Below are 42,959 nucleotides of genomic sequence, written 5' to 3' on the forward strand. Positions count from 1 at the left end.
GCAGGCCGTCGATCGACCGGTGGATCACCATTTCCTTGAACTGCCCGAGGGTCGCGTTCTGGTGCATGAACTTCAGCAGTCCGGCCGGGGTCGAGGGGCCGCAGAGGTCCATCAGGAACGCGGGCACCTGCTCCGGGCTCAGGTCCTCCGGCATCCGCACGTCGGCGAGGAGGTCCCGCTCGAACACGGCCTCCAGGGCGCCGCGCACGGCCAGCAGCGACGGCTGCCACTCCCACCCCTCGTCGACGCCCTCGAAGCCGTCGTAGGCGAGCCCGTAGCAGGTCCACAGGCTGATCTGGACGTCCTCATCGGACCTGGCGTCGGCGGTGGTCTCCGGGAGCGCGTCGACCAGTTCGGTGAGCCGGGACGGCACCGGCCCGGGTTCGCCTGACAGGCAGGCGAACAGCGCGGTGCTGACGGGTCCTCGGGGCGCGGGCAGCCGCATGGCGTTCTCCGATCTGATGGGCCGGCACGGTGGCGCGCTCTGGTGCGGGCCTTGAGCACCGTCATGACGCTCAATATGCCAACCGTTGTTGACATGTGGCTGGCAGAGAGCTGACGCATGGCACCGGCCGGCCCCGCGGTCACCGGACGGGGCCGCGGGATGTCAGGTGAGCCAGGCGTCGGGGGCCGCCCCGCCCCGGCCGATCGGCGGGAACAACTCCTCCAGGAGGGCCGTCTCCCTGTCCGACAGCGGCGACTCCAGCGCCTGCAGCGCGTCCTTGACATGGCTGGGCGTGCGCGGCCCGATGACCGTGGACGTCACCCCGGGCCGGGCCATCACCCAGGCGAGGCCGACCTCCGCCGGGTCGCGTCCGAAGTCCGCGCACAACCGCTCGTACCGCTCGATCGTGCCGCGCATCCTCTCCAGCACCGCCGCGGACCGCCCCTGCCCCGACTTGACCGCACGGCCCTCGGCGGTCTTGCGCAGCACACCGCTCAGCAGCCCGCCGTGCAGCGGTGACCAGGGCAGGACGGCCACGCCGTACGCGCGCGCAGCGGGCAGCAGTTCCAGCTCCGGATGGCGCACGGTGAGGTTGTAGAGGCACTGCTCGGACACCACGCCCAGGAAGTTCCGCGCGTTCGCCGCCTCCTGCGCCGCGGCGAGGTTCCAGCCGGCGAAGTTGGACGAGCCGACGTAGCGCACCTTGCCCTGCTGCACCAGGAGCTCCATGGCCTGCCACACCTCGTCCCAGCCGGCGTCCCGGTCGACGTGGTGCATCTGGTACAGATCGATCCATTCGGTGCCCAGGCGGCGCAGCGACGCCTCGCAGGCCGCGACGATGTGACGCGCGGACAGCCCCTGCTCGTTGATGCCCTCGCGCATCGCGTTGCCGACCTTGGTGGCCAGCACCACCCCGTCGCGGAGCGAGGGGCGGGACGCCAGCCACCTGCCGATGACCTCCTCGGTGTACCCCTTGTACTCGCGCCAGCCGTAGATGTTCGCGGTGTCGACGAAGTTGATCCCGCTGTCGACCGCGTAGTCCAGCAACTCCCGTGCCTCGGGCTCCTCCACCCGTCCCCCGAAGTTGACCGTGCCCAGACAGACACGGCTGACCCGCAGCGCGGTACGGCCCAACCGCGTGTGGAGCCGGTCGTCACCGCTAGTGCTCATCGGTCGCCTCCGTGAACAGGGAACGCCAGCAGGCAGCACGCTCCAGATCTCCATGGTCGTGCCGGCCGGCCGGGTACCGCCGGCGGGTCCTGCGTCTCCACCTGGAGGCCCTCCACGGAGAAGAGGCGGTCGTTCTCGTGGGCGATGAAGCCTGTGTCCTCGTACCGATTCAGCCGTACCGTCCCGGCGAAGGTACCCACGCCCCCTCGCGCCTCCCTCACACTTCACTCGAATCCCGCTCCCCCTCCGCCGCTTCCCTCGCCGGTGGTGCATGACGACGGAGCATCGCCTCCCGGCAGCGGCGGCGCCGGAAGACTTTCTGGAATGAACGGCCTTCCCCGGCCCATCACCGGCCGGCCGCGCGCATACTGGAAGTTGATGAAGCAACCACGCGCGCCACGAAAACACCTGCCGACCAGTCCCTTCAGCCCGCCGGTCGCCCCCGTCATCGAGCAGTACGCGCTGGACGACCGGGTGACCCACGACAAGTACGGCCTCGGAAGGATCATCGGAGTCGAGCAGAACGTCGCCGTGATCGTCGACTTCGGCCAGCAGAAGGTTCACATCAAGGCTCCGTACCCCAAGCTCTCCAAGCTCTGACCACGTCATGGCCCGAACCCGCCCGGCGACCGGAGGCGCCGCGGCGAGTATCGGCGGCCGGCCGAACGCGAGCCCGTTGAAGCTGATGTGCGGGCTCGGGTCAGTCGTTCCAGAGCTCCCCGCCGCCGCCTCCGCGATAGTCGGCGCCCCCGGTGGCCGTTGTCCGCACGCACTGGGCGAAGTACCGGTTGTAGAGGCCGGGGATGGTTGCCCGCTGTGTGGGGAACAGCCGGGTCGCGCTGACCACGCCGACGTTGACCCAGGTGTCCACGTCGTACACCCGGCAGGTCACCGCGCCGCTCGGGGGGATGTCCGCCGGGTAGTAGCCGTACCTGGCCGTGACCGTGATCTGATGCAGGTTGGTCGTGCCGAGGACACCGGTCGCGCAGTAGTACGAGCCCGCGTACCGCGGGATGTTGCACGAGACGGATGACGCGGACGCGGGTGTCGCGGTCGCCACGAGGGTGGTGAGCAGTACCGCCGCCGTCACGGCGGACGCTGCGAGTGTGCTGCCTGGCTTGCGTGGCACTTGTCCTCCTCCGTCGGCGCACGGTTCGCTGATCCCTGCCTGGGAGGCCCGGCAGGGGGCAGTACGAGTGCGCATACGAGTGCGCAGCGGTTGGACTCGATACAACGCCGAAACGCGGTCGACCGCACCAGCCCTGGCCTGAGGCGGCCATGGGGCCCGTGGTTCTCCGGTCGACCAGCACCAACTCACCGCTCAACCTGCTCAAACAGATCACGCGGAGGTCATCTCTCACACCGCTCCGCTGGACGTGACCGTCGTGCGGTGTAGATCGCCTCAGGGAGGTTGGTTGGGTGGCGGCCCGTGGGGCTGTGGCCGAGGGGGGTGCTGGTCGACTTCGGCCACGGGTTGCCGGGACGGGTTCGCGCCGCCGTCGGCTTTGGCGCGTTCCCCTCCGTGGATCACCAGGGCCCAGGTGAGGCAGGCGAAGGCGGCGACGTTGGTCAGGGTGCGGACGATGTGCCAGGTCATCCACGTGCTCTCGAAGTCGGCGCGCACGGCGGCGAGGTCCTTGATGCGCGCCGGGTCGCCGGCTTTGTCGATCTGATCGTTGAGCGGGACGTTGGCGGCGAAGGTGATGACGAGCGTCACCAGGTACAGCGCGGTCCCGGCGACGATCCACGGGAGGGCGTCCCGGCCGTGCCCGCGCCAGGCGAGGTACGCGGCCAGCCCGCAGAACAGGATCGCGCCCAGGAAGGTGAGGAAGAACCAGCCGTTCTGGATGGCTCGGTTGAGCTGCTGGATGCCCTCGACGAAGGTGCGGTCGCTGCTGCGGCTCATTCCGGGCAGGACGGTGTAGGCCCAGTCGGCCATCAGCCCGGCGATCATGCCGGTCGTGAGCGTCGCGGCGATCAGCGAGACGGTGGACAGGTTCTTCACGATCACTGCCCGTTCCAGACGCCCGTCGCGGCGGTGCGCCGCGCGAAGTCGGCGAAGCCGGTGGGCGGGCGGCCGAGGACCCGCTGGACGCCGTCGGTCGGATGGGCGTTGCGGCCGTCCAGGACGGTGGTGAACAGATAGGTCAGGAACTCGACCACGTCACCCGGCAGGTCCCGGTAGGCCGCGGCCGTGAAGTCGGCGACCGACATCGGGATGTACTGCACTCGCTGCCCGGTGGCGTCGGAGATCGCGGCGACCGCCTCGGCGAACGTCAGCGCCCGCGGTCCGGTCACCTCGTACACCTGGCCCACGTGGCCGTCCTGGGTGAGCGCGGCGACCGCGACGTCGGCGATGTCCTCGACGTCCACGAAGGGCTCGGGCACGTCGCCCGCGGGCAGCGCGACCTCACCCCACCGCACCATGTCCAGCAGGTAGTCCTCGCTGAAGTTCTGCGCGAACCAGCTCGACCGCACCACCGTCAGGTCGGCACCGGACGCCCGTACCCGTTCTTCGGCGGCCAGTGCCTCGTCCTCTCCGCGGCCCGACAGCAGCACCAGCCGCCGGGCGCCGGAGGCGACCGCCGTCTCGGCGAACGCGCCGACCGCGTCCGCCGCCCCTGGAGCGGCCACGTCCGGGTAGTACGCCATGTAGACCGCCTCGGCTCCCTGGAGCGCCGGACCCCAGGTGGTGGGGTTCCCCCAGTCGAACGGCGGCTCGCCCGAACGCGAGCCGATCCGGACGGGCAGCCCGCGTTCCTGGAGCCGCCGGGCCACTCGGCGGCCGGTCTTGCCGGTGCCGCCGAGTACGAGAGTCGTGGGGTTCATAACGGATCACTCCTCGATGAGTGGTCGCGGACCTGCTCAGGTCCGGAAGGGGATGGAGGTACGGGTGGCGCGTCCCGGTCGTGATCCGGCCCGGCCCCCGCGGCGGGCCGGTGCCCCTTGGCGGCGCGTTCACCGCGACCGCGCCGGGGCGCCGCATTGCCGCGCGCTACTCCCGGCGGCGTAGCGGACGAGCCGCCCGGTGGGTGACGACGCGGGCTGCGCCTGGGACGCACGATCGCCGGTATCGCTTGACCCTTCGTGAGCCAAGGAGCGCAGTCATGCAGACGATCCCTCTCAACCGGGCGACGCTGGTCACGGTGGCCGGACTGGCCGTCGGCGCCGTCGGCCTGGTGATCCAGAAGGCGGCCGGGGTGGAGATGCCGCCGGTGCCGCCCGGCCTGATCATCCTGACGCTGGTGGCCGCCCTGCTCGCCGTGACCCGCTGGCGCTGGGTTCTCGTCCTGGCCGTCCTGGCGGCGCTGGCCGAGATACCCGGTTTCGTGGGCAGCGCGATCGACGCCGACACGGCGGGTGAGATCATCGGGGCGCTGGTCCGTGGCGCCGGCGTCACCACCGCCCTCGTCGCGGGTGTCGTGGCGATGGTCATGGCCTTTCGCGCCTCGAAGTCGGCGGCCTGACGACCGTGGTCTCCGCCGTCCCCGTCCACGCCCGTCCCGGGGCGGCGCGGCCCGCACCGGGACGGCCGCGAGCAGCCGCGTGTTCGGCAGGCGTGTTCTCTGGTCCAACGTGTTCTCCCGTCGATCGGCACCGTCGTCGTTTCGTGGGCTTCCTCGCCGGCGCCGTGATGAGTCGAGGATGTCCGCTGAGGCGTTGGGAGGGCGTCCGCGTGGCGGCGGCATCGCGCGTACGTCGAATCGCGTCCGCCGGGTACGCCGAGAGGGGGACGCCTGGCACCGTGGGCCGCCGTATCGTCCCGACGGTGACCGGTGGGGAGCGCCGCTGGCGGGGCTGGACGGGAGAAGGCTGGATATGCCTTCCGTTCGTGGCCGCCGTGCTGATCGCGACCGGGCCGGCCGCGGAGTTCCAGCAGGGCTCGGCCCGCTCACCCGATGCCGCGGGCTACGTGATCGTGACGGCGGCGGCGCTGGTGCTGGCGCTGCGGGGCCGGCCGGGGGTCGCGCTGGCGGCCAACGCGGCGTTGGTCGCGACCTATCTGGCGGCCGGTTACCCGTTCGGCCCGGTGATGCTCACGGTGCCCGTGGCCGTGTACGGGGTGGCCGGCCGCTGGCCGCTGCCGCGCGCCGCCCTGGCGGCCGCCGCCGACCTCGGGGTCCTGATCGTCAGCCTGTTCGCCAAGCGGGTGCGGGACGCGGCGGCCGTGCCCGCTGGTTCGGGCTACTACCCGATGCCCAGGGACACGATCGTGTGGGGATCGATCATCACGGCCGCGCTGGCGGCAGGCGCGGTGTCGCGGGCCCTCCGCCAGGCCGCCACCGGGGTGCACGCCGAGCAGGCCCGCCGCGTGGTCTCGGAGGAGCGGCTGCGCATGGCGCAGGACCTGCACGACTCGATCGGGCACGGGCTCGCGGCCATCGCGATGCAGGCGGGAGTGGCGCTGCACGTTCTCGACCGTGATCCCGAGGAGGCCAGGCAGTCCATGAAGGCGGTGCGGGCCACCAGCCGCGAAGCGCTGGAGAACCTGCGGGCCCAGCTCGACGGGCTGCGGGACACGGGGGCGGCCGCCAGGGCCCCCGCCCCCGGCCTGAACGACCTCGACCGGCTGACCGAACGCGTCCGGGCCGGCGGGGTGACCGTGCACGCCGACATCGCCCCGGGCCTGACCGGCCTGCCCAGCGCCGTCGACGCGGTCGCGTACCGCATCCTGCAGGAGTGCCTGACCAACGTTCTGCGTCACGCCGGTGCCGTGCCGGTGCGGATCCGGATCCGCCGGGACGGCGGCGCGTTGCTGCTGGAGGTGACCAACACCGGCGGCGCCTCCGGGCCCGCCTCACCCGGAAACGGCCTGGGCATCCACGGCCTGCGCGGCCAGGCCGAGGCCCTCGGCGGCACGCTCACCGCCGGCCCGGACCCGGATGGCGGGTTCGTCGTCCGGGCCCGCCTGCCACTGGAGGGGGAGCGGGCATGAGCGCCACGACCCGCGTCGTCGTCATCGACGACCAGGCGCTGATCCGGGTCGGCGTGCGCACGCTGCTGCGCGGCGAACCCGACGCCGAGCTCGTCGGTGAGGCCGCCGACGGAGGTACCGGCCTCCAGGTCGTCCGTGCCCGGAGACCGGACGTGGTGCTGATGGACATCCGGATGCCCGGCCTGGACGGCCTGGCGGCGCTGCGTGAGATCACCGCCGATCCCGCCCTGGCCGAGGTCAGGGTCGTCATGCTCACCACCTTCGGCCTCGAGGAGTACGTGTTCGAGGCACTGCGGCACGGCGCGAGCGGGTTCGTCCTCAAGGACGCCGAGCCCGAGGAACTGCTGCGGGCGATACGGGTCGTCACCGAGGGCGGTTCGCTGCTGTCACCCTCGATCACCCGCAGCGTCATCGCCCAGTTCGCCCGGCAGAGGCCCGGCAAGGCGCCCCACTCGGGCATCAAGCATCTGACCGAGCGGGAACGCGAGGTGGTGTCCTGGGTGACCACCGGAATGTCCAATGACGAGATCGCGGGCCGGCTGACCATCAGCGCCGAGACCGTGCGCACGCACGTCGGCCGAGCGTTGCTCAAACTCGGCGCCCGGGACCGCGCCCAGCTGGTCGTCTTCGCGATGTTGTCCGGCCTCACCCCGCCGGTGGACCCTCCGGGGATGTGAAGCGCGCCCTGAGGGGTGACCGGTCAGGCGACGTCAGCGGGACCGAGCGGTGCGGGGCCGCTGACGGCGCCGTGGTGTGCCCGTGAACGAGCAAGGGCCGGGGAGACCGGCGTCAGGCCGCCCGATCGGGGGTGAAGATCTGGTTGCTCACGCCGGTGGTGAAGGTCTCGGACGAGGCGAGGCGCAGTTTGACGTTGTCGAGGCCGTCGAACCAGCGGCGGCCCTTGCCGACGACGATGGGATGGACGAAAAGCTGCAACTCGTCGAGCAGACCCGTCTTGAGCAGCGACCACACGAGGGTGAGGCTGCCGGCCACCGCGATGTCCTTGCCCTCGGAGGCCTTGAGCGCCTGGAGCCCGCCGAGCACGTCGCCGCTGATGATCTCGGTGTTGTTCCAGGTCGCCTCGGTCAGGGTGGTGGTGACGACGTACTTCTTCTGGCCGTTCATGAAGCCGGCGAACTCGTCGTCGCTCGACGGCCAGTAGGCGGCGAACTGCTGGTACTGGACTCGGCCCAGCAACATCGCGTCGGAGCCGGCCATCGTCGCGCCGACGGCCTCGCCCATCTCGTCGTTGAAGTAGGGGAAATGCCAGCTGTCAGGGTCCTCGGCCACGCCGTCCAGCGAGACGAACAGGCTTGCAATGATCTTGCGCATTCGGATGCTCCTCGTCCTGGATGATCCCTCGCCGGGATCGGTGCGACGAGCCGGGGTTCCCCGCTCCCGGCCTCGCCGATCCGGTGAACCGTACCGTACGGTACACCTGGGTGAACGGTACGGTACGGTACCGTCCTGGGGGTGTCAATCAGTCGCCCAGGGCGCGGACCAGGAGGGCCGGGAATGTCGAGAGCCGACACCTCACACGCGGTGACGGGTGTGCAGGGTGGTGACGGTGCCGTCGCGCAGACCCGGCGACGGATCATGGATGCGGCGTTGGAGGTGTTCCTGCGCGACGGCTACGTGGGCGCCAAGACCGACGAGATCGCCGCCGCGGCGGGAGCGTCGAAACAAACGATCTACAAGCACTTCGGCCGCAAGGAGAACCTGTTCGAGCAGATCGTGCTCGACCGCCTCGGCGGAGTCGGCCAGATCTTCCAGGACGCGATGCGCGAACTGGCGGACACCAGCGACGTCGAGGCCACCCTGCGGGCGGTCGCGCGGGAGTTCGTGCACACCCTCACCCAGCCGTCGTCCCTGCGGGTGCGCCGCCTCGTCATCGCCGAAGCCAGCCGTTTCCCCAGCCTCGGCCGCGCCTACTTCGAGGCGGGTCCCGAACGTGTGCACGCCGCGCTCTCGTCGTGCTTCGAGCAACTGACCGACCGCGGCCTGCTGCGGACCGCCGAGCCCCTCCTGGCCGCCAACCACTTCACCTGGCTCGTCATCTCGATCCCGGTCAACAAGGTGATGTTCTGCGGCGATGACATCCATTTCCGCCCGGAGGAACTGGACCACTGGGCCGACGAGGCCGTTCGAGTCTTCCTCGCCGCCTACCGCGCACCGGGATGACCCTCCACCAACCACACCCAGCCTCGCGACGGGTTTCACGTTCACCGAGGCCACCAGTTGCCGGGTCCAGGAGACGGGGACCGGCGCCCGCGGCCCGGTGGGGGTGACCACCCGCCACGCCATCGACAACGGCAAACCGGGCAAGGGCGGCAACTTCCAGGTCGACGTCAGCGCGGCGGCGTTGACCGCCTCCGGGCCTCGGTGTCACTACCGGGGCAGACGTTCTAGAGGTAGCGCAGCCACAGGTAGGGGGTCGCCAGGGCGACGGTGATCAAGGTGACGACGAGTCCGTACTTGGTGAAGTGCCAGAAGCTGATCGGATGGCCGTTGCGGGCGGCGATGCCGATGACGACGACGTTGGCGGACGCGCCGACGGCGGTGGCGTTGCCGCCCAGGTCGGCGCCGAGGGCGAGGGCCCACCAGAGCACCTGCGCCTGGTCGTTGCCGCCGTTCTGCTGGACGAGGTCGCCGACGATGGGGCTCATGGTCGCGACGTAGGGGATGTTGTCGACGATGGCCGACAGTCCGGCGGAGGCCCACAGCAGCAGCATGGTGGCGAAGCCGAGGCGGCCCTCGGTGGCGTCGGCCGCGGCCTTGGAGACGTCACCGATGACGCCGGTCTCGACGAGGCCGCCGACCATGACGAAGAGCCCGGCGAAGAAGACGAGGGTGGGCCATTCGACCTCTTCGAGGGCCTGCTCGGTGGTGACCTTGGTGGCGGCGACCAGGAGTCCGGCGCCGAGCAGGGCGACGACCGAGGGCTCGTAGTGCAGGACCGGGTGCAGGACGAACGCGGCGACGACCACGGCGAGCACGGCCAGTCCCTGGAACAGCAGCCGCCGGTCGGTGATGGCTTCTCGTTCCTCCAGTGACATCACCTCCGCCGCGCGTTCGGGGTCGTAGGTGAAGGCGGACCGGAAGAGCACGCGGCAGAGCAGGCAGAACACCACCACGAGACCCACGACCAGCGGGGCGAGATGGATGAGGAAGTCGTTGAACGACAGGTCGCCGCGGCTGGCGATGATGATGTTGGGCGGGTCGCCGACCAGGGTGGCGGTGCCGCCGATGTTGGACGCCATCACCTCGGCGATGAGATACGGAACGACCTTGAGCCCGAGCCGTTCGCACACCAGGAAGGTGACCGGGGCGATCAGGAGCACGGTGGTGACGTTGTCGAGCAGAGCCGAGGCCACCGCAGTGATGATCACGAGCATGACCATGAGCCGGTAGGGCTTTCCGCGGGCACGTTTGGCGGCCCAGATCGCCACGTACTCGAAGACGCCGGTCTGCCGGAGCACCGACACGATCACCATCATGCCCAGCAGCAGGAAGATGACGTTCCAGTCGATCCCGCTGTCTTCGGAGAAGAACGCCGCCTCGGCGCCGGTGATGTGCAGCAGGAGCATCAGGCCGGCGCCGCCGAGGGCCACCGCGGTGCGGTGGATCTTCTCGGTCGCGATCAGCACGTAGGCGACGGTGAAGATGGCGATGGCGATGGCGGCCAAGGACACTCCTGTGAGAACGGGTTGAGCAGAACATCGCCGACCAGACTTCCCGGCACACCTGCCAACACAGTAGTTCGATCGCGCACCGGCGTTTCTCGCCGGGGTGGCGTGGGCGCGCCGGACCGTTCGCGGCCTGGATGGTCCACGACGGTACGCGCTGCATCCGTGACAACCGGACGTGCCGAGGACCCTGGTGGGCCGGTCGTCATGCTCAACCTTCTGCGCTTCGCCCCGGGCGGCGAGGCCTCCTATCTGGAGTACGCACGCAGCACGGCGCCCTTCCTCAAGCGGTACGGAGGCGAGGTGCTCTACGCGGGACAAGGGTCCACGGTCCTGGCGGCCGAGCAGGGGCAGGAATGGGATGCCGTCCTTCTCGTGCGTTACCCGAGCCGGGAGGCGTTCAGCCAGATGGTCGCAGACCCCGAGTATCGCGGGTGTCCGAGCTGCGAAGGCGGGCGCTGTCCGAAGCCGTCCTCCAGGCGACCGAGCCCTGGCTGGGCGGTACAAGGCGCTGACGCGACAAGGGTGGCCGGTGGTTCGGCCGAAGGGGGCCGCTGTGGCCACCGGCCGGTTTCTCGCAGCTGGTTGAATACGCGTCTCTTGCGTCCACGCATCTGCGAATGCAGGCTGGGATGAGTCAGGAAGGGCGACCATGGGCCTCTTTCTCGGTCTGATTCTCCTCGCTGCCGGCATGGCGGTCGACGTCACGGGACGGAGCGCGGCGCAGGGCAGGCCGCGGCGCAACCATGTCGCCGGGATTCGCACCCGGCGCACGCCGGCCGATGACGAGGCCTGGCGGATCGTGCACGAAGCGGCTGAGCCATGGGTGATCGCTGCCGGGCTTGCGATGACGCTCGGTGGGCTGGCGGAGCTCGGCACCGATGACGGTGAGCTGATGGGGGCGATCGCGGTGGTGGCGACCGGCTTCGCCGGGGCGCTGACGGTCGCCGGTGCGGTCATCGGACACAGCGAATTGCGCGGCCGACGTCCGTCCTGACACCTCGCCCCTGCGTGAGCAGTTTTACGTCCGGCAACGGTCATCGCCCCGAGGATCTGCCCATGGTGCGGGGCGCTGGACGGCAGCCCGCGTTCGCCGCGCGGAGCCTCAGCGGTCGTCGTGCGCCGCGGGTCCGGAGTCCTCGTACCGGCGCAAAAGGCGGTCGAGGAGCTGGGAGGCGGTGACCACGCCGATCATGGGGGCGTCGGATCGGTGCGGGTCCCCGGAAACCGCGACCACAGGGCTCCGGGTGGCGGCCATGACGCTCGCGATCTCCATGGCGGTGGCATTGGCGTCCACCGTCGGCGGTGGCGTTCTGTCCTTGGGCAGGAGATCCGCGACGCGCTTTCCGGCCAGGCTCGCGCAGAGCCTGTCCGCGTGTTCTTCGTCGAAGACGCGAGCGAGGGCGGGGTCGTCCTGGACATAGCCGGGGATGATGGAACGAATGAGCTGGGAGCTTGGAAGGACGGCCAGGGGCCGCCCGGTCTCGTCGACGACGATCAGTCCGGGAAGCCGGTGCTCGGCGAGGAGCCGCGCGGCTTCCAGCGCGCTGCTGTCGGGTGTGACGGTGGGGAACTCGCCGGCGAGTTGTCGGGCGCGCACCCTGCCACGGTATCCGTTGGAAATGTCGGCGACCTGGCTGGATCGCATCAACGTCTCGTAGCAAAGTCGTGGAGAAGCCGTTAAGATCGTGACCTGGTGTGCCGGGAAGTCTGGTCGGCGAGTCCCAGCCCAAACGACCCCCGAGAGCCACCATGACCTCCCTCCTTCTGGCGTTCGCCGGGCTCCTGCTCCTCGCCGTGCTCCTGTCCAGCCTGGCCAATCGGACCATGCTGTCGACGGCGGCCCTTTTCCTGGTGGGCGGGTTCCTGCTGGGCGACGGCGTCACAGGGCTGGTGTCGCTGGGCCCGGGAGACCCGCTGGTGGCCGGGCTCGCCGAGCTGGCGCTCTTCGCCGTCCTGTTCACCGACGGCATGCATGCGGGCTGGAAGGACCTGCGTTCCGCGTGGAGGCTTCCCGGACGCGCGCTGGGCTGGGGTCTCCCGCTCACCCTCGTGGTCACGGCGCTCCTGGCGTACTACGTGGCGGGGCTGGGCCTGGTGGAGTCGCTCCTGGTCGCGGCGATCCTGACGCCGACCGACCCGGTGTTCGCCGCCGCGCTGGTCGGCAACGACCGCGTGCCGCCGCGGCTGAGACACCTCCTGAACGTGGAGTCGGGCGTCAACGACGGCCTGATCCTGCCGTTCGTGGTGCTGTTCCTGGCCATCGCCAAGGGCAGTGACGACCTGCATCTCGCCGAGCTGGGGAGCGAGCTGGCGCTGGGCCTGGTGATCGGGGTGGCCGTGCCCTGGGCGGCGATCATGCTCGAGCGCACCCGGCTGTTCGCCATCGCACCCAAGTACGAGCCGCTGAACGCGGTCGCGATCGGGTTGCTGGTGCTGGCTTTGGGCAAGGCCACGCACGGAAATCTCTTTCTCGCGGCGTTCGCCGCCGGGATCACGGTGGCGAGCATCGGAGATCAGCACAGCAAGGCCTTCTCGGAGTTCGGGGAACTGGTCGCCGAACTGCTCAAACTGGCCGCGCTGCTGGTCTTCGGCGCGCTGCTCTCGCCGGCGTTCCTCGGGGACGTGGGCGCGTCGGGATGGGTCTTCGCGGTGCTGGCGCTGGTGCTCGCCCGTCCGGTCGCGATCTGGGTGTCCTTCCTGCGTTCGGGGTTGTCGGCGCGCGAGCAGGGTGCGGTCATGTGGTTCGGCCCCAAGGGTTTCGCCTCCGTCGTGTACGGGCTCCTCGTCCTGGAGTCCGGCATCGAGGCGGCGGACGAGATCTTCCATCTGGTCGCGGCGACGATCGTGTTGTCGATCCTCGCCCATTCCTCCACTGACGTCGTCGTGGCCCGCGGGTTCGACGACGAGCATGAGGTGCCCGCCTGGTACGACCGGGCTCGCAGCCGGCTCGGGCGGTCGGGCATGGACGCGCAGACCGACGAACCAGGTGACACCTCCGCTCCTGGCAGGAATCCCGCCTGATCGACGGCGAGGCCGTGAGGACGGCCGAACGTGGCGCCGGGTCAGAACGGTGCCCGGCCAGTGGACGCCGAGCGCTCAAAGCCATGGACACGGCGGGGCCGACGCCGGACTCGGCGAGGCCAGGCGCCCGGGTGGCCGGAGCGTGGTGGCGGGCGTCGATGTTGCGGGGGCGGCTCAGCGCAGGTCGCGGCGGCGGAACACGACCAGACCAGACGCGAACAGGACGGCGGAGGCGAGGACCGGAAGCCAGAAAGCGGAGGGAGCCGGCCCATGGGCGAGCGGGTTGTCGTTCAGATACCAGTGCCAGGGGGAGACGGCCTTGACGCTCGACGCGGTCGCCAAGCTCTGCAGCAGGTAGCCGAAGGTCGCGAATCCGGAGGCAACGGCCACGGCCGGGCCGCGTCGTCCGGTCATGGCGCCAACGGTGAAGGCGAGCGTCGACGGCAGGAGCGCGAGGCAGAACACGGCCGCGCACGCGGTGAAGACGCGGGAGGCGGGAATGCCCTCGAGAGCGCCGAAAAACGGCGCGAACACGGCCAGAGCCAGTGCGAACACCGTGACGAGCGCGGCCAGGAGCGCCACGCTGGCCAGGTACCGTTCGGTCGCGACCCGTTCCCGGCTGACCGGGTTGGCCAACAGGTGCTCCAAGAATCCGTCCTCCTCTGCTCCGCCGATCGCGCGGGCGCCTGCGCCGATGCCGAACACCAGCATCAGGATCGGCGCGAGCGTGGCGAACAGGCGGGCGTTGAGGTACCCGGCCGGGGAGGTGAGCATGATGTCCGGCCGGTAGCCGACCATGGCCCGGAACGTCTCCGGCAACTCCCGCACCAGTTCGTCGACCGACTGCTGGTCTCTCAGAGAGGGATACAGGGACACCGTGAACAGCACGAGGCCCGCCATCGCGGCGCACCACCAGGCCAGGGAACGGCGCCGGTCCATGAGGAGCCGCAACGCGACGGTCACGATCGCTCCTCTTGGTAGTACCGAAGGAACACCTCGTCCAGGTCGGCGTCATGGGTGACGATCCGTTCCACGCCCAGCCGGGCAGCGGCCCGGACCACCTCGGCGACCGAGCCGTCCACGACCAGCCGGAGTACCCGGTCGGTGACGGTCGCTTCCACGACGCCGGGCAGCCGACCGAACTCCTCCGGGGCAGCGGGCGGCCGAGACAGATGCAGGTCGAGACGCTGCCGGGCCTGACCGCGCAGATCGTCGATCGTCGAGACGGTCATCAGCCGACCGCGCCGCAGGATCGCGACCCGGCGGGCGAGCAGTTCCACCTCTGGCAGCACATGGCTGGACAGGAACACCGTCGTGCCGTCACGGGCCAGTTCCCGCACCAGAAGCTGGAACTGGTGCTGCAGCAGCGGATCGAGACCCGAGGTCGGCTCGTCCAGAACCAGCAGCTCCGGCCTGTGAGCGACCGCCGCGACGACACCCACCTTGCGCCGGTTGCCTGTTGAAAGCTCACCGATCCGGCGATCCGGATCCAGGTCGAACCGGTTCAGGAGCCCACGCACCCATCCAGGGTCGTGGCCACCGCGCAACCGCCCATAGAAACCGACCAGGTCGTTTGTGGTGTATTCACGCGGAACGTGCAGATCGCCCGGAAGGTAACCGATCCTGGCTCGTATGGCCGGATCGTTTCCCGTCCCGCCCAGAACCTCGCTGCGGCCTGAGCTCGGGAACAGGAATCCGAGCAGCAACCTGATGGTCGTCGTCTTGCCCGCGCCGTTCGGCCCAAGACAGCCGAACACCTCACCCTGCTCGACACGCAGCTCGAGCTCGTCGAGCGCGGTCAGTCCGCCGAAACGTTTCGTCAGTCCACACGCACGAATCGCGGCGTCCGCCATGGTCCCTCCAGGAAGCCGACCGGACACTGAACGCCGACCAGACTTCCCGGCACACCTCTACGAACGTAACACCCCTCCGCCGCGCCGACCAGAAGGCCGAACGGTTCATCGCACGGCTTGGCGGACGGTCACCTGCCCACGCCTTCAGCCCGGTCGGCATCCATGGGTCGGCGTGCTGTGGACCCGTCACCCGCCACCCGCCCCGAGCGGCCTTGCCGCAGCCTCAGCGGAGGGCCTCGCTCATCACGACGAGGTCCTGGCCCGGGGCGGCATCGGCCGCTGGGGTCAGGTGCGGCGGGCGGACTGGCGGTACTGGGCGGAGGTGAGACCGATCTGCCAGGCCGCGGCGTGGATCGGGTCGCGGATCGAGCCGGGGACCAGTTCGCCGAACTCGCGGCGGGTGCCGTCCCGTTCGACGGTGCCGTTGGTCATCAGGAGCAGGTGCAGGTGGTCGTCGTACAGGCGTTCGACGCACCAGAGGCTGAGGACCTGGCCGGGGTTGCCCGGGTCCGGGACCTCCCGGCCGACCCGCGGCCAGCCCGCCTCGGTGACGATCCGGTGCCAGCCGGCCCGGCCTGCCAGCCGCTCGACGGCGCAGCGGCGCTGCTCGGAGTTGCGCAGCGACACCGCCCGGGAGACCGGGACGTCCTCCTCGATCAGTTCGCGTGGCATGGCGACGCCGTGCCACGCCCACAGGCGCCAGCCGTCGGGATACAGGACGGCCGGGCCGGTCGGATGGTGGAGCCGCCCCTCGGCGTCGCGGTGCAGTTCCGTGGGACGTTCGGTGAGGATCACGCTGTCGCGCATCGGCCACCACTCGCCCGCCGAACGCGCCACCTGGAGCAGGCCCCGGCCGTGGCGGTCCGGTTCACCGGCGCCGAGGAGCTCGAGGAAGTCGAGCTGGGCGAGCTGCGGCAGCGTCCGTTGCGGGAACGCTCCCAGCCGGGGCAGCGCCCACTGTTCGGGGAACTGCCGAGCCTCCTGCCAGGTCGCGCACGCCTGGTCGACGGCCTGGCCGACGGTCTTGCCGAGACCGGTGTCGACCGCGGTGGCGACCTCGCGGCCGAGCCTGTCCAGCGGCGCGCGATGGCGCGGGTCCCGCTTCCGGCCGGGCGGCAGCGGGTCCAGCATGATCAGGTCGGTTTCCGGGGGGTCGTCCGGGACCCGGTCGACGAGGGCGTCGGCGGCCTGTTCCGGCAGGGTCCGCCAGGCCCGCCTGGACACGACCTGGAGCCGTCCCGCGCGGATGTCGGCGCCGATGCTGCCCGCCATGGGCGAACCCAGCCAGATGATCCGCTCCGGCGGCCGGCGGCCGGCGCCGAGGTAGACGTCCTGGACGCCTGCCTCGGCGGCCTCCCGGTCGGCCGGACCGACGGCCAGCCCGTGGCCGATCCACTCGTCCCGCACGGACTCCAGCAGCGCCTGCTGCTCCACGAGCCCGGCTAGTCCGCGACGAAGCGGACGTTCGTCCAGTCCTGCTCGCGGGCTGCCCGCTCACGCTCCGCCCGTTCGCGCGCGGCGGCCTGGTCGAGGGCTGCCTGCTTGCGGGCCTGCTTACGGGCCCGCTCGAGCTTGCGGACGGTGTGGGGAGTGAGGACGCGCGGCGCCATCTCGCGCTTGCGGCGCAGCACGTACCGGCCGGGCGCGATCCCGGTGTTGCCGTGCTCGGGGTGGTCGAGCCACGCGATCGCGCCGTCCCCGACCTCCAGCGAACCCAGGGTGAGGTCGTCCGCCGCGCCTTCGCGGACGTCGTACCGGACGTCACCGGAGGCGAGCAGCAGGTGGGTGTGGCCGCCCGCCTCACCGCGGACCACGGCGACACCTGCGGCCGGGACGGGGGCGGCCGGCGGCCGGTGGTCCTCGGACGCCATCGAGGCGGGGATGACGGACACGTCACCCTGGTGCTGCAGTCCGTCGATCGTTGGAATGTCGAGTTCGGCGGCCAGACGGGCCAGGTCGGCGTCATCCGTCCGCACACTGCTGAGGAGTTTCACTGCGGCCTCCCGCGAAATGTCTCCTCACGAATCTAGGCTCCACCCGATCAAGCGGGCCAATGGTTTTCCGCCGACCGCCTCGGGCGGTGACGCGGCCGTCCTCATGTGCGTCGGTACGTGGCCTGAAGGCTGTGCGCATCATGCTCGTCGCCGTGCTCTGCACAACCCACCCTCACCACCGGATTCGCATCAGAGCCGGCCAGTTGCAGCCCCTGTGACCAGTCGCGCTGGTGGGTGGCATAAACCGGTCGGGGCCGCGCTGCTCGCGTGGATGACACTCTGCGGTGAGCAACACGTGGGCCCACATTCTGGAGTGGTATCAACGGGTGGGTGGTCGACCACTTGGGGACAGCCAGCATGAAGGGTTCTCGTGCTGATAGCGGCGGTAGTAAGCCGGAGCGCCACATGTTGCCGAGTTCAGGCACCACTGCGGGCAGGGCCGGCGGGCGTTGGCGCCGACGCGCCGTTGCCCGCCCCGCTACCCCTGGCCCGCGCCTAGTGTCCGGCCAGCTCTGCCACGACGGGGCGGGCGCCGGCTGCCATTTCGGGACGTCGGGCATCAGCAGCGTGGAGTAGCCACTGTCGGCGATACGGCGTACCCGGTCTCGCCACGTCCGCAGATCTGCCGTGAGCGGGGCGACGACCCCGAAACGGAAGGGCCTGGTACCGCCGGTCACCGTCGAATCAGTCATCGATCCTGTCCTCACCAGTTCCAGGGATGGGCTTTCCGTCCTGCTCTGTCACACGCTTCGGTCAGCCGTGTACTGGCGCCGCCCTTATGGACGTCCTCACCCCTGCTACGAACACCACCACCACCGAATCGACACACCGTCCCCCGGATTTCTTCAAAGAACTTTCCGGGACACCGGTCGCCAGCGATCAGACAGGACGGCAATTTCGCGGCGACCGCGCTCCACTCCCTCCCGCGCGCCCAGCACGAACGAACTCTGCGACCAGACCGATCACGAAGAACCCGACCAGGCGTCCGCTCATGCCGCGTGTAGCGGTTTGGTCCTGCGCCTGACACGGGCGCAGCGGCGCCAAGGATGATCGCCTGCGCTCGACTCCACGCGTCCCTGAACGCGTGGCGGTCTTCACTGCACGGTGGGTGTTTGATCCGCGTTACCGAGGTGGCGGGTCGAGCGCCTGAGGGCGCGAGGATCTCGCGTTCGCGTTGCGATCAGGTGGTGGTGAGCGCGGCGGGGGTGGTGCCGGTGAAGTGGCGGAACTCGCGAATGAGATGGGCCTGGTCGGCGTAGCCGGACTCGGCGGCGATGCGGCCCCAGCTCTGCTCGTTGCCGAGGTGCCGCCACACGGTCGAGAGTCGCAGGAGCCGGGCTGCCATCTGCGGGGTCACGCCGAGCTGCTGTTTGAACCTGGTGATGAGGTGCTTGTGGCTCCAGCCCACCTGGCGAGCGACGCTCGTGATCGTGCTCCTCCCGCCCGAGCGGACGAGCAGGTGCCAGGCGCTGGTCACCTCGGGCGACGGCTGAGGTCCTCTGGTGGCGCGGTCGAGCAGGAAGCCGTCGAGCAGCCGACGACGCTCGTCCCACGTCGGGGCGGATTGGACCTGCTCGCTGAGCCGGCGGGCCTCCGCGCCGACGATGTCCTCGAGAGCGACGTACAACGATCCGCCGATCTCCGAGAAGGCGGGCCCGAGCAGCTTGTAGGCGCCGAGGGGGGCCAGGCGCGCCACGATGGCGGGTGCCCACGGCCCCTGGATGCGGTTGTAGGTGGTGCTCGGGGCGTTGACGAGCACTGGGGGATGCCACGGCTGGTCCGTCACCTTCACGGCCAGCACTGTCACCAGAGTGGCGGGGTCCACGAAGTCGCCGGGTGGAAGTGCCGCCTCGTCGAACCCCTCGTGGTCACGGGCGACCCACGGCCTCAGGCGAGCGTCCGCCGGCAACACGATGCTCGGCGCGAGCTCATGCTTGACGCCCGCCCGCCCCCGGCTCTGGGATGCCGCCTCCGCCGACATACCACGAGGCTACCGAACCCCACGAACCCACCGGCATCGCCCACTACGGCCTGAGGAGTCGGCCTGGCCCTCCTCTCGACCCAGGTGAAATCCGTTCAATACCGCGACCGCTCGTCATAGGCATCGTGACCGGAAGACCTGGGCAGCGCACCCTGCCTCGAACACGCTCGGGAGAAACCCCCATGCCTGGCAACACGCTCTCACCACCGCCTCTGATGGAGCCGGCGACCGGGTTCCTGGTCGTTCAAGACCCTGACTTCGGCCTACGAACGCCGACCACGACCTGCACCTGTTCTCGATGGTCATGCACGACTGGGACGAGGAACGCGACCGGCTCCTGCTGCGCAAGTCGTTCGAGGCGCTCGACAGCGGCGGCGCGGTACTCATCTGCGAGCTGCTCGTCGACGAGCCCTCATGAGCCTCAACATGCTGGTCGAGACCGAAGAAGGACGCAACTACACCGCAGCGAAAGGAAGTCACCGTGACAGAGTTCGACTACGTCATCGTCGGCGCCGGACCGGCAGGATGCGTGCTCGCCAACCGCCTCTCCGCGGACCCCGAGGCCGAGGTGTTGCTGGTCGAGGCCGGCGGCGACGACGCCAACCCGCTCATCGGCATGCCCATGGGCTACGCCCAGCTGCTGGCCGACCCGGCCACCGCATGGCACTACCCCGTGCGCCCGTTCGGACCGTCGCAGCACGTCGAGCACTGGGTGCGGGGCAAGGCCCTCGGTGGGTCGAGCTCGGTCAACGGCATGATCTACAACCGCGGCCACCAAGCCGACTACGACGCCCTTGAGCGCCTCGGCAACCCGGGGTGGGCCTGGGGCGACATGCTGCCGGTCTTCAAGGAGATCGAGGACAACGAGCTCGGCGCCTCCGGCGGGCGGGGCGCGGGCGGTCCGCTGCAGGTCTCGTCCGTCGAGGAGACCGTCGACAAGGCCGACCCGTTGCTCGACGACGTCATCACCGCCGGCACCGGGCTCGGCTGGCGCCGGACGCGCGACCTCAACGAGGCCGACGAGGAGCGCATCGGCTACGCGATGGCGACGATCCGGCGCGGCCGCCGGTGCAGCGCGGCCGACGCGTTCCTCCACCCGGTCATCGGACGTCCCAACCTGACCGTCGCCCTCCGCCTGGTTGTCGATCAGGTGCTGCTCGACGGCGGTCGGGCGGCCGGAGTGCGGGGCCGCCGGAACGGGCGGACCGTCGACTACCACGCCGCCCGCGAGGTGATCCTGACGGCAGGCGCGATCGCCACGCCCAAGATCCTGCAGCTTTCGGGCATCGGTCCGGTGGACGTGCTGCGGCCGGCGGGCATCGACGTCGTCGTCGACAGCCCCAACGTCGGCGCCCGGCTCCGCGAGCACCGCGTGCTGCTCCTGCAGTTCCGCCTCGCAGGCGACCTCGGCTACAACAGGCTGCTCAGCACCGAGTCGGGCCGACAAGCGGCGGCGTTGCAGTACGAGGCGACCCGGCGGGGGCCACTGGCGGGGCCGGGGTTCGAGATCGTCGGGTTCTTCAAGACGCGTCCGGAGCTCGACCGGCCCGACGCCCAGATCCAGATCGCGCCGTTCTCGCTGCTGCCGCCGAACCCCGGCGAGCGGCCCCTGCAGATGGAGCGGGAGCCTGGCATGGCGTGCATCGGCTACATGCTGCGCCCCGACAGCGAGGGCAGCATCCGCGTCACCTCGGCCGATCCCGATGCCCCACTGGAGATCGACGCCAACTACCTCGCCACCGAACACGACCGCACCGCAACGGTCGACGTCTTCCGCGCCATCCGCCGCCTGTTCGCCACCGAGCCCCTCGCAAGCCGCATCGAGCACGAGACGGTCCCCGGGCCGGGCGTGCAGGGCGACGACGAGATCATCGCCGCCGGTCTGGAGCAGGGCACCTGCGGCTACCACGCCATCGGGACCTGCGCGATGGGCCCGAACAACGGAGACGTCACCGACCCCCAGTTGCGGGTCCGCGGCGTGACAGGCCTGCGCGTCGTGGACGCCTCGGTACTGCCCACGATGGTCGCCGGCAACCTCAACGGCCCCGTCTCCGCCCTGGCCTGGCGAGCAGCCGACCTCATCACCACCACCGCCTGAACTCGGGACTTCTCGGCCGGGGCCGGCGGTCCCTAGCGAGCCGGCGGAGCCAGAGGCCGTCGGGGCCTGACAGTCCGCCAGCCGGACCCACACGGCACCCAAGAGACGATTGACGCGATCGAATCGATCGGGAGCCCGGGCCGGCTCATTACCTCGTGTGGGAAGAGCTCGCCAACTTCAGAGGAAAACACTCAAGGTTCTAGGGGCCGGTGCGCAGAACGCGCTCCGCCGTTTGCCTATTCGAGGAAGGCTTTGATGCGCTCGAGCGTGGTCTGCATGCCCTTCTGATTGGTTCGGCTGCGGGTCCAGCCGAGCAGGAACCAATACAGCCGCAGCAGCGGCGTCTTGGCCAGTGCGAACGATTCGGTCACGTCGGTACCGTCGTCCGCGGGCACCAGGTCGTACCGCCAGGTGTTCACCGCCGTGTCTCCGGGCCCGACCGCGAAGGCGAACGTCCGGCCCGGCTCGCAGGCCGTCACCGTGCACGTCGTCCAGTAGATCGGCCCCTTGCCATTACGTTTGACGTGCCCGCGGAAACGTACGCCCACGGCCGGACCGGTGGCGCCGTCGAGCCACTCGGCCTCGAAGGTCTCCGGGCTGAACTCGCCGATACGTGTCACATCGCTGACCAGCGCCCAAACCGCCTCGGGCGACGCCGCCATATGAACCGTCACAGATCCCTTCATTCCGCCACCTTAGTGCCCGGGAACTCACCCGCCTTTGCTGCCGGCTCCTTACCAGAAGCAAAGGCAGGCTCATCGCCGCGCCGTTTCCGGGCCGGTCGGCGTCCGGGACGCTGTCTCGGACCAGATCACGGACCATGGCCCCATCTGCGGACCACTCGATCACCGTTCGCTCTCCAGTTCGGCGGGGGGTGGGGTGAAGGTGCAGGGCAGGCGTTTGTAGCCGTTGATGAATCCGGACAGGAGGCGGTCGGGTTCGCCCGCGGTGATGTCGGGCAGGCGGGTGAACAGTTCGCGGAACATGACGGTGATCTCGCGGCGGGCGAGGTTGGCGCCGAGGCAGAAGTGCGGGCCGGGCCCGCCGAAGCCGAGCTGGGGATTGGGCGAGCGGGTGATGTCGAACCGGTCGGGGTCGGGGAAGACGATCTCGTCGCGGTTGCCGGACCCGTAGAACAGGGTGAGTTTGTCGCCCTTGCGGTAGAGGTGGCCGCCGAGTTCGTGGTCGCGGGTGACGTTGCGGCGCATGAAGATGACCGGGGTGCTGATCCGGATGATCTCCTCGATGGCGCCGGCGATGCGGCCGTCGAAGTCGGCCAGGAGCAGGGCGCGCTGGTCGGGGTTGTCGGTGAGGAGTTTCAGGCCGTGGGCCAGGGCGGTGCGGGTGGTCTCGTTGCCCGCGACGACCAGGAGCAGGAAGAACGCGGCGAACTCGCGCGGGGACAGGCGCTCGCCGTCGATGTTGGCGGTGACCAGGGCCGAGGTGAGGTCGCCGGTGGGGTGGTCGCGCCGCTGGCGGCCGATCCGGGCTGCGAGGCGGTGCAGTTCCCATCCGGCCCTGGCGACGGTGAGCAGCATCCGGACGGTCCCGGCCCGGCTGATGGTGAGGGTGTCGTGGTCGTAGGCGACGGCGGTGCCGACGTATTCGGGGTCGCTGTAGCCGACGATGGTGTTGGTGAGGGCGACCATCCGCTCGTGGTGGCGGGCGGGGATGCCGAGCATGTCGCAGATGACCTCGACCGGGAGCCGGACGGCGGCGTGTGCGACGAAGTCGCACGGTCCCCGGGCGATGAGTTCGTCGACGATGCGGGTGGCGCGGCGGGCGATGTCGTCCTCGGTCTTGGCGAGCATCTTGGGGCTGAAGGCGCGGGAGACGATCCGGCGGATCTTGGCGTGTCGCGGGTCGTCCAGGTCGATCATCGAGGTGAAGTACTTGCCCATCCAGGCGGGCATGTCGGTGGGGCTGGTGGCGCTGGGTTCGCTGCTGAACACCTCGGGGTGCCGGCTGATCTCGGCGATGTCGGCGTGCCGGACCACCGCCCAGTAGCCGGGGCTCTGCCGCAGGAACGGCACCTTGGGCAGTGAGAACGGCGTGGGCCCGGGACGGCTGCGCAGTTCGCGGAACGCCGCGTCGCGCTCGGCGAGTGGCTTGGCCCAGAACCGCAGGTCGCTGAGGTTGATGTGGGTGGGGGTGCCGGCGGGTTCGGTCATCGGCATCGGCTACGCCGCTCCGCTCCTTGGTGATGTGCGTGGGTCTCGGCGGTGTGCGTGGGGTGGGTCAGGGTCCGGTGCGGTCCAGGTAGGCCTTGCGCTGGTCGGGGTCGTAGTCGCCGGGCGCACGGTGGCGGGTGACGACCCGTTTGAGGGTCTCCAGTGCCGGTTCGGGCAGGGCCTGTTCGACGGTGCCGATGGGGGCGAGCCAACGCGGGACGGTGACCTCGCGGCGCCCGTGCCGGACGCTCGCGACGATCGCGGCGGCGATGTCCTCCGGCCCGAGGGACGGTTGAAGGTCGAGGGAGACGCCGGCGGTCAGCTCGGTCCGCGTGGCCGCGGGCATGATCGTGGTGAGGGTGACGCCTGTGCCGCGCAGTTCCGCGCGCACCGCCCGCGACAGGGCGACCACGGCGAACTTGGTGGCGCAGTACACCGCGATCCCGGGCGTGGTCACCTTGCCGGCCATGGACGCCACGTTCACGATGTGGCCGCGGCCGCGCCTGACCATGGCGGGCAGGGCGAGGTGCACGCCGTTGACGACGCCGGTCAGGTTGATGGCGATCTCGCGGTGGTGACCGGCCAGCGCCTGGTCGGTGAAGGGTCCCAGCCGCATGATGCCCGCGTTGTTCACCAGCATGTCGACCGGCCCGTCGGTGCGGGCCGCGCCGAGGAAGGCCTGGAAGGATTCGGGGTCGGTGACGTCGAGGGTGTGTCCGGTGACGCCCAGGTCGGCGGCGGTCGCGGCCGCCGCGTCGGCGTCCACGTCACCGATCCAGACCCGGGCGCCGCGCTCGGCCAGGAGGGCGGCGGTGGCGCGGCCGATGCCCCGGGCTCCGCCGGTCACGCACACGACCGCGCCGTCCAGGGCGATCATGCCTGGAGCCCAGCGACCGGCTCGCGCAGCGCGAAGTGGGCGATGGTGCGGATCTCGCCACCTCGCATGGTCAGGAGCGCGCGGCCCAGGTACAGGCCGGGCAGTAGTTCGACGAACTCGTCGCGGGTCCGTTTGATCGGGAACGTGCGCAGGCTCGGGTTGCGGTATTTCGGCACTCCGTAGTCCAGCGCGATGACCGGGATGCGGGGCTCGATCAGCCCCGTGCCCGGCGCGTAGTCGAAGGGGAATCCCTCCATCGCGTCCCCGACCCTGCGGAGCCCGTTGTAGGCCGGGGCGACCACGCGCATCGCGTACCGGGCCAGCGGGATCAGCCGGTTGAAGCCCGTCCCGGACGCGATGTCGAAGGTCTTGCCCATCCAGGTCGGGTTGATCGAGATGAGCGGGTTGGCCAGCACCGTCTCCGGTACCCCGAACAGCCGGCCCACGATCAGCCCCTCCAGCTTCCCGTCGATCTCACCCGGGGGAAGACCCCGCGCGAACAGCGCGGAGATCGCCGCCCGGTCGTCCTTGCGCGACAGTTCGCGCAGGTACTCCCATCCCGCGACACGGGCACGGGACGGCGAGTCGACGGCCAGCTCCCGCAGCTCGTCCAGCAGCGGATCACCCGACGTCCCGGCATCGCCGACCAGGCGGGGCGCGGCGGCGGGGCACCTCCAGCAGTCATGTGAACCTCCAGGTTCCTCGATCTGGTACTTTTTTGTACCAGATCGGACGATGGTGGTGTCAATGCCGAGCCCGCCGGATGCGAGCATGGATCACGTGGCAGACGAGCTCGACCAGCAGCGCGCCTACGGCGGCCAGTCCGCTGACGAACGCAGGTCCGGGCGGCGCCTGCGGCTCGTCGACGCCGCCCTCACCGCGATGGCGTCGGGTGAGTGGCGGGCCGCGACCGTCGCCCGCCTGTGCACCGAAGCCGGGCTCAACAAGCGGTACTTCTACGAGAGCTTCACCGGCCTCGACGAACTCGCCTCAGCCGCCATCGACCAGATCGCAGAGGAGGTCGGCCACGCCGCCCTCACCGCCTACGCCGCATCGGCCGACCGCCCCCTGCACGACCAGGCCCACGCCAGCATCAGCGCCGTCGTGCACGCCCTGGCCGACGATCCCCGCAAGGCCCGGGTCCTGTTCAGCGCCACCGCCGGGCCACCGGAGGTCCTGCGGCACCGCGCCACCGTCGTGCAGGGCCTCACCCAGATCCTCCTCGACCACGCCCGCACCATCCACGGGGTCGAACTGGCCACCGACAGCCTCGCCCGCGTCGCACCCCCGTTCGTCGTCGGAGGCACCGCCGAGACCATTCTCGCCTGGGTCAACGGCACCCTGAAGGTGCCCCTCGACACTCTCATCGACGACCTCACCACCCTGTGGCTCATCACCGGCAACGGCGCGGCCCAGCACGCCCGCCACCGCAGCGGCGGCGGCGTCCAGAGCGGACCGTGAATCGCCGGTCCCGCCGCGGTACGCACGTCCGAGGACCACTGCGCGGGTACATGTACCTGTTCAGCCGGTAGTGGAGGGTGCCGACGATGGCGTGGCGATGTTTCGCCTGTGGGGGCTGATGGCGTCGCGGTAGGCGGTGGCGAGCGCGATGGCCGGCACCCGGCCGCCGGTCCTGTCAGGGACGAATCGTCCTGCTGTCGATTCCCGACCTGCCCATCGGTCCGGGGATCAGCCGATTCGTCGAAGAGCTCACCGGCGCGCTCGCCGGTCACCGCCTGACGCTGGTCATCCACCTCGCGGGCGCGCGGGGGCGGCCGCTGCCGGACGTGTGCGCGACCCTCGGCGCCACGGCGGACTCCGGCCTACGCCCGATGGCCGAGGCGCGGCTGGACGGCGTCGCCCGCGCCTGCGCCGCCGCGGACCTCGACCCGCCCGTGGCCCTGGACACCGACATGGAGGTCGCCGACGCTGCGCGCGCCGTGACCGGGTGGACGGCGCGTTCGGTCACCGGCGTGTGCGCCTTCAACGACGAGATCGCCATGGCGGTCCTGGCCGGCATGCGCGAGCACGGCCTGACCGCGCCCGCCGACCTCGCCCTCGTCGGCGCCGACGACGTTCCCGCCGCCCGGCTGACGGCGCCGCCGCTCACGACCGTCGCCTACGACCCGCGCGAGGTCGCCCGCCGCCGGGCCGAGGCCGTCGCCGCCGGGCTCGCGGGCGACGATCCGCACCCCGCCCTCGCCCGGACGTCCGAGCGGATGATCGAACGCTCCTCCACCTGACGGAGCGCGTATCGCGGGCGGTGGATCTGCCGGAAGGAACCGCGGCGGCGCCGTGTCCCGTGAAGCCGGGGTGAGCTGGTGCTCTCGCGTTTGGCGGTCAGGATGGCTGGACTTCGTCGAAGAGGGCGAGGGCTTGGGTGGGGTCCGGGCTCACGAGGCGTTCCAGACCGGCCGCCGTGATGTCCGCCCACCTGCCGGCCCGTGCCCACATCTGTACCTCGAAGGCGCGGACGGCCTTGGCCGGATCTCCAGGGCCGGGGGCGGCGGCGATGGACTCGGCGAGTTCGGCGCCTTCCAGCATCGCGAGGTTCGCGCCCACCCCCAACGGGGGCATCAGGTGGGCGGCGTCGCCCAGCAGCGTCACCCCGGGGACGTGGGCCCAGGTGTGGGCCACGGGCAGGACGTAGAGGGGGCGGTGGACGAAAGCGGTGCCGTGGCGGAGGAGGTCGAGGACGGGCGCGGCCCAGCCGTCGAACAGGGCCAGCAGGCTTGACCGCACGGCCTCGACGTCGGCCAGGTCCAGGTGGGTGTGCCAGTCCAGCGGCGCGCGGAACTGGGCGCCCACCTTGACGTGACCTCCGCTGTTGCGCTGGGCGACAAGAGCTCGGTTCGCGCCGTACACGGCCACGGAACCGTCACCGATCAGCCGGGCGAGGTCGGGGTGGCGGGTGTCGACGTCGTCCAGGGAGGTCTCGACCAAGGTGACGCCGGTGTAGTGCGGCGTCACCGGCGAGACCGCCGGGCGGACCTTGGACCAGGCGCCGTCCGCGCCGACCACGAGGTCGAACGTCTCCTGCCGCCCGTCCGCGAAACGGACCAGCACGCCATCCGGGGTCCCCGGCACCACCTCCGTCACGCCCCGCCCCCACTGCACGTCGAGGGGGCCGAGCAGCAGGTCACGGAGTTGCCCGCGGTCGATTTCGGGATTGGCCCGGTCACCGGGACGGGGTCGCCAGTCGCGCAGGACGGTCCCGTCGGTGTCCAGGATGCGCATGGCCTGCCCCTCGGGACGCGACAGCGCCTCGAAGTCGGCCAGCAGCCCCGCCTTGTCCAGCGCGAGCTGGCCCATCCCTTCGTGCAGGTCGGCGTGCCGCCGGGGGGACGGACGCCGGGGGCGGGATCGCGTTCGAGGACGGTGACGGGGTGGTCGTGGCGGTGCAGCACGCGGGCGAAGGTCAGGCCGGCGGGCCCGCCTCCGACCACGGCGATACGACGTCTCATGGCAATACACTGTATACCGAGACGGTGTATCGCAACAGTACGATGTATCCATGACCGTATGGGACCGCCCAGAGCCACCGACTCGCCCCGCGCCGCTCGACCGGGAGCGCATCGTTGCCGCCGCCATCGCGCTGGCCGACGAGGGCGGGCTGGAGGCGGTGTCATTGCGCAAGGTCGCCGCCCGGCTGGACGCCGGCCCGATGCGGCTGTACGGATACATCTCCACCAAGCAGGAGCTGTTCGACCTCATGGTGGACGAGGTCCACGCCGAGATCCTCCCCGAGGAGCAGCCCGGTGACTGGCGGGAGGCGCTGCGCACCCGCGCCCATCGCACCAGGCAGGCCGCCCTCCGTCACGAATGGCTGGCCGACCTGCTCGGCGGCCGTCCGACCCTCGGCCCGAACGCCCTGGCCGTGAGAGAGGCCACGCTGGCCGCCCTCGACGGCCTCGCCGACATCGACACCGTCCTGCGTGCCGTGGAGACCGTCGGCGCCTACTTCACCGGCGCGATCAGGCGCGAGATCGCGGACCTGCGGGCCGAGCGCGACACAGGTCTGTCCAAGCGCGACTTCCAGCGCGCCTCCGGCCCGCACCTGAGGAAGATGCTGGCCACGGGCCGCTTCCCGGCGCTGACGAAGGCCGTGTACGACGCCACGGAGGTGGACGCCGAGGCGTCCTTCGCGACCGGCCTGGACTGGGTCCTCGACGCCGTGGCCGCCAAACTCGCCCGGCCGCCGGCGTGACGCTCCGGCTCTCGCCGGATATGAGCTAGGCCGGGAGCGGTTCCAGGCGTCGGCCGGGGCGAGCCGCGACGGCCTGCGCCGTGTCGCCGATGCCATGATGACCGCCTGGACGGCGATCCTCTAGACCACCGGCGACGTTCCGGCCCGCTGGGATTGCGGCACGCCGTTCCATTGCAGGAGTAGCACGGTGGCGTCGTCCTGCAGGCTGCCGTCGTGGTAGGTGAGCACGGCGTGGGTCAGGCGGCGGAGGGTTTCGGGAACGGGCAGGCCGTCGGCATTGTGACGGATCACGAAGTCGACGAAGCGCTGCAGGCCGAACTCCTCGCCATGGCGGTTCTCGGCCTCGGTGATGCCGTCGGTGTAGAGCAGCACCCGGTCGCCCGGCTCGAGCTGCTCGGTGCACACGGTGACGGGGCGGCCCAGGTCCGCGCCCATGGGATGGGAGGGCGGACAGGGCAATCTGGTGGCCCAGCGGCCGCCGCGGAGGAGCACCGGCGGGTGGTGGCCGCGGTTGATCCAGGAGAGCAGGCCCGTTGCGGTGTCGAGGTCGGCCATGATCGCGGTGACGAAGCGGTTGTCCTGGCCGAACTCCCGCAGCAGCGTGCGTTCGATGCCCTGGCTGATGTCGGCCAGCGCGACGCCCTGCCGCCGCTGGTTACGGCACGAGGCCATCGCGAGGTTGGCCGCCAGTCCCGCGGCCACGTCGTGTCCCATCGCGTCGAAGATCGCCAGATGGACGACGTCGCCGGCGATGGCGTAGTCGAAGGCGTCGCCACCGATCTCGTAGGCCGGTTCCAGCACGGCACTGATCGTCACGCTGGCGTTGGTGAAGGTCAGCGGCGGCATGAGGTTCCACTGCATCTCGGCCGCCACGTTCATCGGCCGGGTGCGGACCAGCCGCGCGTGAGAATCGCTGTAGGGCTGGGAGCTGACCACCATCAACGCGACCAGCGAGGCCAGATGGCGCATGCGGGCCGTCATCGAGATCTCGTCGCCGTCGGTCTCGGCGACGCGGACACGCAGCACCCCCAGCCGTTCGGTGCCGTCCAGCAGCGGCACCCACCAGTATTCCGCCTGCCCGTCAGGCCCCTCCTTGGCGTGAATCCGCACGGATTGGTACGCCCGTCCGGCCAGCGTGCCGTCGATCTTCAGCTCGGCCGTCTGCGGATCGGCGCCCGCGCCGTCGCTGTCACCACGGCCGGTCAGTAGCCGCAGCACGGTCTGCTGGAGGTCCGCGAGATAGACCAGCACCTCCCCGAGACCGGCATGGGGGGCATGCTCGGCGAGCAGGTCCGGCACCTGCTCGATGGACGCCAGGTGGCTGGCCTCCAGCAGTCCCGTCAGCATGCGCTCGACGCCGTCGCCCTCCGCGATGACCAACCCCAATCATGCAGACCCCGTCATGCCCATTGTGTGCCTCTCGCGCACCGGTCATGAGGAGTTGAACAAAACCCTCAACCAGGAGCGAACAACCATCCGAATCGGGACAACCGAAACCGGCGGCGCAGCGCCCCGACCTCGGCCTGCCGCAGCAGTGGCCGAGAGGTGGCAAGCTCGGCGACGGTCGAGTGGCCGGTGAGGCGTTTCCGCCGCGTCCATGCGACTGGGGTCGACGGGTTGCATTGGACCCTGAGCCGCGAGAACCCCGACATGTTCCAGCGGTTCATACTGACTGCCGCGAGATCCGCCAGCAAGGCCGCGGGGCACTGCCTCCCGACGAGTGCCGGCACACCTGTGTCCTTGCCGCGAAGATGGCCGAAGCGCACCAGGCATGGCGAGACAGTCTCTCCAGCGTCACCCTTGCCGACATCCTCACCACACTGCCCCCGTCGGCACCATCCCGCACCCGATCACGCCTGGCGGAAATGGCATAGCTCACACGAGTTCTCGGGGCCAACAACTCCAGACGACGAACGAGCCTTCTCCGGCGGAGCGTCCGTCGGCACCAGACCGAGGTGTCCCCAGACGGCCCAGTTCACCCGCCGTTACGCGACGATCACACGAGTGGGGACGTTCGTCCGAACCAGTAAAGGTCCAGCTCAGCCCTCCCTGCAGACAGCAGGACATGCCGGCGCCGCCAGGCGGTACACCTGGCGCTCTGTTCTGTGGCGGCGGCGCCCAGCTCTTCGAGCGCGACGAACCCCCGCTCGCCACGCCCTCACGTAGGCCGCGAGCGCTGCGCCGTGACTGCGACCGTGCAGGCGGTGTCCGAAGTCCTGACCGCCTCCACGACCGCAGCCTCGGGTCAGTCGGCCAGGAACGCCTCGGCGACGGCGAGGCTGTCCTCGTACATGTGGTGCCGTGTGAGCAGGCCGTCTTCGACGGTGAGGCGCAGCGCGAAGGTCATGGCGAAGCGTTTGCCGGTGGCCTTCACCCGTTGCGAGCTCGTCCCGATCACAACGGCGTTGGTTCCGTCGATCAGTATGTCGTCGAGCGACACGTGGCCCTCGGCGGGCACGCAGTGCCGGCCGAACGTGCGGAAGTGATCGGCGACGTGCAGACCCGGGAGAGGACGACCGCACAGGAACTGGCCGCTCGGCTGGAGGTCTCCGAGCGGACCATTTACCGCGACGTCCAGTCCCTGAGCGCGGCGGGCATCCCGGTGTACGGCGAGGCCGGTCACCAGGGCGGTTACCGCCTGATGGACGGCTACCGCACGCGCCTGACCGGGCTGACCGCCGCCGAGGCCGAGTCGCTCTTCCTCACCGGCCTGCCCGCCGCCGCCGACGATCTCGGCCTGGGCGACGCGGTGGCCGAGGCACAGCTGAAGCTGATGGCCGCGCTCCCGCCCGAGTCGCGTGACCGCGCCGGCCGGCTGAGGGAGCGGTTCCACCTCGACGCCCCGTCCTGGTACCACGACGGCGACCCGACGCCGCACCTGCCGGCGGTCGCCGACGCGGTGTGGCATCAGCGCCGCGTTCGCCTGCGCTATCTGCGCTGGGAGGCCCCGCACGAGGTCACGCGGACGGTCGAGCCGTACGGCGTGGTGCTGAAGGCCGGCCGGTGGTATCTGGTGGCACGCCGGGCGGGGCGGTTCCGCACCTACCGGGTCTCGCGGATCCTCGACGTAGGCATGCTCGACCAGGGCTTCGACCGCGCCGCCGACTTCGACCTGACCGGCTACTGGCGGGCCTACCTCGACGACTTCGACGCCCGCCGTCACCAGGGCCGGGCCGTACTGCGCCTATCGCCCGACGGCATGCTCCGGCTTCCGCACCTGGCCGAGCAGGCGATCGTACGCGCGGCCCAGGAGACCGCGACCACCGAGCCGGACGGCTGGACGCGCGTCACCGTGCCGGTCGAATCCGACGACCAGGCGATCCGGGACCTCCTGCGCCTCGGCCCGGACGCTGAGGTCCTCGCCCCGGCCGGGCTCCGCGCTCGCATGGCCGAGACCCTGGCCGCGATGACCCGTCACTACGAGTACGGGAGGCCGCCTCCGGAGCATCCTTCATCAGACCGCGATCCCGGGTGGAAGCTCTGATCCGAACGTGATGTCACCACCGGAAACCCAGGTCCGGAACCGGAAGGGTTCACGCGGACGTTGGCGGCCTCACTCCAGGACGCTGTTGGCGCGCAGGGCCGTCTGCTCGGTCTCGTCGATGCCGGGCAGACTGGTGAGCAGTTCGGTGGTGTGCTCGCCTAGGCGCGGCGCCGGCGTTCGCACGCTCCCCGGCGTGCGGGTGAGCCGCGCCGGCAGCCCTTCGTGCAGGAAGGTGCCCGCCGCAGGATGGACGAGCGGCACGTAGAACTCCCATGCGCGCAGAGCGGCGTAGTGCCCGACGAGCGTGCGGCCGTCGCGCACCGGGTAGGCGGGGACGCCGTTGCCCTGGAGGATCTCCGCGATGGTTTCGGCGGGCTGGGATGGTGTCCAGGCGGCGAGACAACCCGCGCGGCGACTGGCAGGACCTCACCGACGAGATGGGGCGCATCACGGTCCCCGTGCTGTTCGCCTGGGGGATGCACGACGCGTTCCTCACCCCCGACTATCCGCTGATGCTCGCCCGCATCGTGCCGCGCGGTCACCTGTACATCATGGATCACACCTCCCACCATCTGCAGGAGGAGCGACCGCATGACTTCTACGCCGTCGTCACCGGTTTCCTGAACCAGTCCCACGACCGTTGAGGGCCGCCCGAGTCGCCGTTCGCCGCAACGGGAACCTCTGCCTGGGCGGGCTCGGCTTCCCGCCGAGCCCGCCACAGAGGACTGGGGTCATGCCGTCAGGGCTGCAGTGTCAGCAGACCCGGCCGGTAGGGGAGGAGGCCGTAGTCGCCGCCGGAGCTGGGGCTGCGCCCCTGGTAGAGCAGTTGCAGATGGCAGGGATCGACGGTCATGGTCTGGTCGGCGCTGGTGCGGATCAGTTCGCCGTGGCTGATGTCGTTGGTCCAGGTGGCGCCGCTGTTGGGCTTGCCCGCGAAGGGATTGCCCTCGGTCGCGGCCTGCGGAGTCCATGAGCCGTTCAGGCTGGTGGAGGTGAACGAGCGGAAGTAGCGGCCCTGCGAGCCGATCGCCTCGACGATCATGAGGTAGCGGTTCTGGCCCTGGAGCCTGTAGACCTGCGGTGCTTCGAACAGGTTGTTCGTCGTATCGCTCATGATCACTGTCGAGGTCGCGCCGAAACTGCCCGGGAAGTTCCCGATCGGCATGGTGGCCCGGTAGATCTTGCCGTTGTCACCGGCGAAGAAGAGGTACATCGTCGTGTTGTCCCCGATGAGCGCCTGGTCGATGGGTCCTGTTCCGGAGCCGGTGATGCTTCCGGAGAAGAGCACCTGTTGCGGTGACCAGCCATTCGGGTTGGTGGGGTCGCTCGACGTCCGGTAGGAGAAGGCCGTCCCGCCCCATTGGTAGGCGAGCACCCAGAGATTCTTCGGCGCGAAATAGAAGAGCGTGGGTGCGACGGTGGAAGCCGACATCGTGTTCTGGGCGGCCGAGGTCATCTCCGACCAGTTGGTGAACAGACCGAAGTTCATCGATCCCCACCTGGTCCCCGTGTCGTGCGTCGTCGCGTAGACGAGATGCCTGCCGTTGTAGGGAGCGACGGTGAAGTCCTTGAGCGAGACCCACCCCGGCTTGGGCTGGGCCAGCGGGCCCGTTGACATCCAGCGGTAGGTTGACGGAAGGTCGCAGGCCGGAGCGGGGCCGCCCACTTCGACGAGCCGCCACTGCTGGTTGTCGCCGCCCCAGTCGTCGTACTGGACGATGTTCGCGTTGTCGGCGGTGGAGCCACCTTGTACTTCCAGGGCCTTGCCGCTGTGGCGCGAGATCAACCTCACGTGGCCGTCCGGGCTGTCGGCCGGCCGCCATTGCTGGTTGGTTCCGTTCAGGTCGGCCCACTGGACGATGGGGCCGCCGTTGGCGGTGGACCAGTTGTGAACGTCCAGCACCTTGCCGGAGTGACGGGACTTGATGCGGTGGTAACCGCCGCCGGAGTCGACGAACTGCCATTGCTGCTGGCTTTGATCGTTCCTGGTCCACTGGGTGATGCGGGCACCGTCGTCGGTGGCCAGGTTGTAGACGTCCAGGGCCTTGCCGCTGTTGCGGTTGACCAGCACGTACCAGCTGTTCACATCGACGGTGGCGGCCTGGGCGTTCGTCGCGAACAGCAGCACCGGCAGCAGGAGCGATGCCAGCATCACACCGATCCTCAACATGAGCCTCTCCCTCAGGATGTTAGCGCTAACATTCCGCTGTGGTCGGGGACCTCCTCTCTGTGGGCGATGGTGGAGGTGGTGGTGGCCGGGAGTAAATCCGAGTCGGACCGGACCGTCAAGGACGTTGGACGCCGAAAAGTTTCGCGTGCAGGTCGGCTGCTATTCCGCGTGTGAAACACGTTGCCGGTTTTCATCTCGAAAATATTTCGAAACTGTTGACGGCATTCGCCGGGGCTCGCAAGATGAGGGCGCGACGCCCGGTGGTGTGCGTTTCCGGTGATGGAGCGCGGCGTCTGTCACGCGGGCCATGTCCCGCTTCCCCCGTTCAATCCTGGAGGAACAGACATGCGTACGAACGCGATCCGCACGAGGGCCCTCGTCGCGGGCGCCCTCGGGGTCATCGCGACCACGGCACTGGCGGCACCGGCACCGGCCATGGCCGCCGAGAACACGCTCGGGGCCGCCGCGAAGCAGAGTGGCCGTTACTTCGGCACCGCCATCGCCTCGGGCAGGCTCAACGACTCGGCGTACACGACGATCGCGAACCGCGAGTTCAACTCGGTGACGGCCGAGAACGAGATGAAGATCGACGCCACCGAGCCCCAGCGGGGCCGGTTCGACTTCACCGCCGGTGACCGCGTCTACAACTGGGCCGTGCAGAACGGCAAGCAGGTGCGCGGCCACACCCTGGCCTGGCACTCCCAGCAGCCCGGCTGGATGCAGAGCCTCAGCGGCGGCACGCTGCGCCAGGCGATGATCGACCACATCAACGGCGTGATGGCCCACTACAAGGGCAAGATCGTCCAGTGGGACGTGGTCAACGAGGCCTTCGCCGACGGCGGCTCGGGGGCCCGCCGCGACTCCAACCTGCAGCGCACCGGCAACGACTGGATCGAGGTGGCCTTCCGCACCGCGCGCGCCGCCGACCCGGCCGCCAAGCTCTGCTACAACGACTACAACGTCGAGAACTGGACCTGGGCCAAGACCCAGGCCATGTACGCCATGGTCCGCGACTTCAAGCAGCGCGGCGTGCCCATCGACTGCGTCGGCTTCCAGTCCCACTTCAACAGCGGCAGCCCGTACGACGGCAACTTCCGCACCACTCTGCAGAGCTTCGCCGCCCTCGGCGTCGATGTCGCGATCACCGAGCTGGACGTCCAGGGCGCATCGGCCACGACCTACGCCGCCGTGACCAACGACTGCCTGGCCGTCTCGCGCTGCCTCGGCATCACGGTCTGGGGCGTGCGCGACACCGACTCCTGGCGCCCGGAGCACACGCCGCTGCTGTTCAACGGCGACGGCACCAAGAAGCCCGCCTACACCGCGGTCCTCAACGCCCTCAACGGCGGCTCACCACCCCCCACTCCCGACGCTGGAACGATCAAGGGTGTCGGTTCGGGCCGTTGCCTGGACGTGCCCGGCGCCGCCACGGCCGACGGGACCGGGCTTCAGCTGTGGGACTGCCACAACGGCACCAATCAGCAGTGGGCCTCCACCGCCGCGGGCGAGCTCAGGGTCTACGGCGACAAGTGCCTGGACGCCGCCGGCACCGGCAACGGCGCCAGAGTCCAGATCCACAGCTGCTGGGGCGGCGACAACCAGAAATGGCGCCTCAACTCCGACGGGTCCATCGTCGGTGTCCAGTCCGGCCTCTGCCTGGACGCCGCCGGCACCGCCAACGGCACTCTGATCCAGCTCTACTCCTGCTGGAACGGCGGCAACCAACGCTGGACCCGCACCTGACCCGCCACAAGCGGGGTCGCTGAAGACCTGCGGCAAGGCGGTGGAGGGCACGGCCCCTCCACCGCCGGCGGCGGCGCGTCGGCCGGAGCTGCGTCGTCAGAGTGGAGTGACCCGCACGGGGACCGTGAGGACGCGATCCGGGCCCGGCTCACGTACCGGGCCGTGCAGGGTGAACGAGCCGCACGCCGGAAGATCGGTGCTGGAGCGGCCGACCGCGACCTCGATCGTGCCGGGCTCGACGATGCGGCGCAGCGCGGGGCCGGTGAAGGACACGCGGTCGGCGTGCACGGTGAACTCGATCCGGGCCGACCGGCCGGGGTCGAGCGGGACCCGGGCCCAGCCCGCGAGCCAGCGTACCGGCCGTACCACCGAGGCCACCGGGTCGGACAGGTAGAGCTGGACCACCTCGGTCCCGGCCCGTTCGCCGGTGTTGGTGACCGTCGCGGCGACGCGTACGGCGCCGTCGGTGGGGGCGGCCGGATCCACGTGCAGGTCGGTGTAGGAGAAGCGGGTCCAGGTCAGACCGTGGCCGAACGGGTAGAGCGGGGCCGGGTCCACCGTGCTCCAGCCGTGCGGGCCGTCCATCGCGGAGCGCAGATGTCCGCCGGGTGGGACGTCCGCGTGGCGGGGCACGTTCACCGGGAGGCGCCCGGACGGGGCCACCCGGCCGGACAGGATCCCGGCGATCGCGGCGCCGCCCTCCTCGCCCGGGAAGAACGCCTGCACGACCGCCGCCGCCCGTTCTGCGAGCCCGCCCAGCGCGTACGGGCGGCCGGACAGCAGCACGAGCACCGTGGGCGTGCCCGTCCCGAGCACCGCCTCGGCCAGCTCCCGCTGGCGGCCGGGCAGCGCGAGGGTCGCGACGTCGCAGCCCTCCCCGGAGGTGCCCCGGCCGAAGAGCCCCGCGCGGTCGCCGAGGGCGAGCACACAGACCTCGGCGCGGCGCGCCGCCTCGACGGCGGCCGCGATATCGGCGTCCCGCTCCACCAGGACGTCCATGGCCCTGACCTCGACGGAGGCGGTGGGCAGCTCGGTGCGGAGGGCGGCGGCGAGCGATGGGACGTCCACGCCAGGCTGCTCGGCACCCACATGATTGGGAAAGGAATAGCAGCCCATCATGCCGCGCGGGTCGTCGGCCAGCGGTCCGACGAGGGCGATCCCGCCCGCCGCCAGGGGGAGGCCGCCGTCGTTGGCGAGCAGGACGACCGACTCCTCGGCGAGGCGCCGCGCCAGCCGCCGGTGCTCGGGAGGGTCGAGCGGCGGCGCCGTGCCGGGCACGTCCTGCCAGGCGCCGTCGAGGAGCCCGAGCTCGGCCTTCAGCGTCAGGACGCGGCCGGCCGCGCGGTCGAGGAGCTCTTCCGGTATCGCGCCGTCTCGTACCTGGGAGACGAGTGGCTCTCCATAGCAGCGCGTGGTGGGCAGTTCCACGTCCACTCCCGCGCGGAGCGCCGCCGCCGCAGCCTCGCCACGGGAACCGGCGATGCGGTGGCGGCTCTCGAGGAACGAGATGCCGAAGTAGTCGGCGACGACCACTCCGGCGAAGCCCAGCTCCCCGCGCAGCAAGCCGGTCAGCAGCCGTTCGTCGGCGGCGGCGGGCATGCCGTCCAGGTCGGTGTAGGAGTGCATGACGGCCCGTGCGCCGCCTTCGCGGAGCGCGAGAACGAACGGTTCCACGAGGACGTCGGTGAACTCTCGCGGTCCCATCGCGGTGGGGGCCATGTTGCGGCCGTGACGGGAGGCGGAGTAGCCCGCGAAGTGCTTGAGAGTGGCCACGATGCCCGCGCCCTCGAACCCGCGGACGTAGGCGGCACCGAGCGTCCCGACGAGGTAGGGGTCCTCGCCGATGCATTCCTCCGTACGGCCCCAGCGCGGGTCGCGGACCACGTCGAGCACGGGAGCCAGTCCCTGGTGCGCGCCCAGCCGCCGCATACTCGCGCCGATCGCCGCGGCCATCTCCTCGACGAGTTCGGCGTCGAACGACGCGCCCCAGGCCAGCGGCGTGGGGAAGACGGTGGCCTGCCAGGTCATCAGGCCGGTCAGGCACTCCTCGTGCGCGATCGCCGGCAGGCCGAACCGACCGGCGGCGACGATCCGTTCCTGCAGATCCCGCAGGCGCGCCATGCCCTCGGCGGGGGAGACGGGCACGGTGCCGAACACCCGGGTCAGGTGGCCGATGCCGTGCTTGGCAAGCTCGTCCATCCCCGGCGCGTCCTCGCCGCTGTCGTCCTCCATGGGGGCGACCGGGGCGCCCGGCTCGGCCGGCATCGCCCAGAACGACGAGAGCTGTCCCGCCTTCTCCTCCAGGGTCATCCGGGCTAGCAGATCGGCGACCCGGTCGGCCACCGGGAGGCGGGGATCGCGCCAGGGCTCGCTCATGTCTCCTCCGGACGAGGCGGGGCGGTGGAATGGCGGACGCGCAGTTCGGTGGAGAGCTCGATCCTGGGGGTGAGGAGGGGCTGGCCGTCCAGAATCTGGCGCAGCGTGCGCGCGGCGATGCGGCCCATCTCCTCCAGGGGCTGGCGGACGGTGGTGAGCGGCGGGGACAGCCACTCGCACATCGGCAGGTCGTCGAAACCGACCACGCTGAGGTCTTCGGGGATGCGCAGCCCGGCCTGGCGCGCGGCCTCGTAGGCGCCCATGGCCTGCTGGTCACTGCCCGCGAAGATCGCGGTGGGACGCCGGCCGGCGGGCAGCGCCAGCAGTTCGCGGGCACGGTTGAAGCCGCCCTCGTGCCGGAAGTCGCCGTACCGGATCAGCTCCCGGTCGACCTCGATGCCCGCCCGCTCCAGCACGGTCCGGTAGCCGTCCACCCGGGCCTGGGTGCACAGCATGTCGGCGGGGCCGCCGATGACCGCGATCCGGCGGTGGCCGAGGTCGAGCAGGTGCTCGGTCGCCGCCATGCCGCCCGCCCAGTTCGTGGCGCCGACGCTGGCGATGTCGGTGTCGGGGAGGTTGACCGGATCGATGAGGACCAGCGCCACGCCCGCGCGTTCGAGTTGCCGACGTTGCCGCGAGGTCATCCGGGAGGTCACCAGGATCACGCCGTCGCTGTGATGCAGCGCCGGGAGGTTCTGCCAGCTCGGCGGGCGCGCGTCGTCCGCACGGACCTGGGAGACGACCGCGCCGATGCCGTGCTGCGCGCACTCGGTCTCGACGCCGCGCAGGATCTCCATCGCCCAGGGGCTGTCGAGCCCGGCGAGCACCAGGTCGATCAGGCCGGAGCGGCGGGCGCGGCGGGTGCCGCCGGGCCCCGGGTAGTTGTGCGTGCGCAGCAGCGCCTCGACCCGTTCCCGGGTCCCCGGGGCGACGTCGGTCCGTCCGTTGATCACCTTGGACACCGTGGCGGGCGATACGCCCGCTTCCGCCGCGATCACCGCGAGCGTAGGGCGCGACGGCCGGTCGCTCATGATCCTCCCCCTGACTGGTCCGGCTGACGAGGCCGAACGATATCGCAAATTTTCGAGATCACATACCGTCTAGAAGTGCACAGGTTTGAGGCCTTGACCGCATGAACGCCCTTTCCTAGAGTTCCGGCCAAGCAAAGTTTCCGACAAGTTTCGAAATAATTTCGACGATCGGAGGCCCGGATGGGCACCGAACCGCTGTCCCGTCGCTCCTTCCTCACCGCCGCCGGGTTGGCGGCCACGTCCGTCCCCCTCCTCGGCGCCTGCGGTGGTGACTCCGACGATTCGGGCGGCTCGTCGAAGGTGACCATCGAATGGTGGAACATCGCCACCACCGAGCCGGGGAAGACCCTGTGGCCGACCGCCGCGCGGGCGTACGAGGCCGCGCACCCGAACGTGCAGATCAAGCTCACCTCGCTGGAGAACGACGCGTACAAGTCGAAGATGACAGCGCAGACCACCTCCGGAAAGCTGCCCGACATCTTCCACACATGGGGCGGCGGCGTACTGGAGCAGCAGGTCCAGGCAGGGCTCGTGAAGGACCTCACCGGCGGCGTCGCCCCCTGGATCGGCTCCTTGCTGCCGATCTCGGTGCAGCCGTACCAGTTCGGCGGGAAGACCTACGCGGTCCCGTACGACATCGGGATGGTGGGGTTCTGGTACAACAAGGCCCACTTCGCCAAGGCCGGAATCGAGTCCCCGCCCGCCACCTGGACCGAGTTCCTCGACGCCGTGCGCAAGCTCAAGACCGCCGCGATCACCCCGATCGCGCTGGCGGGCAAGGAGAAGTGGCCCGGCCACTACTACTGGTCCTATCTGGCCATCCGCATCGGCGGAGTGGCCGCGCTCAAGCAGGCGGCCGAGACCAAGGACTTCAGCGGTGCGCCGTTCGTGCAGGCCGGTCAACGTCTCAAGGAACTGGTCGACCTGGCCCCCTTCCAGAACGGTTTCCTCGGTGCCAGCTACCCGACGACCGACGGGCAGGCCGCGCAGATGGGTAACGGCAAGGCGGGCATGGAGCTCATGGGCCAGTGGGCTCCGAACGTGCAGAAGGAGATGGGCAAGGGCCTGGGCGACGGCCTCGGCTTCTTCCCGTTCCCCACGGTCGAGGGCGGGCAGGGCGCCCCGGCCGAGGTCTTCGGCGGCGGTGGCGGGAACGCGCTCAGCAAGGACGCCCCCGCCGAGGCGCTCGACTTCCTGAAGTTCTTCGCCTCGGTCGAGAACGATCGCAAGCGCGTGGCCAGCAAGGCCTTCCTGCCGATCGCCAAGGGCGCCGAGACCGCGCTCACCGACCCCAATCTCAAGACCGTGTCGCAGAAGCTGAACACCGCGACCGGCTTCCAGCTCTTCCTCGACCAGGCGTTCCCGCCGGCCGTCGGGCAGGAGGTCAACGACCAGGTGGCCGCGCTCATCGCCGGCAAGGCCTCCCCTGAGCAGGTCGCGCAGGCCGTCACCAAGACCGCCAAGAGCCAGTAAGCGGGCCTGATGGCACTCTCCGCTCTCAAGAAGGACCCCTCGGGGAACGCGGTGGCGCCGCCTGCCCGCGGGCGGCGCGCCCCGCGCGGCACGGCGGCCCGGCGCCGCTCGTTTCGGCACGGGGCGACGGTCGCCGCGTTCCTGTCCCCGGCGCTGCTGCTGTTCGCACTCCTGGTCCTGGTGCCGATCCTCTACGCGCTCTACACCAGCCTGTTCAAGTGGGGCGGCTTCGGAGCCCCGGAGACCTTCGTCGGCCTGGACAACTTCACCGCGCTCCTCCAGGACGAGGTGTTCCTCGGCGACCTGTGGCGGGGCTTCGTCCTGATCGCGCTGTCGGTCGGGATCCAGCTCCCCTTCGCGCTCTCCATGGCCGTGCTGCTGAACCAGCGGCTGCGGGGCCGCGCGTTCTACCGGCTGTTGTTCTTCGCTCCGTACGTCCTGTCCGAGGTCATCACCGGCGTTCTGTTCACGATGATCTTCTCGCCGGACTCGGGGCTGGCCGACCATGTGCTGGACCTGGTGGGGCTGGGCGATCTCGGCATCACCTGGTTCGCCTCGCCGGCGACCGTTCTGCCGACCATCTTCCTCGTCATGACGTGGAAGTACTTCGGCTTCCACATGATCCTCTACCTGGCCGGGCTGCAGAGCATCCCCCGGGACGTGCTGGAGGCCGCCGCGATCGACGGCGCGGGCGCGTGGCAGCGGTTCCGGCACGTCACGCTGCCGCTGCTGGGGCCGACGATCCGGATCAGCGTCTTCCTGTCGGTCATCGGGGCGATCCAGTTGTTCGACCTGGTCTGGGTGATCACCGCGGGCGGTCCGGTGCACGCCTCCGAGACGATGGCGATCACGATGTTCCAGTTCGGCTTCAAGCGCTACCAGGTGGGCTATGCCAGCGCGATCAGCGTCGTGATGTTCCTGATCAGCTTTGTCTTCGCCCTCCTCTACCAGCGGTACGTTCTGCGCCGTGACCTGGAGGGCGCCGTCACCAGTATGCGAGGCCGCCGATGAACGCCCGATCCCGGACCGCCGTCGCCGCCGTCCGCGGCCTGTCCACGCATGCGCTGATCTGGATCGTCGGCACGGTCGTCATCGTGCCGCTGCTCTACGGTCTGCTGTCCGGCTTCAAGACCACGAGCGAGCTGTCGGGCAACCCGTTCGGACCGCCAGGGGAATGGGTCACCGAGAACTACACCGAACTGCTGGCGTCCGGCTCGTTCTGGCGGCAGATCTTCAACAGCACGTTCATCGCGGTGGCGACCGCGCTGGTGACCGTCGCGGTTTCGGCGCTGGCGGCCTACGTCTTCGCGCGCTTCGCCTTCCGCGGCAGGGAGGTGGTGTTCACGCTCTTCACCATCGGGCTGATGTTCCCGTTCGCGGTGGCGATCCTCCCGCTCTTCCTCATGCTGCGGGCCTTCGACCTGCTGGACAACCCGCTCGGCGTGATCCTGCCGCAGGCGGCCTTCGGCCTGCCGATGACGATCATCATCCTGCGCGGCTTCTTCCGGACGATCCCCGGAGAGCTGGAGGAGGCTGCCATCATCGACGGCTGCACCGCGTTCGGCTTCTTCTGGCGCATTCTGCTGCCGATGGCCCGGCCGGCGCTCGCCACGGTCTCGGTGCTGGCGATCGTGACCAGCTGGAACAACTTCTTCCTGCCGCTGCTGGTGTTCACCGAGCCCGACTGGTGGACGATCCCGGTCGGCGTTCAGCAGTTCAAAGGCCAGTACGCCCAGGACACCGCCCGCATCCTGGCCTACGTGGTGCTCGCCATGGCGCCCGCGCTGGCCTTCTACTCCGTCGCCGAACGTCAGCTCATCGGCGGACTCACCGCCGGTGCGACCAAAGGCTGACCAACGAGCCACAAGAAATGCGCGCCGATCGGAGGAATCTGTGACCGACTACACCCCGCGCCCTGAGGACCGGTTCTCGTTCGGCATCTGGACGGTGGGCTGGCAGGGCGTCGACGTGTTCGGCCCCGGCACCCGGCCGCCGGTGCCCGCCGAACGGGCGGTGCGCAGGCTGGCCGAGCTGGGCGCGTACGGCGTCAACTTCCACGACAACGACGTCTTCGGCTTCGATGCGGCCGCGGCCGAGCGCGACGAGCGCGTCGGGGCGTTCCGCAAGGCGCTGGAGGAGACCGGTCTGGCGGTGACCACGGCCACCACCAACCTGTTCTCCCATCCGGTCTTCAAGGACGGCGCGTTCACCTCCAATGACCGTGACGTGCGGCGGTTCGC

The 42,959-nt window shown here is 70.3% G+C and carries 42 protein-coding genes and 3 pseudogenes (1 of these 45 only partly in view); 20 read left to right on the forward strand and 25 right to left on the reverse strand.

Annotated elements, in window-relative coordinates; genetic code table 11:
• Positions 1-445, reverse strand: partial view of an iron-containing redox enzyme family protein gene (locus ABZ810_RS21085; RefSeq protein WP_358405412.1) — the start only. 569 nt of this gene lie to the left of the window's left edge; only the first 445 of its 1,014 coding nucleotides appear in the window; its start codon is at positions 443-445; the stop codon falls past the left edge of the window.
• A gap of 162 nt (positions 446-607) precedes the next feature.
• Complete coding sequence (locus ABZ810_RS21090) at positions 608-1,615, reverse strand: aldo/keto reductase (RefSeq protein ID WP_358405415.1); 1,008 nt, start codon at positions 1,613-1,615, stop codon at positions 608-610.
• A gap of 378 nt (positions 1,616-1,993) precedes the next feature.
• On the opposite strand from ABZ810_RS21090, the gene ABZ810_RS21095 reads away from it, so the two are divergent.
• Complete coding sequence (locus ABZ810_RS21095) at positions 1,994-2,215, forward strand: hypothetical protein (protein WP_358405417.1); 222 nt, start codon at positions 1,994-1,996, stop codon at positions 2,213-2,215.
• Positions 2,216-2,315: 100 nt separating this feature from the next.
• Here the strand turns inward: ABZ810_RS21095 and ABZ810_RS21100 are convergent, their stop codons facing one another.
• From ABZ810_RS21100 to ABZ810_RS21110, 3 genes are all read right to left on the reverse strand, one after another.
• Complete coding sequence (locus ABZ810_RS21100; protein WP_358405418.1) at positions 2,316-2,744, reverse strand: hypothetical protein; 429 nt, start codon at positions 2,742-2,744, stop codon at positions 2,316-2,318.
• A gap of 273 nt (positions 2,745-3,017) precedes the next feature.
• Entirely contained in the window at positions 3,018-3,626 is a 609-nt protein-coding gene (locus tag ABZ810_RS21105) for an anthrone oxygenase family protein (protein WP_358405420.1), read from the reverse strand.
• On the reverse strand, positions 3,623-4,444 hold the full coding sequence (locus ABZ810_RS21110) for an NAD(P)H-binding protein (RefSeq protein WP_358405421.1): 822 nt from the start codon (positions 4,442-4,444) through the stop codon (positions 3,623-3,625). Before ABZ810_RS21110 ends, ABZ810_RS21105 begins: the two co-directional genes overlap by 4 nt.
• A 278-nt stretch (positions 4,445-4,722) precedes the next feature.
• On the opposite strand from ABZ810_RS21110, the gene ABZ810_RS21115 reads away from it, so the two are divergent.
• From ABZ810_RS21115 to ABZ810_RS21125, 3 genes are all read left to right on the forward strand, one after another.
• On the forward strand, positions 4,723-5,082 hold the full coding sequence (locus ABZ810_RS21115; RefSeq protein WP_358405423.1) for a hypothetical protein: 360 nt from the start codon (positions 4,723-4,725) through the stop codon (positions 5,080-5,082).
• Positions 5,083-5,384: 302 nt separating this feature from the next.
• Positions 5,385-6,551, forward strand: a complete 1,167-nt coding sequence (locus tag ABZ810_RS21120) for a sensor histidine kinase (protein ID WP_358405425.1) — start codon at positions 5,385-5,387, stop codon at positions 6,549-6,551.
• The gene (locus ABZ810_RS21125) at positions 6,548-7,228 is read left to right on the forward strand and encodes a response regulator transcription factor (protein ID WP_358405427.1); all 681 of its coding nucleotides are present in this window, start codon (positions 6,548-6,550) and stop codon (positions 7,226-7,228) included. The genes ABZ810_RS21120 and ABZ810_RS21125 overlap by 4 nt, the downstream gene beginning before the upstream one ends.
• A gap of 112 nt (positions 7,229-7,340) precedes the next feature.
• On the opposite strand, the gene ABZ810_RS21130 is transcribed toward ABZ810_RS21125, so the two are convergent.
• Complete coding sequence (locus ABZ810_RS21130) at positions 7,341-7,883, reverse strand: dihydrofolate reductase family protein (protein WP_358405429.1); 543 nt, start codon at positions 7,881-7,883, stop codon at positions 7,341-7,343.
• A gap of 264 nt (positions 7,884-8,147) precedes the next feature.
• Between ABZ810_RS21130 and ABZ810_RS21135 the strand changes: the two genes are divergently transcribed.
• Entirely contained in the window at positions 8,148-8,732 is a 585-nt protein-coding gene (locus tag ABZ810_RS21135) for a TetR/AcrR family transcriptional regulator (protein WP_358405432.1), read from the forward strand.
• Positions 8,733-8,956: 224 nt separating this feature from the next.
• On the opposite strand, the gene ABZ810_RS21140 is transcribed toward ABZ810_RS21135, so the two are convergent.
• Positions 8,957-10,243, reverse strand: a complete 1,287-nt coding sequence (locus ABZ810_RS21140) for an ArsB/NhaD family transporter (protein ID WP_358405434.1) — start codon at positions 10,241-10,243, stop codon at positions 8,957-8,959.
• Positions 10,244-10,402: 159 nt separating this feature from the next.
• Between ABZ810_RS21140 and ABZ810_RS21145 the strand changes: the two are divergent.
• Positions 10,403-10,752, forward strand: a pseudogene (locus ABZ810_RS21145) (DUF1330 domain-containing protein).
• A 137-nt stretch (positions 10,753-10,889) separates the two neighbouring features.
• Complete coding sequence (locus ABZ810_RS21150) at positions 10,890-11,234, forward strand: SdpI family protein (RefSeq protein ID WP_358405436.1); 345 nt, start codon at positions 10,890-10,892, stop codon at positions 11,232-11,234.
• 108 nt (positions 11,235-11,342) lie between these two features.
• On the opposite strand, the gene ABZ810_RS21155 is transcribed toward ABZ810_RS21150, so the two are convergent.
• Positions 11,343-11,837: a CBS domain-containing protein gene (locus ABZ810_RS21155; RefSeq protein WP_358405438.1), complete on the reverse strand. Its 495-nt coding sequence runs from the start codon at positions 11,835-11,837 to the stop codon at positions 11,343-11,345.
• 152 nt (positions 11,838-11,989) lie between these two features.
• Here ABZ810_RS21155 and ABZ810_RS21160 point away from each other — a divergent pair, with 152 nt between their 5' ends.
• A complete protein-coding gene (locus ABZ810_RS21160; protein ID WP_358405440.1) occupies positions 11,990-13,261 on the forward strand; it encodes a cation:proton antiporter in 1,272 nt (423 codons plus the stop codon).
• Between the two features lie 174 nt (positions 13,262-13,435).
• Here the strand turns inward: ABZ810_RS21160 and ABZ810_RS21165 are convergent, their stop codons facing one another.
• The 5 genes from ABZ810_RS21165 to ABZ810_RS21185 form a co-directional block, all read right to left on the reverse strand.
• Positions 13,436-14,224, reverse strand: coding sequence for an ABC transporter permease subunit (locus tag ABZ810_RS21165; protein ID WP_358405442.1), 789 nt, complete (start codon positions 14,222-14,224; stop codon positions 13,436-13,438).
• On the reverse strand, positions 14,221-15,114 hold the full coding sequence (locus tag ABZ810_RS21170; RefSeq protein ID WP_358405445.1) for an ABC transporter ATP-binding protein: 894 nt from the start codon (positions 15,112-15,114) through the stop codon (positions 14,221-14,223). Before ABZ810_RS21170 ends, ABZ810_RS21165 begins: the two co-directional genes overlap by 4 nt.
• 285 nt (positions 15,115-15,399) lie before the next feature.
• Positions 15,400-16,548, reverse strand: coding sequence for a DUF6745 domain-containing protein (locus ABZ810_RS21175; protein WP_358405446.1), 1,149 nt, complete (start codon positions 16,546-16,548; stop codon positions 15,400-15,402).
• Between the two features lie 8 nt (positions 16,549-16,556).
• Positions 16,557-17,090, reverse strand: coding sequence for a hypothetical protein (locus tag ABZ810_RS21180; RefSeq protein WP_358405449.1), 534 nt, complete (start codon positions 17,088-17,090; stop codon positions 16,557-16,559).
• A gap of 1,198 nt (positions 17,091-18,288) precedes the next feature.
• Positions 18,289-19,089 carry an AraC family transcriptional regulator gene (locus tag ABZ810_RS21185; protein ID WP_358405451.1) on the reverse strand — a complete coding sequence of 267 codons (801 nt, stop codon included), beginning with the start codon at positions 19,087-19,089 and terminating at the stop codon, positions 18,289-18,291.
• Positions 19,090-19,393: 304 nt separating this feature from the next.
• Here ABZ810_RS21185 and ABZ810_RS21190 point away from each other — a divergent pair, with 304 nt between their 5' ends.
• Positions 19,394-19,507, forward strand: a complete 114-nt coding sequence (locus ABZ810_RS21190) for a methyltransferase (RefSeq protein ID WP_358405453.1) — start codon at positions 19,394-19,396, stop codon at positions 19,505-19,507.
• Positions 19,508-19,570: 63 nt separating this feature from the next.
• Positions 19,571-21,187, forward strand: a complete 1,617-nt coding sequence (locus ABZ810_RS21195) for a GMC family oxidoreductase N-terminal domain-containing protein (protein WP_358405455.1) — start codon at positions 19,571-19,573, stop codon at positions 21,185-21,187.
• A 236-nt stretch (positions 21,188-21,423) separates the two neighbouring features.
• On the opposite strand, the gene ABZ810_RS21200 is transcribed toward ABZ810_RS21195, so the two are convergent.
• The 4 genes from ABZ810_RS21200 to ABZ810_RS21215 all read right to left on the reverse strand — a co-directional run bounded on the left by ABZ810_RS21200 (position 21,424) and on the right by ABZ810_RS21215 (position 25,008).
• Positions 21,424-21,873 (reverse strand): SRPBCC family protein, encoded by a 450-nt coding sequence (locus ABZ810_RS21200; protein WP_358405457.1) that lies wholly within the window; start codon positions 21,871-21,873, stop codon positions 21,424-21,426.
• A 159-nt stretch (positions 21,874-22,032) separates the two neighbouring features.
• Entirely contained in the window at positions 22,033-23,358 is a 1,326-nt protein-coding gene (locus ABZ810_RS21205; protein WP_358405458.1) for a cytochrome P450, read from the reverse strand.
• 67 nt (positions 23,359-23,425) lie between these two features.
• Positions 23,426-24,235 carry an SDR family oxidoreductase gene (locus ABZ810_RS21210; RefSeq protein WP_358405460.1) on the reverse strand — a complete coding sequence of 270 codons (810 nt, stop codon included), beginning with the start codon at positions 24,233-24,235 and terminating at the stop codon, positions 23,426-23,428.
• Positions 24,232-25,008, reverse strand: coding sequence for a hypothetical protein (locus tag ABZ810_RS21215; RefSeq protein WP_358405462.1), 777 nt, complete (start codon positions 25,006-25,008; stop codon positions 24,232-24,234). The genes ABZ810_RS21210 and ABZ810_RS21215 overlap by 4 nt, the downstream gene beginning before the upstream one ends.
• On the opposite strand from ABZ810_RS21215, the gene ABZ810_RS21220 reads away from it, so the two are divergent.
• On the forward strand, positions 25,007-25,696 hold the full coding sequence (locus ABZ810_RS21220; protein WP_358405465.1) for a TetR/AcrR family transcriptional regulator: 690 nt from the start codon (positions 25,007-25,009) through the stop codon (positions 25,694-25,696). The genes ABZ810_RS21215 and ABZ810_RS21220 overlap by 2 nt on opposite strands.
• Before the next feature lie 326 nt (positions 25,697-26,022).
• Positions 26,023-26,478, forward strand: a complete 456-nt coding sequence (locus ABZ810_RS21225) for a substrate-binding domain-containing protein (protein WP_358405468.1) — start codon at positions 26,023-26,025, stop codon at positions 26,476-26,478.
• Between the two features lie 97 nt (positions 26,479-26,575).
• Here ABZ810_RS21225 and ABZ810_RS21230 read toward each other — a convergent pair whose 3' ends face one another.
• Together ABZ810_RS21230 and ABZ810_RS21235 are read right to left on the reverse strand one after the other, a co-directional pair.
• Entirely contained in the window at positions 26,576-27,547 is a 972-nt protein-coding gene (locus ABZ810_RS21230) for an NAD(P)/FAD-dependent oxidoreductase (RefSeq protein WP_358405471.1), read from the reverse strand.
• 80 nt (positions 27,548-27,627) lie between these two features.
• Positions 27,628-27,864 (reverse strand): annotated as a pseudogene (locus tag ABZ810_RS21235) (hypothetical protein); the annotation flags it as partial.
• Between ABZ810_RS21235 and ABZ810_RS21240 the strand changes: the two are divergent.
• Positions 27,750-28,442 (forward strand): TetR/AcrR family transcriptional regulator C-terminal domain-containing protein, encoded by a 693-nt coding sequence (locus tag ABZ810_RS21240; RefSeq protein ID WP_358405473.1) that lies wholly within the window; start codon positions 27,750-27,752, stop codon positions 28,440-28,442. The pseudogene ABZ810_RS21235 and the gene ABZ810_RS21240 overlap by 115 nt on opposite strands.
• Before the next feature lie 120 nt (positions 28,443-28,562).
• On the opposite strand, the gene ABZ810_RS21245 is transcribed toward ABZ810_RS21240, so the two are convergent.
• Entirely contained in the window at positions 28,563-29,822 is a 1,260-nt protein-coding gene (locus tag ABZ810_RS21245) for a PP2C family protein-serine/threonine phosphatase (RefSeq protein WP_358405474.1), read from the reverse strand.
• 865 nt (positions 29,823-30,687) lie between these two features.
• On the reverse strand, positions 30,688-30,882 hold the full coding sequence (locus ABZ810_RS21250) for a hypothetical protein (RefSeq protein WP_358405475.1): 195 nt from the start codon (positions 30,880-30,882) through the stop codon (positions 30,688-30,690).
• Positions 30,883-30,924: 42 nt separating this feature from the next.
• Between ABZ810_RS21250 and ABZ810_RS21255 the strand changes: the two genes are divergently transcribed.
• Positions 30,925-31,926, forward strand: a complete 1,002-nt coding sequence (locus tag ABZ810_RS21255; protein WP_358405476.1) for a YafY family protein — start codon at positions 30,925-30,927, stop codon at positions 31,924-31,926.
• Positions 31,927-31,995: 69 nt separating this feature from the next.
• On the opposite strand, the gene ABZ810_RS21260 is transcribed toward ABZ810_RS21255, so the two are convergent.
• Positions 31,996-32,289, reverse strand: a complete 294-nt coding sequence (locus tag ABZ810_RS21260; protein ID WP_358405530.1) for a CoA transferase — start codon at positions 32,287-32,289, stop codon at positions 31,996-31,998.
• Between the two features lie 20 nt (positions 32,290-32,309).
• Between ABZ810_RS21260 and ABZ810_RS21265 the strand changes: the two genes are divergently transcribed.
• Positions 32,310-32,570, forward strand: coding sequence for an alpha/beta hydrolase (locus ABZ810_RS21265; RefSeq protein WP_358405478.1), 261 nt, complete (start codon positions 32,310-32,312; stop codon positions 32,568-32,570).
• A 95-nt stretch (positions 32,571-32,665) separates the two neighbouring features.
• On the opposite strand, the gene ABZ810_RS21270 is transcribed toward ABZ810_RS21265, so the two are convergent.
• On the reverse strand, positions 32,666-34,078 hold the full coding sequence (locus tag ABZ810_RS21270; protein WP_358405479.1) for a non-reducing end alpha-L-arabinofuranosidase family hydrolase: 1,413 nt from the start codon (positions 34,076-34,078) through the stop codon (positions 32,666-32,668).
• Between the two features lie 363 nt (positions 34,079-34,441).
• On the opposite strand from ABZ810_RS21270, the gene ABZ810_RS21275 reads away from it, so the two are divergent.
• Complete coding sequence (locus ABZ810_RS21275; protein WP_358405480.1) at positions 34,442-35,839, forward strand: endo-1,4-beta-xylanase; 1,398 nt, start codon at positions 34,442-34,444, stop codon at positions 35,837-35,839.
• A 96-nt stretch (positions 35,840-35,935) separates the two neighbouring features.
• On the opposite strand, the gene ABZ810_RS21280 is transcribed toward ABZ810_RS21275, so the two are convergent.
• Together ABZ810_RS21280 and ABZ810_RS21285 are read right to left on the reverse strand one after the other, a co-directional pair.
• Positions 35,936-38,215 carry a glycoside hydrolase family 3 N-terminal domain-containing protein gene (locus ABZ810_RS21280; protein WP_358405481.1) on the reverse strand — a complete coding sequence of 760 codons (2,280 nt, stop codon included), beginning with the start codon at positions 38,213-38,215 and terminating at the stop codon, positions 35,936-35,938.
• Complete coding sequence (locus ABZ810_RS21285) at positions 38,212-39,246, reverse strand: LacI family DNA-binding transcriptional regulator (RefSeq protein ID WP_358405484.1); 1,035 nt, start codon at positions 39,244-39,246, stop codon at positions 38,212-38,214. The genes ABZ810_RS21280 and ABZ810_RS21285 overlap by 4 nt, the downstream gene beginning before the upstream one ends.
• A 180-nt stretch (positions 39,247-39,426) precedes the next feature.
• Between ABZ810_RS21285 and ABZ810_RS21290 the strand changes: the two genes are divergently transcribed.
• The 4 genes and pseudogenes from ABZ810_RS21290 to ABZ810_RS21305 all read left to right on the forward strand — a co-directional run.
• Positions 39,427-40,719, forward strand: coding sequence for an extracellular solute-binding protein (locus ABZ810_RS21290; RefSeq protein WP_358405486.1), 1,293 nt, complete (start codon positions 39,427-39,429; stop codon positions 40,717-40,719).
• Positions 40,720-40,728: 9 nt separating this feature from the next.
• The gene (locus tag ABZ810_RS21295; protein WP_358405488.1) at positions 40,729-41,730 is read left to right on the forward strand and encodes a sugar ABC transporter permease; all 1,002 of its coding nucleotides are present in this window, start codon (positions 40,729-40,731) and stop codon (positions 41,728-41,730) included.
• Positions 41,727-42,572 carry a carbohydrate ABC transporter permease gene (locus ABZ810_RS21300; protein WP_358405490.1) on the forward strand — a complete coding sequence of 282 codons (846 nt, stop codon included), beginning with the start codon at positions 41,727-41,729 and terminating at the stop codon, positions 42,570-42,572. The genes ABZ810_RS21295 and ABZ810_RS21300 overlap by 4 nt, the downstream gene beginning before the upstream one ends.
• Before the next feature lie 40 nt (positions 42,573-42,612).
• Positions 42,613-42,959 (forward strand): annotated as a pseudogene (locus ABZ810_RS21305) (xylose isomerase); the annotation flags it as partial.

This window comes from Spirillospora sp. NPDC047279 (genome assembly GCF_040643285.1).
Taxonomy (GTDB): Bacteria; Actinomycetota; Actinomycetes; order Streptosporangiales; family Streptosporangiaceae; genus Spirillospora.

Coding starts and splice junctions, on each gene's coding strand:
- ABZ810_RS21090 (WP_358405415.1), bottom strand. CDS start 1,615: ATGAGCACTAGCGGTGACGACCGGCTCCACACGCGGTTGGGCCGTACC.
- ABZ810_RS21095 (WP_358405417.1), top strand. CDS start 1,994: ATGAAGCAACCACGCGCGCCACGAAAACACCTGCCGACCAGTCCCTTC.
- ABZ810_RS21110 (WP_358405421.1), bottom strand. CDS start 4,444: ATGAACCCCACGACTCTCGTACTCGGCGGCACCGGCAAGACCGGCCGC.
- ABZ810_RS21115 (WP_358405423.1), top strand. CDS start 4,723: ATGCAGACGATCCCTCTCAACCGGGCGACGCTGGTCACGGTGGCCGGA.
- ABZ810_RS21125 (WP_358405427.1), top strand. CDS start 6,548: ATGAGCGCCACGACCCGCGTCGTCGTCATCGACGACCAGGCGCTGATC.
- ABZ810_RS21130 (WP_358405429.1), bottom strand. CDS start 7,883: ATGCGCAAGATCATTGCAAGCCTGTTCGTCTCGCTGGACGGCGTGGCC.
- ABZ810_RS21135 (WP_358405432.1), top strand. CDS start 8,148: ATGGATGCGGCGTTGGAGGTGTTCCTGCGCGACGGCTACGTGGGCGCC.
- ABZ810_RS21150 (WP_358405436.1), top strand. CDS start 10,890: ATGGGCCTCTTTCTCGGTCTGATTCTCCTCGCTGCCGGCATGGCGGTC.
- ABZ810_RS21160 (WP_358405440.1), top strand. CDS start 11,990: ATGACCTCCCTCCTTCTGGCGTTCGCCGGGCTCCTGCTCCTCGCCGTG.
- ABZ810_RS21170 (WP_358405445.1), bottom strand. CDS start 15,114: ATGGCGGACGCCGCGATTCGTGCGTGTGGACTGACGAAACGTTTCGGC.
- ABZ810_RS21185 (WP_358405451.1), bottom strand. CDS start 19,089: ATGTCGGCGGAGGCGGCATCCCAGAGCCGGGGGCGGGCGGGCGTCAAG.
- ABZ810_RS21190 (WP_358405453.1), top strand. CDS start 19,394: ATGCACGACTGGGACGAGGAACGCGACCGGCTCCTGCTGCGCAAGTCG.
- ABZ810_RS21200 (WP_358405457.1), bottom strand. CDS start 21,873: ATGAAGGGATCTGTGACGGTTCATATGGCGGCGTCGCCCGAGGCGGTT.
- ABZ810_RS21205 (WP_358405458.1), bottom strand. CDS start 23,358: ATGACCGAACCCGCCGGCACCCCCACCCACATCAACCTCAGCGACCTG.
- ABZ810_RS21210 (WP_358405460.1), bottom strand. CDS start 24,235: ATGATCGCCCTGGACGGCGCGGTCGTGTGCGTGACCGGCGGAGCCCGG.
- ABZ810_RS21220 (WP_358405465.1), top strand. CDS start 25,007: ATGGATCACGTGGCAGACGAGCTCGACCAGCAGCGCGCCTACGGCGGC.
- ABZ810_RS21215 (WP_358405462.1), bottom strand. CDS start 25,008: ATGCTCGCATCCGGCGGGCTCGGCATTGACACCACCATCGTCCGATCT.
- ABZ810_RS21230 (WP_358405471.1), bottom strand. CDS start 27,547: ATGGGCCAGCTCGCGCTGGACAAGGCGGGGCTGCTGGCCGACTTCGAG.
- ABZ810_RS21240 (WP_358405473.1), top strand. CDS start 27,750: ATGACCGTATGGGACCGCCCAGAGCCACCGACTCGCCCCGCGCCGCTC.
- ABZ810_RS21270 (WP_358405479.1), bottom strand. CDS start 34,078: ATGCTGGCATCGCTCCTGCTGCCGGTGCTGCTGTTCGCGACGAACGCC.
- ABZ810_RS21275 (WP_358405480.1), top strand. CDS start 34,442: ATGCGTACGAACGCGATCCGCACGAGGGCCCTCGTCGCGGGCGCCCTC.
- ABZ810_RS21280 (WP_358405481.1), bottom strand. CDS start 38,215: ATGAGCGAGCCCTGGCGCGATCCCCGCCTCCCGGTGGCCGACCGGGTC.
- ABZ810_RS21285 (WP_358405484.1), bottom strand. CDS start 39,246: ATGAGCGACCGGCCGTCGCGCCCTACGCTCGCGGTGATCGCGGCGGAA.
- ABZ810_RS21290 (WP_358405486.1), top strand. CDS start 39,427: ATGGGCACCGAACCGCTGTCCCGTCGCTCCTTCCTCACCGCCGCCGGG.
- ABZ810_RS21295 (WP_358405488.1), top strand. CDS start 40,729: ATGGCACTCTCCGCTCTCAAGAAGGACCCCTCGGGGAACGCGGTGGCG.
- ABZ810_RS21300 (WP_358405490.1), top strand. CDS start 41,727: ATGAACGCCCGATCCCGGACCGCCGTCGCCGCCGTCCGCGGCCTGTCC.